The organism is Mycobacterium sp. 852002-51163_SCH5372311 (assembly GCF_001667115.1).
In the GTDB taxonomy this organism is placed as follows: domain Bacteria; phylum Actinomycetota; class Actinomycetes; order Mycobacteriales; family Mycobacteriaceae; genus Mycobacterium.
In genome coordinates, this window is record NZ_LZIJ01000034.1 from 1 (window position 1) to 57395 (window position 57395).

Below are 57395 nucleotides of genomic sequence, written 5' to 3' on the forward strand. Positions count from 1 at the left end.
CAACGCCGCCACAGCGCACTCGGCGACCTTCCACCCATCAGCCGCCTGTAACCAACGTTATGGCCGGGTACAGCTAGCGCATTGCAAAATCATTGGCCAAACGGCTCAGGGAATGATGGGGCTGGTGTTGTTTCGCAACCCAATGACCGTCACACCGCCAGCACTGCCTGCGCGACGGCATGGGTGCGCGCCGCGTGCCCGCCGCCGAACAACACCACATGGGCCAGCAGCGGAAACAACTGGTGTAGTCCAATCCGGTTGCGCCAGCCCGATTTCAGTGCTCGCACTCGCTGGTAGCCATCAAGGATGGCCGCGTAGTGCGGGCACCCGAACAGCGCAAGCATCGCGAGGTCCGCCTCGCGGTGGCCGCCGTGCGCGGCGGGGTCGATCAACACCACCCCGTCGGATGTCCACATCACGTTGCCGCTCCACAAATCCCCGTGCAACCGCGCAGGCTGATCGTCGTCGTCGAAATCACCCGCACGACAACGGGTCACGACGGAGTCGATCAGCCTACGGGTAGCGGCATCGAGTCGCCCGGCAGCCCGCTCGGCCATCGGGATCAGCCGCTCGTCGGCGTAGAAGTCGCCCCACCGCTGGTGCGGGCGCAACGAAAGCGGCAGTGGCTGCGACAGCGGTCCGAAGAATCCGGGCCCGTCCCAGCCGTCGGGGCCCGCGCCGAACCCCGCGGCACCGGCGTCGTGCGTGACGGCCAGTCGGCTGCCGAAAACGAAAGCCGCTTGTCGGCTCGGAGTCACCGAATCGAGGCGCCGCAACGTCAGGCTGTCCGAGCGGGCCGAAATGACCTGCGCGCAGGGCACTCCGCCGTCAACGCTGGAAAGCCACTGCAGCCCCGCGGCTTCCCATGCGAAGTAGCCGGTGGGCAAGCCCGGATGGCGCTTGACGAAGTCGGCGTTCATTGCCGTTCGACTGTAGTAGCGTCGTGCCCGCGGGGGCGGCGGAGGAGTGCGAATGGATCTGCGTCTGGCGGGCAAGACCGCCGTCGTCACCGGCGCCAGCAAGGGCATCGGGTTTGCGGTCACCAAGGCCCTCGTCGAGGCGGGCGCGCACGTGGTAGGTGGCGCACGAACGTGTGGCGAGGGGTTATCGGCGCTTCAGGAGGCCGGGCAGGTGTCGTTCGTTCAAGTGGATTTGTCTCAGCCCGGTTCCGCCGAGGAACTGATCGCCGCGGCGGCCCACCGCGGCGGCATCGACATTCTGGTCAACAACGTCGGCGGTGCGACGGTGCACCCGGGAGGATTCGCCAGCATCACCGACGAGCAGTGGCAAGCGTCCTGGGATCTGAATGTGATGGCCGCCGTGCGGCCCACCCGCGTCGCGCTGCCGCAGATGGCAAGGCGCGGCGGCGGTTCCATCGTCTTCGTCGGTTCGATCAGCGCGTACCTTCCTGGCCCCGAGACCTACAACTACTGCGCCGCCAAGGCCGCCGTCACCAATATCGCGAAGGCGCTGTCAAAAGAATTGGCACCGAACAATATTCGTGTCAACTCCGTCAGTCCGGGCGCGGTGTCGACCAGGCGCTGGATGGAGCACGGCGGGCCGGCCGATGCGTTCGCCGCGGCCAATGGACAGACGCCTGACGAGGTCAGGGCGGAGCTCGCAAGCACCGCGCCGACGGGCCGGTTCACCACTCCCGAAGAAGTCGCAGACCTGGTCGTCTTCCTGGCCAGCGACCGCGCCGGAAACATCACCGGATCCGACTACCGCATCGACGGCGGGTACGTCACCACTCTGTGACGCGGCCTGACGCACGGCCGGGCTCGGCTAGGAACCCGCCGCGCATCGTTTGAGTTCTGCTCGGGCTTCGTCGATTTGGTCGCCTGCGTACGTCGCGATGGCGGCGTGACTCATCGTCTCACCCTTGCGGGCGAGCGATGCATAGGTTTCGTCGCCAAGGACCTCGCGGAGGCCCGCGGTGGCGGTCCCCAGTTCAGGCCACGCGCCCACCACGAGCGAAATGGCCGCATGGCCGGCCAGCGTGGCCGCCGGTTCGTGGCGCCCGAGACGGTACAGGTGTGCTGCGAGGATCCCCAGGTGGTAGCTCATACCGGGAAAATTGCCCGAGCGGCGGTAATTGTCGATGGCCACCGCGATGTAGTCCAGCGCCGCCAACTGGTCGCCGTGCAGGGACTCAAGTCGGGCCAGGTTGCCCGCCAGATATGACTCGTTGCAGCGGATACCGCTGTCTTGCGCGATCGCCCAGCCGCGGCGCAGCGCGTCCAGTGCGCCAACAGGATCGGCGTCCGCGAAGGCGAGGCCGTGGGTCAGCAATGCGTACGAGATTTCCCACGGATTTCCGCTAGCCTCCGCCGCGTCGATCAGACCATCGGCGGCGGCCATCGCCTCATCATGGCGGCCCGCCAGGACGAGTGCGCAGATCTGGCAGTCCCGGGCGAGTGTGCGGTCATCGCGGCCAGCTTCGAAATAAGCGCGGTACCACTCGAAGCACCGCTCGTACTGACCCGTCAGGACGTACACGCCACCCGGCAAGCCGTCGAGGCCAAACGACACCGCGTCGCCGCGCCGGGCGAGCAGGCTCGCCTCGGCGTAGCCGATCGCCTCGTCGACCCGTCCCAGTGTCCAGCACAGCGCTGCAGTCCCATAAAGGGTCTCCAGCCGAGGATGGTGGACGGCACGGGCGGGCTCGATGAGTTCTTCAGCCCAGGCAACGGGCTCATAGTTCTCCACCAGATAGCCGAATAGCCCCGAATAGGTGGCGATGGCCACGGCGACGTCAAGATCATCGTTATCGGCGGCCCACCGAAACGCGGTGCGCAGGTTCGCCAGTTCCGTGCTGAACCATTCGTAGGCTTCACGCTGGCGTGGGCTGTCCCACAGCGCCAGGATGTCGGTCTCGCGGCCTGCGAAGTAGCGGGCATGGGCGTTTCGAACGTGGGTTGCCTCGCCACGGGCGACCAATTGCTCCTCGGCGAACTGGCGAATTGTTTCCAGCATCGAGAACCTGGTGTGCCCGGCCGAGCGGTCGGCGACCAGCAGCGACTTGCGCACCAGGGCGTCAAGTAGATCCAGCACTTCGAAGTCATCTGGGACATCGGTGGCAGTGGCGAGACCCGTGATCGCACAAGCGCTTTGCAGGTCAAATCCACCGGCGAACACCGAACACCGTTCCAGCAGCGCCTTTTCCGCGTCGCCAAGCTGGTCGTAAGACCATGCCACCGCATGGCGCAAGGTTTGGTGTCGTTCCAGCCCGCGCCGTGAGCCGACGAGGAGCCGGAAGCGTCGGTCCAGGCGATCGCGCACCTCGTTCAGCGTCATGGATGCCATCCGTGAGGCGGCCAGTTCGATCGCCAATGGGATTCCGTCGAGACGACGGCAGATCTCGACCACCGCGTCGGCGTCGCTCGCATCGGTCAGCGAGAAGTGCGGCGAAACGTTGCCCGCCCGTTCGACGTACAACTTGACGGCGGCCGAATCGACGCCGGCGCCCAGGTCCAGCGAGGGCACCGGCCATAGTTGTTCATCGGCAAGCCCGAGCCCCTCCCGGCTGGTCGTCAGAACGCGCACGGTCGGTGATCCCGCCAGCACGGTCTCGATCAGATCGGCGGCGGCGTCGCGCAGATGCTCGCAGTTGTCGAACACCATCAGCCGGATTCTGCCCTCCTGGGCGGCGGCCACACTTTCGGCCATTGTCATGCCCGGTTGCTGGGTGACACCCAGCTCCGTGGCCACCGCATCCGGCACCGCCGCGGGATCGGTGACCGCGGCCAGCTCGAAAAGCCATACGCCGTCCGGGAATTCATCGGACAGCTGGGCCGCGGCTTCGGTTGCCAGACGGGTCTTGCCGACCCCACCCACCCCGGTCAGCGTCACCAACCGATGTGCCCGCAACGCGGTCTGCACCTCGGCGATCTCGGCTTCGCGGCCGACGAAGCTGGTTACCGCTGGACGGAGGTTTCCCGCGTTGACATCCAGCGTCCGAAGCGGTGGAAAGTCGGTTCGCAGTCCAGGTGCTTGCAGCTGGAAAACCCCAACCGGACTTGGTAGATCCCGCAACCGTCGTCGTCCCAAGTCTCGTAGATCGACTCCGCTGAGCAGGGTGGCCGTCGACTCGGCCAGCAGCACCTGACCACCGTGCCCGGCAGCCATCACTCGAGCGGCACGGTTGAGCACCGGACCGAAGTAATCAGCTCCCCGTAACTCCGCCTCCCCGGTGGCCAACCCCATCCGTACTGGCAGCTCCAGCGCTCTTTGCGCAGCCGTCGCAGCATTAACCGCAGACCGGGCCGAGGCGAACGCGGCGCACACCCCGTCGCCGGTGTGCTTGAACAGCCATCCCCCGTGCGCCTCGATCGCGCTGCGCAACACCTCGTCATGCGCTGCGAGCGCCGCCCGCATACCGTCGGCGTCGGCCTCCCACCGGCTGGTCGAACCCTCGATGTCGGTGAACAAGAAAGTCACTACACCCGACGGCGCGTTCGCCGTAGGAGACGCGGACACCCGCACAGAATCTCACAACGACATGCTCCGTTTCGGACTTTGCCGCGTGGAACTGCCACCATGGAGGAGTGACCACCGCAATCATCGTGGTGACGCTGGTGCTGCTGGCTCTCGGAATCGTGATCAACCAGCTGTTCCGGCTGAGGGATTGGCTGAAGAACGCGCCGCCCGTTACGCCGCCTCCGCCGGTCGTCCCGCCCGACGACGACGGTGCGGCGCCGCCCGCCGGAAGTTAACCGGTTTGCGCGCGCAGGGCCGCGACCGTGTCGGCCAGCGTGGTGCGCGGATCTCGGTAGGTGATGCCGAGTTCCTGCTCGCTCGGCGAATCGTCGGACTCCGGCATCTGTGTGTAGTACTGCATGCCCGCCGCGGTGAACGGGTTGTCGAAGGGCAGGTACGGCCCAGCCAGATCGAGCAGCGTGCCCGCCACCCGCAGCGCGGTGTCGGGCACCGGAACGCTCACCATCGGGGTGCCCGCGACCTGTCCGAGCATGTTCGCCAGCTCGGCCACCGGAACCCGATGGCCGCCGACCATATAGCGACGCGGCCCGCGTCCGGGCTCCAGCAATGCCGCGTGCACCGCCGCCACATCGCGGGCGTCGATGACCAGCCACGCCGCACCCCGGCCCGGAATGGTGTGGATTTGCAGCGCAGCCTTGACACCCTCGCCGGCCTCGCCGAACTGGTCGCCGACGGGTGGACCCAGCACCATGCCGGGGTAGGTGATGTTCACCGGCGCCCCGGCGTCCTGCAAACCACGGGCATAGATTTCGACCTGGGCCTTGGAGATTCCATACCCATCCGTACCGCCGACGACGGGCAGGTCGGCGGTCAGGGTCTGCAAGCCAGGGTGGAAAAGCGCAGTGAAGCTCGATACGTGCACGATCGGATCGAGTCCGAGTTGGACGGCTTGCCCGAGGACGTTGCCGGCTCCCTGCATGTTCGTGCTGAGCATCTGCGGCGTCTGACGCGGGTCGGTCGCCACCAGGGCGGCACTGTGTACGACGGCATCGCAGCCGGTCAGCGCTTTGCGAACGGAGTCGCGGTCCTTGATGTCGCCGGCGACGTAGTCCGACACGTCCACCCCGAGCTTGGCGACCGAAGTTTGCAACTTGGCCGGGGTTCGGACCAGGAATCGGACGGAGTGGCCCGCGTCAGCAATCGCTTTGGCGGTCCAGCCGCCCACAAACCCAGTACCACCTGTCACCAGAACGCGCATGATGCGATGTTATGGGGAGCAGTCGCAAAAGCCCCAAACCCCTGGTCTTGCGCTGGTCGCTCCTAGAGGTGGCTGGCGGCGAAGTCTGCGGCCTGGTCGGTCATGCCGTTGGCCGCGTAGAGAGTGTGCTCGGCGTTAGGTTGGCCGCCAGTGCCGCAAATCCCGTCGCCCGGGGCACATAGCTCGAGCGTCTTGGGCCGGTAGAGCGGTCCGATGACGATCGGCGGCGCGCCGTACTGCGTCAGGAATTGATCCGACGGGGTTCCGAAGAGCGTGACCGCGGCGACGTGATTGGCGATCTCGGGCGACAGCGGCTTCGGCACCGCGGCCGCGGGCACGCCCGGTGGGACGGCGGCCGAGGTGACGTAGCCGGCAACGGCCGCGCCCTGGGAGTATCCGCCGAGGACCTCGCGGGTCTGGGGGCAGTTGGCTGCCATCGACTGGATGTGAGATCCGGCGTCGCGAATCCCGTCGATGACGGTCACGGGGAAATCGGGATTGCCGAAATCGGTGCTGGCGGGGTAGTTGACCGGATAAACGCCGAGCGACCTCGATCCGATCTTCGAGCGCAGCTGATCGACGAAGGGACCTCCGATGCCGCCGACGCCCGGAGGCTCGCCGGAGCCGCGGGCGAATACCACCTCGACGTCGGGACATGGATCCGCAGACGCGGCCGGCGTGGGCACCGTTACCAGGGCCAAGGTCGTCGCAGCAAACGCCGCCGTGGCTCCCGCCGAGAGCCGGCGCACCCAGGCCTTCTCTACCAATTTTTTGACGTGCATATCTCCAACCGTTTCGTATCGTGCGGTCTTGCTCACTTGGTATTCGGACCCGATGACGCTTTAGATTGCCCGCAGCCGCAGGTCTCAATCGGCGAGCCGGAGTTGCATTAGCGGTGGTTGCTCAACAAATGAACAGCAAGTTGCCGGACATGCCGGCAACTTGCTGACTTTGACGAGCGCTACTTCCTGAAAGCGTCCTTAACTTTCTCGCCGGCGTCCTTCAGGCTGGACTTCGCTTGATCGCCCCGGCCTTCGTTCCTGGTGTCGTCATCACCGGTCGCCTTGCCGACGGCCTCTTTGGCCTTGCCGCCCAAGTCCTCGATTTTGTTCTTGATCTTGTCTTCGCTGCTCATGGGATTCCCCTGCTCCTGCGATTGCGCGGTTGATATGGGCGTTGGTTACCCCGCAGCGGCCGATCTTGAACCCTGGCGCGCCGGCCGGGTAGCAACGAACGGAACGCGTCGCGGACCTTCTCTCCCGCATCTTTCAGATTGGCCTTCACCTGATCGCGCTGGCCTTCGTACTCGGTACGCCGGTTTCCGGTGACCCGGCCGACGGTCTGCCTGGCCCGTCCGCCCCAATATTGAGCTTTGTTTCTCAGTTTGTTTTCGATGCTCATCTGAGTCGACTACCCGAGAGCGTGCGACCGCAAAACTTAGCCGCGCGAGCAGACGCAAAATCGCGTAAAAGCGGCCGTTCTAGTGCGATTTTGCGTCTGCTCGGCTATGGCTGAGCCGGCACGAGGCCGCGGGGCAGCGTCAACGGCAAATCGTTGTACGTCGCGATGCCCGGCCCCGCGGCGACGACGGCCGGGATCGCGTTGACGGGGGGCATGGCGGTCATGATGTGCCCGATAACCATGAAGTCGGCAATCGTTTCGGCCTGGAAGTACGGCGGCGGCAGAAAGCCGATCTTGGTGGTTACCGTCGGCTGCCCGTCGACCTGGATGACCCAGCCGTCCTGCTCGATCTTCCAGTCGGGCTCGAGCGTCTGCCCCTTGCGCCACCGAACGTTCAGGTCGATCAAGGTTTTGTCGCCGACGATGCCCTGCCAGCTGATGTAGGTGCCTGCCACGCATCCGGCGGGTATGGTCCACGAACCGAGGTCGAGATCTGCTGTGGTCTGGGCGAATTCGGCAACGCAGCGTATGTCGTCGAGCTCGACACCGAGCGCGTCGGCCACCAGCCGGACGGCCTCGCCGAAGATGGCCGTGCCCTTGGCCGCCATCTGCTGCAGCTCCGGGTGGTCGATCGGCTGGCCGAAGCCCACCGGCTTCTCGGTGTCCGGCGAGTCGTAAAACGTGGTGTCCGCGGCCTCGCTGACGGTGACCTTGTCGACCCGGTTACAGACCATCGCCGAGACTATCGCCAACAGCTCGGCGAACCCCGGGCTGACGCCGGACCCGAAGATGGTGGAGCCACCCTTCTGGCATGCCTCCAAGATGCGGTCGCGGCCTTCGCCCAGGTTGTGGCCGGTGATGAACGCTGCCGTCGTCACCACGTTGACACCCGCGGAAAGGATGCGGACCAGTTCGTCGACGTTGATCCACATCGGGTTGTAGACGACGCAGTCGGGTTTCAGGCTCAACAGTGCCTCGACGTCGTTGGTGGCGGCGACCCCGAGCGGTGCGATGCCGCACAGTTCGCCGGCGTCGCGGCCGGCCTTCTCGGGTGACCAGGCATAGCACCCGACCAGTTCGAGCGAAGGGTTCGCGGCGATCGCCTCCAACGAGCTTTTTCCGACGTTTCCGGTGGTCCATTGCACGACGCGATAGCTGTTTGGCACTCGCTCAGCATAGGCGAACGATCCGGCGCTCAGTACGCCGATTCGGCGGCCAGGATCTCGGCGAGGAAGGCGTCCGCCGGCGGCCGGTCCAACCGGGATCGGGCCCAGCGGCGAACCCGCTCTCGTGTCTCCGGTGTCTCCGCTGAGTCGGCACCGACGTGTACCGAGGTCGCGGCCCAATCATGGTCCCACGCAGCCGCTTCGGATATTGGCCGCTGTTGCGCGTCGACCAGGGGGAGGGTGGCGTGGCCGTCGGCGTCCAGCGCGCCGGCGGCGGTGATGCTTGCGGATTCGACCCGCACCGGAACACCGGTAGCCCGGCGCGGGCTGATGACGATCGCCCGGACGACGGCGACCGCCGCCGTACCCGCCGCCTCGATGCTCCACTCGACCGTGTGTTCACCCGCGTCGAAGATTCCGGGCGGCACCGCACTCCAGTTGATCGATGCAACGCCGCGACTGATTGCGGCCGCAGCATGCCGACCCGATTCAGAGCCGGCGGCCAGCGCGTAGTCATCCTGACGGGCCGCGGGTATAGCCAACGCCAAACTTGAATCATCAAGAGCGGCGGACAGTTCCGGCCAACCCGAACCGTCCACGCCGACTTCGTCGGCAACGCCGGCGCCGGCGCGTACCAGATCGCGGACCCGCGGATCGCCGCGGCGAAGATCCGTGAGCAGCGCGCCCGCGTGGGGTGCCAGCAACTCCGTCACATCCGAGTCAAGTGTGTCGTCGGTGAAGAAGTCTTGTGCGCCGGCTGTCAACAATGCGACCTCGACGTCGAGCAGCGCGCGGTCCAAAGCGACGATGCCGTCGCGCCGGCTGGCCGGCCACCACCGGCGCAGCCAATGGCCGATGGCCAGCCTGCGCAGCTGCATCAACGATCCGGGCACGATGTCGACACCGGTGAGCTCGATGTTGTCGGGATCGCCAGGAGTGTGGCCGTTTATCGCCGATGCCAGCATGACGTGCCCGGAGTCGCCGACGACACGCCAAAGCCAGTCGGCACGAGCCAAATCGGTGAAGGCGATCTGGGTGGCCCTGTCGTCGGCCGGGTCGTCGACCGTCCAGGACAATACCGCGCCACTGACCTCCAGCACCGCGACCAATGGCGTTGCCGCAGAGGGGCGATGCTCCCCAGTGGTCCACAGGCCGGAGTCGGCGACCAATCTCATCCCGCCACCTGCAATTCCAGCATCGACTTGATCCGCTGGCGGTGATCCAGGCTCACCGATCTGGCCACCCCTTCGAGCAGGGAGCGCACCTCGTCGACGTCGTCACACGGCTCCTGCCAGACATCACGCCCGTGCAGGCGCGCCCATAGCCGGCTCAGGTAGGGCTGGGCGTAGTTGGCGAGGTCGTCGACCACTTGCTGTTGGCGCGGATGGATCGGGCCACCTCCGGCGAGATAGCGCCGGGCGTGCAGCACGTATGCCTCCTTGCGCAGACGGGCCTGGATCTGTGCGGCCAGCGCGTAGCGACTTCCGACGGACGCGTCCAACGGCGCGAGTTCGAGTGCGACTTCGATGCCGGTCACCAGCGTGGCCTGTTTGTCCTCACCCAACAATCCCCAGGGCGCGCAGGCCCGGTCGACCTCCTCGTCGCACAGCAACGGGATGTCCGGCAAGGCGTCGCGATCCAGCGCGCGGCGCAACGTCGCGCGCACCCGGTCCACCACACTGCGATCCAGCGGGCGGTCACCGGCTAGCTCAGCTGCGCTATGGATTTGCGGCCGTCGTTGTGGCACAACGGCACTCAACCCCAACCTGACGATGGACCAGGGCAGCTCCGCTGTGTCGACGCGGGTCAGCGCACCGAGGTGGTAGGGGGTGGTGTCAGCTATCACCGCCGCCCACACGCGCTGACGCGCGACGGCCGCCCCGTGACTAGGGGCAGGGCCGAGTACGGTGCCCAGCCGGGCCAGGAAGGGATCGACAACGACATCTTCGGCACGCACGTCGCCCCAGCTGCGGTCCAGCTGCTCGGTCAGCTTGGCGACCGCATCGGGATTCGCCACGTATTGGTTGAGCACCTCGATCGCGGTGCGGTCGCGGCCCTGGTGGATGTCGCGCAGTACCGCAGCCGGTGTCTCGCGATCTTCCGGGGTGGGCGCACCTTTGGTCACCGCGAGTTCGAAGCAGACGGGAAAGTACAGCTCCTGAGCGTTTCCGCTGCGAATGCGCGCCCTGCGGCGCTCGAGTTTGAGAACCTCGAACCATGCTGCGGCAGCACGCAGTTGGGGTGCATTGTCGACGATCAGCTCGTGCATTGCCGCGGCGCAGTCCGCGCTCACGACTGGTGCCGAATACTGCGGATTCGACCGTAAGCGCAACACGAGCGGGTCGATGATGCGTTTGACAGTCCTGGTCAGGGGTCCGCCGTCGTCGCTGCTGAGCACCTCGACGCCGGGACCGATTGCGCGCCAGGCTTGCTCGATCACCGCCCGTCGGGGATGCCCCGCCACCCGTGCCGTTGCGGCAGTCGTCACCTGCGGCTCGGCGCTCATCTGCTCAGGATAGGGGCATTCCAGGATTATCGGCATCGGAAAAGTTGGGTTCGGTAGCCGATCGGCAGCGCAAGGCTGTGCGCATGAAGATGTCGCAGATTCCAGAGCACAGCCGCATCGTCGGAGTCGGCACCGTGTGCGATGCGCCCGTTAGGCAACCGGTCAGGATTCAGGTGACCAGTGTGGACGGCGCGAAGTTCGTCGGTCGCTTGACTCATCACGATGGTGACCAGGTGGCCGCATGGTTGCGTCCGGGGGCGGTACTGCTGGTGGCGTTCGATCCTGCTGCCCCAGAGCAGCTTTCGTTGCCCGACGACGTGCTGGCCGTCCGGGCGGCGGAGCTGACCTCCATTTGATCGTCACCGCACTCCGTCGACCGTGAACGTCACCAGTGCAGCCCAATACAGCGGGCTGGCAGTGACGTCCCCGTCGCGCCAGCGCCGCATTTGTTCGCGTTGCCAGCGATTCACAGCGCACCCCGCGTCGACGTCCTCGTGTGCCTGATCGACGGCGATGACCACATCGGTTATCGGGTCGGTCGTGTCGGTCGCCCCAAACCGCCGATAGGCCGCGGTTGTCGGCAGCGACCACAGTGTGGCGGTCACCAACTGCGCGCCGCCGAGGATCATCGCCGCCACCAGACCGGTCGCCTCGTCGAATTGATAGTCGCCGCCCGACGCGCAGGCCAACAGGGCCACCCTGGGCGGCATCGGCAACCGCAACGACATGAGGTCCGACGCGGTCAGGGGCCGGTGCTCGCCGACGGGATCGGCGTGGCCGGGAATCGCTGCGGTGCAGGCCAAGTGCAGGGCGGCGCGATCGGCCCGGCTGGCTCGATCGGGATCGCCGTCGGCCGCACTCGCGTGGCCGACGTACATGAGCCGGCTCGGTGGCCGCGCGGTGTGCCTCAAAAGCTCGGCCAACCATCTGCGGTCGGCATCCGGGCGGCGGAACAGCTCCACGGCCGCACCGACCACGGGTAGTACGGGCCCGCGCTCCAGCAGCTCGGCGAAGTGCCGCGCCAACCGCGACCGTTCGGAGGGCCTGCCGAGCACCGAGCCCAGCGGCGAGTCCGGAAGCTGTCCCGGCACGCGCGGATCGAGGACCAGCAGCGGCGGGCGGTCCTGTCGGGTATTCCAGGGTGCCGGGGTTCGGGGCGCATGCACGATGTTCTGCGGTACCGCCATCAACACGTCCACCAGTTCCATCAACCGATAGCCGTCGGTGTGGTCACGAACATCGGTTAGCTGCCAAGGGATTTGGGCGGCCATGGTACCTCTGACAGTGAACGCCTCCGCCCGGAGGCGTACCAGTTCCTCTGGACTGGGCCACGATTTCGGCAATGCCAGCAATCCCCAGGGGACACGCGCCAGCCGGGCGGTGGGCGAAACGAACAGCGAAGCACGCGGCGAAGCCACGCACTCAGTCAGCAGCTGCCAGCCCGCTGCGCCGATCAACAGCGCGCCGAGGATGTAGGCGACTGTCAGTTCGGTATCGGGTGCCGCGAACGGTCCGCGGGTCAACGCGCGCTCGATGGCATCGCGCCGGTTTTCGGCGCCGTGCGGCTCAGGCAAGGCCTCCGCCAATTCCTGCAGCGCCGCAAGCAAAATGGGCTCGTCCACCACCCAGGTCACCGTCTTCGACGGGTGCCCGACTACCCGCAAACTGCCGTACGTGGCGATCCCGACGTCGGCGTAACGCAGGACGAGAGTCAGCCGGTCCGGTTCGCTCATGGCCAGGTCGACCAGGCGGGCTCGGCGGCGGTGACGTCGCGGCCGTAGCGCTGCAACGCCAGTGCGCGATAGTGGCTCATGATCGGCGCGGCATCCGGTTGCATCTGCAGCGGCGGCAATGGGCCCAGCCGGGTGAGGGTAACCTGGCCGCCCACTTGGGGTCCGGCTGCGGCCAGCACCGCAGCGTCATCGTCGGCCAGGACTGGCGCGGTGGCGGTCGATGCCCACTCCCGGGTTTCGCGTTGCACCGGTTCGCTGCTGAAAGTACCACGTGCGCTGTGGTATTCAATCAATTCGGCGACCAATTCGGTATTCTCCCACTCCCACGCGACGGCGAAGGCGCCGGCCAACATGGGTGCCGAAACATAGGTCGCCCAGCGGGATCTGGCGTCGGTGTCGGCGATGGAATAGCGCACCGAGTCGACCGCCAGCGCGGCCGGAACCTTCAGCTCCGCCGCTTGCTCGAGTTTTGTCATCGCGCGCCGATGCCGCTGAGGGTTGACTTGCCCCCGGATGACGCCGAGCGACTCGGCGTGCCGTGCTTCGACCTCCTGCCAGCTGTCCGAGGGGGCGCCCATGGCATCGAGGCCCAAGTCCGTCAACGCGTCCGCCCGCCACACCGTACCGAGGTGATAGTCGAGCCGGGCGTATTGCAGCCAGCCGCTGCGCGGTGAGGCGTCGAGGAATTCCCTGGCCTGGGCAATCAACTCAACCGCCGCCGAGAAGCGCCCGCGAAATATCTCTAACCAGCTGCGCTGCAACAGAATGCGATGAATATGCAGCGGCTTGCCCAACTCGCGCCAGTGCCGTTCGGCGTGCTCCCAACACTGGTCGGCGGCTTCCAGCGCGTTGGCTGCCATGCGGGTCAGGCCGAGATACAGCCAGCACCGCGATACGTCGTGAGCCCGGGCGTGGCGGGCGATGACCGGATAGGCTTCCGATGCCAGCTGCTCGGTGGTCACCTGGTCGCGCGCGGACCAGGTCGCCGCCGCTCTCTCCAATTGTGCTCTGGCCGAGGCCAATTCCCACCCGTTCGTCTGCGCACGGGCGCCCGCACGGCGAAGCCACGGTTGCGCCTCCGAAAGCCGCCCGGTCTCGACGCAGTACCGGCCGTACGCGGTGCCGGCCGTGACCCGCAGAAAGTCCGTCGCCTCGTCGCCGTCTGCGCCATGATCCAGCGCCGCAAGCACTTTGTCCCACAACGCAACTGACTGCACGTGCAGGTCGTCGTCGCACAGCGCGCTTGCGCACAGGACCTGGGCGTAAGTGACCAGGAAGGCGTGTTCCTTCGCGAGGGCGGGGAAGTCGGCGGCCGCCTCCAAGGCGGCCAGGGACGCAGCCGCATGATCGTGATCGCCTTGCGCCGCAGCCAGGCCCGTTTCCAAAAACTGGGCCCGTCGCGAATATCGGCAGATCATCTCCGTAACCTCGGTGTCGGAAAAGTGCACCTGGGCGGCCGATTCCGGCAGTGCGCCGGCGGCAATGTCGGCATAGATCCGCACACAGTCCCGGATACGCCGGATACACTCGCCTACACCGTCATTCGCGCCGCGAACCAGGTAGATCTCACCCAGCTGGGCGAGCACTTCCAGCATGAGATCGTCGCGATCGGCCTGCTCGATCTGTGGGATCAGGGACAGCAGCAGATCCCTGGCCGCGATCTCGTCCGCGGCAAACGTCAGCCGTCGCGCGCGCTGCAATTCGCCGGGGATCGACACGGCTGCATCATAAGTCCGTTGCGGTCCCGAGCGCCCCGTCTGCCGCCGCACAGGCCGGAGCGGCGGACATGCGTTGCACGTCCGCCGCCCGGATTGCTGCCCATCAGCCACATGTCGCCTTGATGCTGAAGTCCTTGGTGATCATTCCGGCCATCGGGTTCTTCATGTCCGCACCCTGAGCCTGACCGGTGATGGTGTAGGTCTTGCCGTCCACCGCCACCTTGGCCGAGCCGAGGTTCTGGCCCATGTTGTTGGCGACGGACAAGGCGTTGCCGTCGACGACCAGGATCAGCGACTCGACCTTCGGAGCGGCCTCGTCGGTCATCACCACGGCCACGGCCTGTTGCTTGCCGGCGGTGTTGCCGCTGCCGATGCTGATCTTGCCGGCCTGCTTGACGCAGGTGACCGTGGCAGGGTCCAGGCCCGCCAGGTCGCTACCGCCGACCTTGACCTGCGTGACCCCGCCGCCGCTGGCCACGCTCGCCGGCCCGGCAGCGGGGTGTCCACCGCTCGAACAAGCCACCAGAGCCGACGCGCAGCCCAGGCTTCCAATCGCTGCTGCGAGAAGACGTTTCACTGGAGTTCCCTTCATTCATGCGCCGCCCTGTTGACGACGTCATCGAGGTAAGTACAGAACCCTGGGGGCGCTACCGATCCCAATTTTTCGCGACGACCGCTAGGCTGCTTCGACAGATGAAGGGAGGCCTTCGATGCCGCGCGTGAGATGGCTGGAAAAGCCTGAGGCCCACGACTTTCCAGCGGCTGCGGACTACCTTGATCTGCTCGCGGACCCGCACATCGTGAAGGAGCTGACGGAGCGGCTGCGGGCCGGTGTCGGCGTGCACAGAAAGGCCAAGGACATTCTCCGGGCGGCTCGGCTGCCGCTTTTGTCGCAGGACAACCCGCACGTCGCGGCGGATCTGTTCAAGATCAAGAAGAAGCAGCCGCTCTCGCCGATCCTGCTGATCCGTGGCGATCTCGACACTGGTGTACCGCTGCAGATCGCCGACGGCTACCACCGCGTCTGCGCGAGCTATTACACCGACGAGAACACCGACATACCGGTGATTCTTGTTTCCGGCCGCAAGTAGGTGCCAGCGTGATCGAGGTCCAGACGCACGGCGAGGTTCGCCTGCTGACTTTCTCGTCGGGGCGCGTCAACGCCCTCGATGTCACGTTCGCCGACGAGCTGACTGACGCCGTGCGTGAGTTGCAGCGCGCCGGCGGCGCGCCTTTGGTCGTCACGGGTGCCGGGCGGGTGTTCAGCGCAGGCGTCGACCTGAATCGCGTCGTGGAGGGCGGCGCTGATTACACCGATCGGCTGATCCCGGCCCTGTCGAATCTGATCGTGGCGCTGTTCGGCTACCCGGGGCCGACGGTCGCGGCGGTCAACGGCGCCGCCATCGCAGGCGGCTGTGTGCTGGCCTGCGCCTGCGATCGTCGCGTGATGACCTCCTCCGGGCAGATCGGGGCGTCCGAGGTCCGCGTAGGGGTTCCGTTTCCGGTGGCCGCGCTGGAGGTGATGCGTTACGCCTGCGGACATCGCGCGGAGGAAGTCGTGCTGGGCGGGCGGATCTATCGAGATGCCGACGCTGTCGAGATGAGGCTGGTCGACCGCATCGTCGCCGACGACCTCATCGGCGCGGCTCTGGCGGCGGCGTCGGACCTTGCCGAGATTCCGGCCGACGCTTACCGCCAGACGAAAGCGCAATTGCGAAACCCTACTTTGGCGCGCATCAGCGACGGCGCCGATATCGACCGCGAGGTCCGCGGGCTATGGGGAGCGGAGGAGACGCGTCAGCGCATCGCGGCCTACCTCGAGCGCCTCCGTCGTCGCGACGGCTAGCGGGTTCGCGTCAGTCCTCGACTGCGACGCCGCCACCACGGGTGCGCCTGCGCCGATGTGATGTCTTACCGGTCGGCCGCCGGTTCTGCAGCTTTGGCTTCTCCGCGGCTTTGGTGACTTGGGCTGGGTCGGCTGCCGGCGCTTCCTGCGTCGGGGCGTCGGATTCTGGCGTTGGCTTGGGGATTTCGGTGGTGGCCTGCGAGCTTTCGGTTTGGGCGGCGTCGACGGATTCGTCGGCCGTTTCCGCCTCGATCTCCTGGCCCTTTGGTTCGCTGAGTTCGACCTCGGTGGTCTCGGCGTCGCCGGCCTCGACAGCTTCAGTTTCGGTGATCTCGTCGGCCCCGGACTCGGCGTCGCCGGCCTCGGTCTCGGTGATCTCACGGGACTCGTCGGCCGTTTTGGCGTCTGTGTCCTTCCCCCGCTTCTTGCGCTCCTTGCGCTTCGGCTTGGGCTCCTTCAACTTGATCGGTTTGGGTGGCGGCGCCGGCAACTCGGCGACGAAGGACAGGTAGAACCCGAAGATTCCGAGCACGGCGATCGCGGCGGCGGCGCCGTAAATACCGAACAACCACTGGCCCGCCGCATCCAGACTGAGCCAGATCTCGCTGATCGCGGCGCCGATGATCAGCACCCCGGCCAGCACGTGGGCGATGATCGACCAGAGCCGCATGGACAGGGCCAGCTGCGGAATGCCCAGCTCGGGCTTGCGGGTGCGCAGCAACGTGAAGACCACCGGCAGGGCGGCCAGTCCGATCAGCGCGCCCGAGGCGATCCGGCCCGCCATGCCCAATGTGTGCGGCGTTTCACCCATCAGCTCCGACCAGCGCGGCAACACGCACAAGAAGTAGAAGACGCCGGCAATGATCGAAAACAACGTATGCCACACGATGGCCCACGTGCGTCCCATACTTCTCCCTCAGTCCCGCAAGCTGCCGGAGCTCAGGCCAGCATAGAGGCCGACCAGCCCACAATCGTGCATGTCCGCGCCCCGAAAACCAAGGGCGACCCGTTGCGGAGGATGCGGGATTTGAACCCGCGAGGGCTGTTAACCCAACCCGCGTTCCAGGCGAGCGCCATAGGCCACTAGGCGAATCCTCCGCCGCCATGGTAGCCGCTGAGTCAACGGCCGAGCGTCCCGCGGCCTGTTACGACCGCAGCCGAGTGTTCCACGCCCAGGTATTACACTCGCCGATGGACCCCGCGCGGCGTTTATCCTGTGAACTCCCCCAGGGCCGGAAGGCAGCAAGGGTCAATGGGCTCTGTCGGGTGCGCGGGGTCCCCTCAGTCGGGGGCCGCAGAGTCCAATACCGGCCAAACTTTTGCTGCCTAGGACCCGAAAGGCCGTGTAGTGGCGTTCGATTCCCTCAGCCCTGAAGAGCTGGCTGCCTTGCATACCCGCCACCAGCAGGATTACGCGGAGCTGCAGGCCATGAAGCTGGCCCTGGATCTGACCCGCGGCAAGCCGTCTGCAGCACAGCTGGATCTCTCCAATCAGGTGCTCAGCCTGCCGGGTGACGATTACCGCGACGAAGAGGGCACCGACACCCGCAACTACGGCGGCCTGCACGGCTTGCCCGGACTGCGTGCCATCTTCGGCGAACTGCTGGGCATCCCGGTGCAGAACTTGATCGCGGGCAACAATTCCAGCCTGGAGTTGATGCACGACCTGGTGGCGTTCTCCATGTTGTACGGCGGCGTGGACTCGCCGCGGCCTTGGATTCAGGAGCAAGACGGCATTAAGTTCCTGTGTCCCGTACCGGGCTACGACCGGCACTTCGCCATCACCGAGACGATGGGCATCGAGATGATCCCGGTCCCGATGCTTCAGGACGGCCCGGACGTCGACCTGATCGAGGAGCTGGTCGCCGTCGATCCCGCGATCAAGGGCATGTGGGCGGTGCCGGTGTTCGGCAACCCGACCGGCGTCACCTATTCCTGGGAGACGGTGCGCCGGCTGGTGCAGATGCGGACGGCGGCGCCCGACTTCCGGCTGTTCTGGGACAACGCCTATGCGGTGCACACCCTGACGCTGGACTTCGTCCGTCAGGTCGATGTGCTCGGGCTGGCCGCCAAGGCCGGCCATCCACATCGGCCCTACGTCTTCGCATCCACCTCGAAGATCACCTTCGCCGGCGCCGGGGTCAGCTTCCTGGGCGGATCGCTGGGCAACATCGCCTGGTATCTGCAGTACGCCGCCAAGAAGTCGATCGGGCCGGACAAGGTCAACCAGCTGCGGCATCTGCGCTTTTTCGGCGACGCGGACGGGGTGCGCCTGCATATGTTGCGCCACCAGCAGCTGTTGGCGCCGAAGTTCGCGGCGACGCTGGAGATTCTGGATCGGCGGTTGAGTGAATCCAAGATCGCCTCCTGGACGGAGCCGAAGGGCGGTTATTTCGTAAGCCTCGACGTCTTGCCCGGAACGGCGCGGCGAACGGTCGCCCTGGCCAAGGACGCCGGTATCGCGGTCACCGAAGCGGGAGCGTCGTTCCCATATCGAAAAGATCCCGACGACAAGAACATTCGGATTGCGCCCACATTTCCCTCGCTGCCCGACCTGCGTAACGCGGTCGAGGGACTGGCGACCTGTGCGCTGCTGGCCGCTTCCGAGTCGCTGCTCGGGCTGGCGTCCTCTACTGCGCACTGAGTGTGAAGCGACGGCTTTGGGTGTGAGTTGACGGCGTAAACGCCGGCCGATCGCCCGCCCTGGGTGCACTCGCAAAGCCGTAGGTACACACGCAAAGCCGTGGCTTCACACTCGTCGCCCAGCCGTCCGCATCGTCACCCCGCGCCGGTAGCCTGCTGACGTGGCCCTGTACCGCAAATATCGACCGGCATCGTTCGCCGAGGTGGTGGGGCAGGAGCACGTCACCGAGCCGCTGTCCATCGCCCTGGACGCCGGCCGCATCAACCACGCATACCTTTTCTCCGGGCCGCGGGGGTGCGGAAAGACCTCATCGGCGCGCATCCTGGCCCGGTCGCTGAACTGCGCGCAGGGGCCGACCGCCCACCCGTGCGGGGTGTGCGAATCCTGCGTGGCGCTGGCGCCGAACGCGCCCGGGAGCATCGACGTCGTCGAACTCGACGCTGCCAGCCACGGCGGCGTCGACGACACCCGCGAACTGCGCGACCGCGCCTTCTATGCACCCGCACAGTCGCGCTACCGGGTGTTCATCGTCGACGAGGCGCACATGGTGACCACCGCCGGGTTCAATGCGCTGCTCAAGATCGTGGAGGAACCGCCCGAGCACCTGATCTTCATCTTCGCCACCACCGAGCCCGACAAGGTGTTGCCGACGATTCGATCGCGCACCCATCACTACCCGTTCCGCCTGCTGCCGCCGCGCACCATGCGGTCGTTGATCGGGCGGATCTGTGAACAAGAAGACGTCCTCGTCGACGACGCGGTGTATCCGCTGGTGATCCGCGCCGGCGGCGGTTCCCCGCGCGACACGCTGTCGGTGCTCGACCAGCTGGTGGCCGGAGCCGAGAGCAACCACCTGACATACCAGCGGGCGCTCGGGTTGCTGGGTGCCACCGACGTCGCACTGATCGACGATGCCGTCGACGCGCTGGCCGCTGGGGACGCCGCGGCGCTGTTCGGTGCGGTCGAATCGGTGATCGACGCCGGCCACGACCCGCGGCGCTTCGCCACCGACCTGCTGGAGCGATTCCGCGACCTCATCGTGTTGCAGGCGGTGCCGGATGCGGCGAGCCGCGGCGTGGTGGATGCGCCCGAGGACGTGCTGGACCGGATGCGAGAGCAGGCGGCCCGAATCGGGCCGGCGACGTTGACCCGCTACGCCGAGGTGGTGCAAGCCGGGCTGGGTGAGATGCGCGGTGCGACGGCGCCACGCCTGCTGCTCGAAGTCGTCTGCGCGCGATTGTTGCTGCCCTCGGCCAGTGAGGCCGAGTCGGCGCTGTTGCAACGTGTCGAGCGGATCGAGACCCGGCTGGACATGTCGATCCCCGAGTCCGCGCCGGCAACCGCACCCGCGCCGGCCAAGCCGGCACCGCAGCCGCGGCGGTCGGCGGCACCGGCGCCCAAGCACACCGCGGCCCCTGAACCGGCTGCGCCGACCGCTTCGCCGCCGGCTGAGGCTCCGTCCGGGGAATCAGCTCCGGTGCCAGGCGAACCCAGCGCGGCCGCGGTGCGAACCATGTGGCAGACCGTTCGCGACAAGGTGCGCCAGCGCAGCCGCACCACCGAAGTGATGCTGGCGGGCGCCACTGTGCGTGCCGTGGAGGACAACACCCTGGTGCTGACCCATACCTCGGCGCCGCTGGCCAAACGATTGTCCGAGCAACGCAACGCCGACGTGATCGCTGAGGCGCTCAAAGATGCGCTGGGCGTGAACTGGCGGGTGCGCTGCGAGGCGGGCGCACCTGAGCCGGCGCAGCCGACCGCCCTCGCGAAGGTCGAAGAGCCTGCCCCCGAAGTGGATTCCGCGCAGCGCTTCGCACGCGAGGAGCGTGAGGAAGAGGAAAGCATGCTGGCCGAAGCCGGTCGCAGCGATTCTTCACAGCCGCGCCGGGATCCCGAGGAAGTCGCGCTGGAACTCCTACAGAACGAACTGGGCGCCCGTCGTATCGAAGGCTGACTGTGGCGACCCGCCACGAGGTTAGGCCGGCTAAGGCGTCCACCAAGGTCGCAGCGGCAGGTTGTCATTGCCCCAAGTGTCGACGTTGGCGGCCAGCACGTGATGCAGCTGAAGGTTGTTCTGCTCGAAGGCCACTCGGGAAGCGGCCATGTACAAACCCCACACTTTGGCGATGGGCAGACCAACCTCCACGACCGCCTCTTCCCAGTGCTCGACGAGATTGCGGCACCAGTCGCGCAGCGTCATCGCGTAGTGGTGGCGGAAGTTCTCCTCGTGCAGTACTTCCAGACCGACGTCCTGCACTTCGGTGATGATGCGGCCCGAACCCGTCAGCTCCCCGTCGGGGAAGACGTAGCGGTCGGTGAATCCGCCCGCGAAGGAGGTCTGCTTGTTGTCCTGGCGGGTGATGCAGTGGTTGAGCAGCAGCCCGCCGGTGCGCAACTTCGACTTGAGGAAACCGAAGTATGCCGGGTAATTCTTCACGCCGATGTGCTCGGTCAGTCCGATCGACGAAACGGCGTCGAACCCCGTCTCGCGCACGTCGCGGTAGTCGGAGTGACGCACCTCGGCCAGGTCCTGCAGACCTTCGTTCTCGATCGCTTTCTGCGCCCACTTGGCCTGCTCGGCCGACAGTGTCGCGCCGATGGCGCGAACGCCGCGTCGCGCCGCGTAGCGAAGCATGCCGCCCCAGCCGCAGCCGACGTCGAGCAGCCGGTCGCCGGGCTTCAGCCCCAGCTTTTCGAAAATCAGCCGGTACTTGTTCTCCTGGGCCTCTTCCAGCGTCGCGTCGGCGGTCGGATAGACCGCGCACGTGTAGGTCATCGACGGCCCGAGCACCCATTCGTAGAACGTGTTCGAGACGTCGTAGTGGTGGTGGATCGCCTCGGCGTCGCGGGTCTTGCTGTGCATGAAGCCGTCCGCGACCCGACGCCAGCGTGGCGGATTCTCCTGCGGCGGCGGTGCGACCGGCAACAGGTGCTCGACGCCGATCGAGCGCACGACGTTGGCCAGCGTCCGCAACGACGGCCGCTTGAACTCGACCTTGTCGGTCAGCATCTTCAGCAGCTCGTACGGGTCGCCCGGGTGCACACCACGGGCCTGCAGGTCACCCGATATGTAGGCGCGGGCGATGCCGAGCTCGCCGGGCGCCGTGGCGAGGTAGGTGGCACCGCGGGGAGTGCAAAGATCCAGGCCCATTTCGGCGTCGTTGCGCCCCGCCGTGCTGCCGTCGTAGGCGGTGAACTTCAGCGGATGCTGTCCGCCCGCCGTCAGGATCTCCAGCACCTCGGCCATGCTGAGCTTGCCGGTGGTGGCGCGCTCCGGGTGCTTTGTCTGATTGATCGCTGTCATTGTCGTTGCACCGCCTTTGCGTAGAGATCGAGCAGACGCGAGTCGGGGTCGTACGTCTTCTTCACGGTGTTGTAGCACTCCCCGCCATAGAGCTGATCAAACTCGTCGCGGGTGTAAAAGGAATCCGAGTACAGCGATTTGTGGCCGTCGAGCTCGCTGACCTTGGCCTCGATCCTGCGGTTGGTCGCGCCCTGGTCGGCGCCGGCCGGCACCGAAGACCAGAACCCGACGTTGACGAAGGTGTGGTCCGGCCGGATCGGATACAGCGGCCAGCCGGCGTGATCCCGCAGCCGCAGCGGACACAACCAGAGGGGTGCGATCGGCACGTTGTCCAGGAACCACCCCAGGAACTCGGTGGTGTTTTCGATCGGCACCTCGACGTCCTGCACGACTCGCTCCCGCGGCGGGCGCCCGTTCCGCGCCTCGATCCGGTCTGCGATGCCGAAGCGCTGATCCAGGGCCACCAGCCGCCAGTAGACGCTGCTGCGACGGTACCGGCGCGGCCACCACCGTCGCAGCCGCGGGTTCTGCGCCCCGAACGCACGCGAGCACCAAAACCAATCGGTGTCCCAACGCCAGAAGTAGTCGTGGATGGTCAACCGGTCTTCTTTGACGCCGGCGTCGTGCTGAATGGACCGGTAGTAGATGTCTTTGCCGGTGTAGTCGCTGACGGGTCCAGGAGTGGTGGTCCGGCTGCCAACGCAGAGGTAGCTTTCGTCGGCGCTGAACACCACCCCGTCGAGGTAGTCCACTGGGACGCCGTCCAGGCCGCCGGTGTCGACGATGCGTTCCATCGTCTCCAGCAGTTCGCTCAACGAGTGGAATCGTATGTGCCGCAGTGTCACAAACGGCGCGACGGGCTCCAGCTCTATCCGCAATCTGGTCGAATACCCCAGTGTCCCATAGGAATTCGGAAAAGCACGATACAGGTCGGTGTACTTTTCCGGAGACACGGTGAGCAATTCGCCTGCGCCGGTGAGGATGTCCATCTCCAGCACCGATTCGTGCGGCAGACCGTTGCGGAACGATGCCGATTCGATGCCCAATCCGGTTACCGCACCGCCCAGGGTGATGGTCTTCAGCTGCGGGACGACAAGTGGCGAAAGTCCGTACGGCAGTGTCTCGCTCACCAGATCTTCGTAGGTGCACATGCCGGCCACGTCGGCGGTGCGGGCTTCTTGGTCAATGCTGATGACTCCGGTCAGCCCCGAGACGTCCAATCCGGGCGCATCCTGTTTGGTGCGGGCGCGGAACAGGTTTGACGTCGGCTTCGCGAGTCGAACCGTGGCTGTTGCGGGGATAGATCGATAGCTCGCCAGCAGCCGCTCTACGCCCGACGCGTGAGCCGACAGGGCGGATATCGGAACAGGCACCAGATATACCCTAGTCTCCGATGACACAGCGTGCACCCGCACGCGAGCGGCACCGCAATCACGACACGAGGAGTTGCGCCTGATGGGACAGGTGAGCGCAGCCAGCACGATCTTGGTCAGTGCTGAGCCCGCAGCGACACTGGCTGCAGTCGCGGATTACCAGAACGTTCGCCCGAAAATCCTTTCCCCGCACTACAGCGAGTACGAGGTGCTCGAGGGTGGCCAGGGGCAGGGCACTGTCGCCAAGTGGCGGCTGCAGGCCACCGAATCACGCGTTCGCGACGTGCAGGTCAACGTCGACGTGGCGGGCCACACCGTCATCGAAAAGGACGCGAACTCGTCGATGGTCACTAACTGGACCGTGGCGCCCGCCGGGCCCGGATCCAGCGTCACCGTCAAGACCACCTGGAATGGCGCGGGCGGTGTCAAGGGCTTCTTCGAGAAGACGTTTGCGCCGCTGGGGCTGAAGAAGATTCAGGCCGAGGTGCTGGCCAACCTGAAGAAGGAACTGGAAAGCTAGCGCACCTGTCCCTGGGTAGCCAGGAAGCCGGCGATGCCGCGGACCACCGCGTCGGCGTATTTCTGCCGTCCGTCGGGGGACTCCATCAACGCCGAATCGGCAGGGTTCTTCATGTTGCCCAGCTCGACCAGAACCGACGGATACTGCGCCAGGTTCAACCCGGCCAGATCCGAACGGCCGTAGAGGCCGCCTTGGCCGATGTAATTGGCGGGCGGGATGCCCGACGCCTGCAGCTGGTCACGCATGATTCGCGCGTATTGCACCGACGGTCCCGCCTGGGCCGCGTTGAGCGGCGGGGCCGAGTAGTTGACGTGGAACCCGCGGCCGGACGGCGGGCCGCCATCGCCGTGCAAGCTGACGATGGCGTTGGGATGCAGCGCGTTGGCCATTTCGGCGCGTTGGTCGACGCACGGGCCCAGCGCATTGTCGTTGGCGCGCGACATCGCGGTCCGGACACCCAGCGCGTTCAGCGCGGCCCGGACTCGCAGGGCGGTGTCCCAAGTGAAGGTGTGTTCCTGATAGCCGGTGTTCGTTGACGTTCCGCTGGCCTGGCAGTCCTTGGTGCCGCCGCGGCCGGTAGGCACCTGGCGGGTGATCGACGCGTCGTTGGCGCCGTTGTGGCCGGGGTCGATGAACACAACCATGCCGTTGATGTTGGACGGGGCCGCGGAGGCCGCGGGCATGATCGCCGTCGCCGCGGCTACAACTACACCGACTAAACCGAGGATCGTTCTGATGCCGGCACTTGCCCCGACACGGGAGCCGTCTGGTACGTCCACGGCGCAAAGGTAGCGGCGCTCGGTCTACGCTGGGTGTTTCGAATCGCCCGACAACCGCAGGCGAAACCAACTCGAGACCAAGATGCGAGAGGACTGTCATGCAACCCGGAGGCGATATGTCGGCACTGCTCGCTCAGGCGCAGCAGATGCAGCAAAAGCTGATGGAAGCTCAGCAGCAGTTGGCGAACGCAGAGTTGCTCGGTCAGGCCGGCGGCGGCTTGGTCAAGGTCCTCGTGAAAGGCAGCGGCGAGGTGGTTTCTGTGACCATCGATCCCAAGGTCGTCGACCCGTCGGACATCGAGACCTTGCAGGACTTGATTGTCGGCGCCATGGCCGACGCGTCTAAGCAGGTCACAAAAATGGCGCAGGAGCGGTTGGGAGCACTGGCCGGCGCCATGGCGCCGCCGACGCCGCCGACCCCGCCGGGTGTGCCCGGCGTCGGTGGGCCCTGACTTGGACTGACATGTTCGAAGGACCCGTCCAGGATCTGATCGACGAGCTCGGCAAGCTGCCGGGCATCGGCCCCAAGAGCGCCCAGCGCATCGCCTTCCATCTGCTGTCGGTCGAACCGCCGGAGATCGACCGGCTGACCGCCGTGCTGGCCAAAGTCCGTGACGGCGTGCAGTTCTGCGCGGTGTGCGGCAACGTTTCCGACAACGAGCGGTGCCGGATCTGCGCCGATCCGCGCCGGGACGGCTCGCTGGTGTGCGTGGTCGAGGAGCCGAAGGACATCCAGGCCGTCGAGCGCACTCGCGAGTTTCGGGGCCGCTACCACGTGCTGGGCGGCGCGCTGGATCCGCTGTCCGGGATCGGCCCCGAACAGCTGCGCATCCGTGAGCTGTTGAGCCGCATCGGTGAGCGGGTCGACGGAGTGGACATCACAGAGGTGATCATCGCGACCGACCCGAACACCGAGGGCGAGGCGACAGCCACCTACCTGGTTCGCATGCTGCGCGACATTCCGGGCCTGACCGTGACGCGGATTGCGTCCGGACTGCCGATGGGCGGCGACTTGGAGTTCGCCGACGAGCTGACGCTCGGCCGCGCGTTGACCGGCCGCCGCGCCATGGTTTAGCACGTCAACTGCCAGGCAGCGCATGGTGATCCCAGGGCTGTCGGTGTTCGGCACAAACGCTGGCGGCTCATTTGTGTGACGGCACGCGACTAGCCGACTAAGCTTCGGCTCGAGGGATCCGGTTGAACCGTTCGACCGAGGTCCTCGTCACGGGGTGGGACCAATGAGCGTAATTGCAGGCGTCTTTGGCGCGTTGCCGCCATATCGCTATTCCCAGGAAGAGCTCACGGATCTGTTTTCCAGCATCCCGGAGTTCAAGGGTTACGAGGACATCATCCGACAGGTGCACGCCAGCGCGAAAGTCAACGGTCGCCACCTCGTCATGCCGAAGGAAAGGTATCGGGCACTGTCCGACTTCGGCGAGGCAAATCGGATCTTCATCGAAAACGCCGTGGACCTCGGGTGTGAGGCGCTGGTGGGAGCGCTGGATGAGGCGGGCCTACAACCGCAAGACCTCGACATGCTCATCACGACGACGGTCACCGGGCTCGCGGCGCCGTCGTTGGATGCCCGGATCGCCGGGCGGCTGGGTCTGCGCGATGACGTGCGGCGGGTACCGCTGTTCGGCTTGGGCTGTGTGGCCGGAGCGGCAGGGGTAGGGCGGCTGCATGACTTCGTGCGCGGTATGCCGGACGGCGTCGCGGCACTGGTCTCGGTCGAGCTGTGCTCACTTACCTACCCGGGGTACAAGCCGACGCTGGCCGGTTCGGTGGGCAGTGCTCTATTTGCTGACGGAGCCGCGGCGGTGGTTGCCGTCGGCGAGCGTCGCGCCGAATGCGTCGGCGCCACCGGCCCGGATATCGTCGACTCGCGTAGTTGTCTCTACCCCGGGTCGCTGGACGCCATGGGCTACGACGTGGGCACCGGAGGGTTTGAACTCGTGTTGTCCAAGGAAGTCGCGAATGCGCTACAGGAAAACATCGGCGAGGATGTCACCACGTTTCTGGCCGCGCACGACCTGACCACCACTGACGTCGGCGCATGGGTTGTCCATCCCGGCGGTCCGAAGATCATCGACGCGATCACAACGGCCCTCGACCTGTCACCCGAGGCACTGGAACTGACTTGGCGTTCGCTCGGCGAGGTAGGCAACTTGTCGTCGGCGTCGGTGCTGCACGTGCTGCGCGACACCCTCGCCAAACCGCCGCCCAGCGGAAGCCCGGGCCTGATGATCGGCATGGGCCCTGGCTTGAGTTCCGAACTCGTATTGATGCGCTGGCACTGATTCGCGCGCCGCGGCTCTGGACTTTAACGTGCCGAGAGTCGCTCGCGGCGCAGCAGCTCCACCTCGGGCAGCTCCAGCGGCGGCAACTCACCCACCACCTGGGAAAGCAGCAGGTCGGCGAGTTCCGGGTTGCGCGCCAGGCAGGGCCCGTGCATATAGGTCGCGACGACGCTGCCTTGAACTGCGCCGTCGACGCCGTCTCCGGCCCGGTTTCCGGCGCCCTTGACGACCTCGCCCAGCGGGGACGCCGCGGCACCCAGAACGGTGCCGCCGCGATGGTTCTCGAACCCGGTGAGGTGCTGGGTCAGGCCGTCGCGCAGCGGCTTGCTCACCAGTTCCCCGATGGTGCGCGAGTTCTGCGGCGAAGTGGTCAGATCAAGCAGCCCTACACCCTCGACCCGCTCCCCGGCAGACGTCTCATACCAGTGCCCGAGCACCTGGATCGCGGCACAAATGGCCAGTACGGGGGCACCGCGGCCGGCCGCGCGCTGCAGACCGGGGTAGCGCATCAGGTGCCGAGTGGCCAGCCGCTGTGCGTAGTCCTCGGCGCCTCCCAGCGTGTACAGGTCCAGCGAGTCCGGTACCGCGTCGGCCAGCGTGATCTCGACGACCTCGGCCGCGATGCCGCGTAGGAGCAGCCGTTGGCGCAGCACCACCGCGTTACCGCCGTCGCCATAGGTGCCCATGACGTCGGGCAGTACCAGTCCGATGCGCACAGTCGAGTCAGCCACGCCGCATCAACCTGCGCTGCAGCTGAAGGAACGCGGTGTAGTTGGCGACGACCTCGACCCGCCCTGGTGGGCACGAGGCGATGGCGGCGAGCGTGTCGTGCACCAGGGTGTGCGGCACGCCCGCGTATCCCAGGCGTACCGCCAGGTCGGTGCCGCGTTCTCCGGCAGCTACCACCGGGGTGGTCTTGCAGGCGTCCGCGAAGTGCTCGAATCGCACGTCCCACAGCCAGGACAAGTCCTCGCCGTCGGGGATTTGCCCGTTGACCGCGATGACCACCCCGTCCGCGTGCTCGTCCACCATCGACAGGGCTTCCTGCCAGCCCGCCGGATTCTTGGCCAGCAGGAGGCGCGCTTCATGCGGGCCGGTACGCACGGTCCGGTAGCGTCCGGCAACTTCGTCGACGGCGGATACCGCCGCGACGGCCTTCGCCGGATCGGCGCCCAGCGCGACGGCAGCGGCGACGGCCTGAGCGGCGTTGCCGCGATTGACCGAACCGGGCAGCGCCAGGCGCATCGGCAGCGTCAGCCCGTCGGGCCCGTGGAGGTTGTCGTCGTCGAACCACCAGTCGGGACTGGGCCGCTTGAAGTCGGCGCCGGTGCTATGCCATTGCGCCCCTTCGCGGACGATGACCTCGCCGCTGCGGGGGCAACTCACCGAGTCGTTCGACCAGGCTCCGCCGGCGGCGACCCACACCACGTTGGGGCTGTCGTATGCCGCCGATGCCATCAGCACGTCGTCGCAATTGGCGACCACGACCGCCTTCGGGTGCCGGGCCAGGCCGGCCCGCAGGGTGCGTTCGATGACGTTGATCTCGCCGACGCGGTCCAGCTGGTCGCGGGAGAGGTTGAGCAGCACCACGGCGGACGGCTCGACCGCGTCGGATACGTGCGGCACATGCATCTCGTCGACTTCCAGGGCCGCCAGTGTGGCCCGACGGTCGGCGGCCAGCGCGGCCACCAGACCGGCGTCCATGTTGGCGCCCTCGGCGTTGGTGGCAACTGCACCCAGCGTCCCTAGGGCGGCAGCCACCATGCGGGTGGTCGTCGATTTGCCGTTGGTGCCGGTGACGACGACCGTGCGCCGGCCCTGTCCGAGCTGGCGTAGCACCGAGCGGTCCAGGGTCATCGCCACCAGGCCGCCGATCATCGCTCCGGCCCCGCGTCCGGTGGCTCGCGACGCCCAGCGCGCGCCGGCGCCCGCGGCGAGTGCGAGCCGAGCACGGGTGGTAACCACCCGCGCAGTTTAAGGGCGATCGCAAGCGCGGCGCTGTGCGCCGGGCGCGGCGGGTCGCCCTCGTCGGGCTTGCGGCGATCGCAAGCGCGGCGCTGTGCGCCGGGCGCGGCGGGTCGCCCCCGTCGGGCTTGCGGCCTTCTAGTTCAAGCGCCGACACGATGCGCAGCGACCGGGGGATGTCGGTTGGACGTGCCATTCTCAACCCATGAGCCACACCTGGGGACGGCCGGCCAGCCACCCGGACGAGGGTTGGGCCGTCATCGACGTCGAGACGTCGGGTTTTCGCCCTGGACAGGCGCGCGTCATCAGCATCGCTGCCCTTGGCCTCGACGCCGACGGCAAGGTGGAGCAATCCGTGGTCAGCCTGCTCAACCCCGGCGTGGATCCGGGCCCCACCCATGTACACGGCCTGACCACCTCGATGCTGGAAGACCAGCCGCAGTTCTCCGACATCGTCGGTGACGTGGTCAAAGTGCTGCGTGGCCGCACGCTGGTAGCACACAATGTCGCCTTCGACTACGCGTTCCTGGCTGCCGAGGCCGAGATCGCCGAAGCCGAACTTCCCGTCGACACCGTCATGTGCACTGTCGAGCTGGCTCGCCGGCTGAACCTCGGCATCGACAACTTGCGGCTGGAAACGCTGGCGGCGCACTGGGGTGTGAGCCAGCAGCGCCCGCACGACGCGTTCGACGACGCAACCGTGTTGACCGGGGTGCTGGCGGCGGCGTTACGGCGGGCCCGTGAACGCGATGTCTGGCTGCCGGTACGTCCGGTGACCCGACGCCGCTGGCCCAACGGCCGGGTGACGCACGACGAGCTGCGACCGCTCAAAGCGCTGGCTTCCCGACTGCCCTGTCCATACCTGAACCCAGGTCGCTACGTCCGTGGCAGGCCGCTGGTTCAGGGCATGCGCGTGGCGCTGGCCGCTGAGGTGGGACGCACCCATGAGGAGCTCGTCGAGCGGATCCTGCACGCCGGGCTGGCCTACAGCGACGCCGTGGACGTCGAGACCTCGCTGGTGGTTTGCAACGAAAAGGCTCCGGAACAGGGCAAGGGTTATCACGCCGTGCAGTTGGGGGTGCCGGTGGTTTCCGACGCCCAGTTCATGGACAGCGTCGACTCGGTCGTCGGTGGTCGCAGCATGGAGGAATTCACCGCCATCGTCGACGAGCAGTTCGCGCTGTTCTGACACCCCGGCCACAACGGGCCGGCTACTGCGGCCGGCCGACCTCGTAGCTGCCCGCATCGTCGGTGAACCGGACGGGAAACTGCCACCGCACGCTGTCGATGGTCGCCTCGCAGGTGAAGGTGGTCCCCTTCTTGATGGTGAGGTCGTGACCGCCGTTGCAGACGACGCCGTTGACGTTCTTGGCGCCGTAACCGATGGGGTCGACGAGAACGTGTTCGATACCCGCCTCCGCCTGGTGGACATCGAGCTGGCGGGTGAGAAAGAAGCCTGGCGCACCGAATCCCAATACCAACAGAACCGTGCCCAACAGGATGCACAACGCGGCAGCGGTTAGCAGCAGGGCCCGCTTCGAGAACGGGCCGGCCAAGCCGGTTGGGGCTGCGAAATAACCGGGCGTCGGCGGTTGCGCCGGGAAATATGGCTGGGCCAACGGCGGCCAGGGTGGCGCCATCGAATGTGCGACGTATTGCGGGTTCATGGTCCGACCTTGCTGACGACGTACAACGCGCTTGCTTTATAACCTTACCGTAGCACTGCAACGGTTTAACTATTGCAGTATATGGGAACTGTCAGCTCATCGTCAGCTGGGCGATGAGGGTTGTGATTGCGTCGGCAGCGTCCTGCGGAATCGGGCGGTCGGATTCGGCATCTTCGAGGACGTCTATCGGCAGCCCGGCGGCGGTCGCGGCCTCGTCGAGGCTAATTTCGGCGCGATGGCGAGCCCCGTGCAGGCGTTGACCCAGCGTGGCGCGAGGGGATGCCGCGGCGCGGGTCATCAGGTCGTTGTAAGCGCGGCGGACGCTGCTCAACGCCAAGACGACGGATGGTGTCCCCTTGGCGTTGCGGGCGGCGTTCGCCGCTACCTTCTCGAGTTTCCGCAGATCAGCGAGGATGCTGCTGGCACGCGGCGTGAAGTCGGGGTCCGACGGGTCAGGCAGGGCGGTGATGGCCGCCGTGATGCTGTGCATGGCCAACTCGACCGCCTCGGCCATCAACGGCGCACGTACGGTATCGCTGAACGCTTCGGTCGCCTGATCGGACGGAGCGGCGGCTGGTGCGCCGGGCGCGGCGGCTGCCCCGCTGCGGATGCGAGCGATGGTGCCCGGCGGCCAGTTCAGCACCTTTTCCAGCTTCGACAACGTCGCGCGGCGCGGCCAGCTGCGGCCCTTCTCGAACGCGATCAGGGTGCCTGCGTTGATGATCTTGTCCCTGGCAAGGCTGCGTTGCGTGAGCTCGAGTTCGTTCCGTCGCGCGGCTACCGCGCGGCCGGCACGCGCGACACCGGGATCCGTCTCGCCTTCCCACCATTCGTCCTCGTCGGGTTCGGCCACGTCGAGCACACCGGTTACTTCGAGTGAGTCGTCGATCGGTTCACCGGGCATCAGGCTCACCGGAATCCCGTCGGGGGCGCCGAGGTGAATCGTCGTGGGGCCGGTGATGAGCACCGAGCTGCGGCGCACGCCGTCCAAATACATGCCATTGGTGCTGGTGTCGATGGCTTCCCAGCCGTCGCGGCGCGGTTCCAGTCGAAGATGCCACCGGGAGATCCGGTCATCGGTGATCCGCATGACCGCCCCGGCGTCTCGGCCGATGACGGCGACGCCGGCCCGCGGGTCAAGAGTCTGCGAGTCTTGCCCGATTTGCACCGCCAGGCGCGGTGCGAGCGCCGGCGCGCCGTGGTCAATTGTCACTGCTGGCTCCCGTGGTCCGTGCAAGATGCGCCTACAGATGCTACATCTTTCCTGGGACGTGAACGGTCGCCGAACCGCGGGTCGTAAGGCACAGCGCAGCAGATGTTGGCATCGGCTCAGGAGCATGACCGGCAACCGCGGGGTGCGGGAACGGCTAGTCATAGCGGCTGAATCGCCTATCCGCCCAGTTCAGCGAAACAATCTGCGTCGTGGCGACGAAGACGGACAACGCCGGAGCATAGCGCTACAGTTAAAATGTTGCATTAATACGGTGCTTCGTTTAAAGTCGTGGCATCCGCGCGTCCGAGAGCGAGCTAGAAGCGATGAATGCAGGTATGACGCCCCAGCGGCGGGCGACCGGCTGGTCGAGGGGTTTGGCCCGGTCGCGCCGCCGAAACCGCCGAAACCGCCGTCGCCACCGAATCGGTCTCCTAGCGGGAAGGAATCAATGATGTCCCCAGCGTCGAAGAATTTGTCCGCGCCTGCTGGTCGCGCACGAGGGCGCGCGGGCCGCGCCGGTCGGGCGAATCGCGTGGCCGTCGGTTTGCGCGCCGTCACGTTCGCGGCCTTCGGCCTGTGCCTGATGTTGACCGGCTGCTCGGTCACCACAGCCGGCCGACCGACCGCTGCACCCGACCTCGGTCGTTGGCAGCCTGCGCCGATTCAACCGGCGCAACTCAACGGGCTGCTGCTCTCCCCGAGCGAAGTCAACGACATCGGTGGATTGACCGACCTGACGCTACGCAGCACGCTCTCGCAAATGGCCACCGACGACGAAAGTGTCGTCGGACGTAACTGCCTGGATATTTATACGCCGGTCCAGGAAAAGGTCTACCGCGACAGCAACTGGAACGTCGTGACCGGACAGCTGCTCAACGACGGGGGACCGCAGGGCGGCCCACGCCACGCCGTGATTCAAGCTCTGGTCGGTTTCCCGGACGCCGAGGCGGCTCAGCAATTCTTCCGGCAGGCCGAACAACGGTGGTCCGCCTGCTCCGGCAGGTCCGTCTTCGTGATCCGGTCGGGCCGCGCCCCGGTCGCCTGGTCATTTCGCGACGTCGAGACCAACGACAACACCCTGACTGCGACGCAGATCCCCAGCTTCAGAGACGGCTACACCTGCCAACGAGCAATGGGACTGCGCAACAACGTAATCATCGACACGCTCTGGTGTGGGTTCGGCACGATGAGCCAAGCGGCCCAGGTCGTCGGCAAAATCGCTGCCGCCGTCTCACATACGTGAGCGGTTTATCCGGCGAGGGCCCGGTTGACCGCGGACACCACAGCGCGCAGCGACGCCGTGGTGATCGACGGCGCAATCCCCACCCCCCAAACGGTCCGGCCTTCGACGGGGCCGGATGGGTGGCGACCCGCTTCGCCCGGCTCCGCCGCGCTTGCGATCGCCACGGTGTCTGATGGGTGGCGACCCGCTTCGCCCGGCTCCGCCGCGCTCGCGATCGCCACGGTGTCTGATGGGTGGCGACCCGCTTCGCCCGGCTCCGCCGCGCTCGCGATCGCCACCGAAGCCTCGACGTAGGCGGCTGCCTGGGCGTCACCGCCGGCACTCATCGCGTGCTCGGAGTAGTCCAACACCGCAACCTTGAATCCGACGCTGCCCAGCGCATCCACGAAAGCGTCCAACGGGCCATTGCCGGTCCCGCTGATCTCGGTCTCGACCCCGTTGATCTTGACCGTTGCGGTAATACTGGTCGTGCCGCTGTCCTCCTCGGGAGCGTCGACACGCTGCCTTATCCGCTCCAGCGGCAGTATCGGAGCCAGGTACTCCTCGGAGAACGCGTCCCACATCTCTTTCGGCGAGACCTCGCCGCCTTCGCCATCGGCGATCTTCTGGATCACTTGCGAGAACTCGATCTGTAGCCGTCGCGGCAGAACCAGGCCGTAATCGGCTTTCATGATGTAGGCCACCCCACCCTTGCCGGACTGAGAGTTGACCCGGATCACCGCCTCGTAGGTGCGCCCGACATCTTTGGGGTCGATCGGCAGATACGGCACCTGCCAAAGGATGTCCTCGACGTCGGAGTCGGCCGCGTCCGCATCCACTTTCATCGCGTCGAGTCCCTTGTTGATGGCGTCCTGATGGCTGCCGGAGAACGCGGTGTAGACCAGGTCACCGCCATAGGGATGGCGCTCATGAACCGGCAGTTGGTTGCAGTACTCCACGGTGCGCCGGATTTCGTCGATGTTGGAGAAGTCGATCTGCGGGTCGACGCCGCGGGAGAACAGGTTCAGCCCCAGGGTCACCAGGCAGACGTTGCCGGTGCGCTCGCCGTTGCCGAACAGGCAGCCCTCTATCCGGTCCGCGCCGGCGGCGAAGCCCAATTCGGCTGCGGCGACGGCGGTTCCACGGTCGTTGTGCGGATGCAGGCTGAGGATGACGGACTCGCGATTGGCCAGATTGCGGCTCATCCACTCGATCGAGTCGGCGTAGACGTTGGGGGTCGCCATCTCGACGGTGGCCGGCAGGTTGAAGATGATCGGGTTCTCCGGCGTCGGCTGGATGACCTCGGCCACGGCGTCGCAGACCTGCTTGGCGTACTCCAGTTCGGTTCCGGTGTAGGACTCCGGCGAATACTCGAACCGCCACCGCGTCCCGGGATACTTGGCGGCTTCCTCGACGCACTTTCGGGCGCCGTCGGTCGCGATTGCCTGCACCGCGGGCCGGTCGGCGTGAAAAACCACGCGGCGCTGCAGGATCGATGTCGAGTTGTAGAAGTGGACGATGGCCTGCGGTGCTCCCTCGCACGCCTCGAATGTGCGCTCGATCAGCTCGGGCCGGCATTGGGTCAGCACCTGGATGGTGACGTCGTCGGGAATGGCGCCGCCGGTGATGATCTCCCGAACGAAGTCGAAGTCGGTCTGGCTGGCCGACGGGAAGCCGACTTCGATCTCCTTGTAGCCCATGCGGACCAGCAGGTCGAACATGCGGCGCTTTCGAGCTGGGCTCATCGGGTCGATCAGCGCTTGATTGCCGTCCCGCAGGTCCACTGCGCACCACAGGGGAGCATGAGTGATCACCCGGTCCGGCCAGGTACGGTCCCGGAGGGTGATGGGCTCGACCTCTTCGGCGAACGGCCGGTACCGGTGGATCGGCATCGACGAGCCGCGTTGGGGATTCCACACCGGCTGACCGGGGCCGGGCGGCCCGACGGGTTTCACGACGGTGCGAGCTTTCGACGTCTCGCTGTAGGCGTCAGGTGAATCAAAACTGGTCACGGTAATTGCTCCGGGGGATGTGAGAAGGAACCTCAGACCGGCGGATCGCCAACGCCCGCGACGGGAAGCCGGTCTGGATCAGACCCCGTCGCGGCGTCCGAGGAGGAGCACCCGCTGCACGTCAAGAACTCTACCGCGATCCGCTCCGAGCCCAAAACCGCGCCAAAACGGTCACGGCAATTGAGTGTGACGTGACGGCTTTGCCGGTGAACCCAGGGCGGCCAAATCGCGAAATTGCCGCCCTGGGTTCACACGCAAAGCCCTGAGTTCACACCTAATGCCGCAAGCGCACAATCGTTGGGATCGCCCGACGAAATCGGGATGCGCCGCCAAGTATTCTGTTGTGGACTTAATTCACGAGACAGGACAGATCAGTGGCGCTCGTCGTGCAGAAGTACGGCGGATCCTCGGTGTCCGACGCCGACCGAATCCGCCGCGTCGCCGAGCGCATCGTGGAGACCAAGAAGCAGGGCAATGATGTGGTGGTCGTTGTTTCTGCGATGGGCGACACCACCGACGACCTGCTCGAACTCGCTCAGCAGGTATGCCCCGTCCCGCCGCCGCGGGAACTCGACATGCTGCTGACCGCCGGTGAACGCATCTCCAATGCGCTGGTCGCGATGGCGATCGAATCGCTGGGCGCCAAAGCCCGGTCGTTCACCGGTTCGCAGGCCGGCGTGATCACCACCGGCACCCACGGCAACGCGAAAATCATCGACGTGACACCGGGACGGCTGCAGGCGGCGCTGGATGAAGGGCGCATCGTTCTGGTGGCCGGATTCCAGGGCGTCAGCCAGGACACCCGCGACGTCACCACGCTGGGCCGAGGCGGTTCGGACACCACGGCGGTCGCCCTGGCCTCGGCGCTGCGAGCCGATGTCTGCGAGATCTATACGGACGTGGACGGCATCTTCAGCGCGGACCCGCGGATCGTGCCCAACGCCCGCAAGCTGGACACGGTCACCTTCGAGGAGATGCTCGAAATGGCGGCGTGCGGCGCCAAGGTGCTGATGCTGCGCTGCGTGGAATATGCCCGCCGCTACAACATGCCGGTACACGTCCGGTCCTCGTATTCGGACAAGCTGGGCACCGTCGTCGTCGGATCGATCAAGGACATAGCCATGGAAGACCCCATCCTCACCGGCGTCGCTCATGACCGCAGCGAGGCCAAGGTGACCGTCGTCGGGATACCCGACATCCCGGGATACGCAGCCAAGGTGTTCCGCGCCGTCGCCGAGGCCGACGTCAACATCGACATGGTGTTGCAGAACGTGTCCAAGGTGGAGGACGGCAAAACCGACATCACATTCACCTGTTCACGCGACATCGGGCCCACCGCGGTGGCCAAGCTGGACTCGCTCAAAGACGAGATCGGCTTCACCCAGCTGCTCTATGACGACCACATCGGCAAGGTGTCACTGATCGGCGCGGGAATGCGCAGCCACCCGGGCGTGACGGCGACCTTCTGTGAGGCGCTGGCGGCGGTGGGGGTCAACATCGACCTGATCTCCACCTCCGAGATCCGCATCTCGGTGTTGTGCCGCGACACCGAGCTGGACAAGGCCGTCGTGGCGTTGCACGAGGCGTTCGGGCTCGGCGGCGAGGAGAAGGCGACGGTGTACGCGGGGACGGGTAGGTAGCGTGGGCGCGAATCGGGTGTCAATTGGTGTAGTGGGAGCCACCGGTCAGGTGGGACAGGTGATGCGCACCCTGCTCGACCAGCGAGACTTCCCGGCGGACTCGGTGCGGTTCTTCGCGTCGGCCCGCTCACAGGGCCGCAAGTTGCCTTTCCGTGGCCAGGAGATCGAGGTCGAGGACGCCGCGACGGCAGACCCGACCGGCTTGGACATCGCGTTGTTCTCGGCCGGCAAGACGACGTCTCTGGCGCAGGCGCCGCGCTTCGCCGCCGCCGGGGTGACGGTGATCGACAACTCTTCGGCGTGGCGCAAGGACCCCGACGTGCCGTTGGTGGTGTCCGAGGTCAACTTCGCGCGCGACGCATACCGCCGACCCAAGGGCATCATCGCCAACCCGAACTGCACCACGATGGTCGCTATGCCGGTGCTCAAGGTGCTTCACGACGAAGCCCAGCTGGTCCGCATGGTCGCCTCGACGTACCAAGCGGTCTCCGGGACCGGCCTGGCCGGGGTGGCAGAGCTGGCCGCGCAGGCGCGCGCGGTGGTCGACGACGCCGAGCAGCTGGTGCACGACGGCGGCGCGGTCGACTTTCCGCCGCCGAATGCCTACGTCGCTCCCATCGCGTTCAACGTGTTGCCCCTGGCCGGTTCCCTGGTGGACGACGGCTCCGGCGAAACCGACGAGGACCAGAAGCTGCGCCACGAAAGCCGCAAGATCCTCGGCATCCCCGATCTGCATGTCAGCGGCACATGTGTGCGGGTACCTGTGTACACCGGACACTCGCTGTCCATCAACGCCGAGTTCGCCCGGCCACTGTCACCCGAACGAGCGCGTGAACTGCTCGACGGCGCTCCCGGCGTGAAGCTGGTGGATGTTCCGACCCCGCTGGCCGCCGCCGGCATCGACGATTCACTCGTCGGACGCATCCGTCAGGACCCGGGGGTGCCAGACGGGCGAGGGCTGGCGCTGTTCATCTCGGGTGACAACCTGAGAAAGGGCGCGGCGCTGAACACCATCCAGATCGCCGAGCTGCTGGCCGCCGAATTGTGATCTGCGGGTGAAGTCCGCCCGCACCCGCCGGTTTTCGCGATGCTCGCTGTTGGCCGCGTGTCTTCTTGTCCCGCAAGGCATTTGGGCCGCACATGCCGACCCGCCGGCACCGATTCCGCAGCCGATCCTGCAGCCCTTGGCCCCTGGTGAGGTGCTGCGCATCGGGCCGACGGCCGGCACCGGAACGCCCACCGGAGACTACGGTGTCGGCGCCACGGACCTGTGCGAGTTCGTCGAGTTCCCGACCCGGCTGTTGCAGGTCTGCGGCGACAGCTTCGCCGGCCAGGGCGTCGGGTTCGGAGGCTGGTACTCGCCGGTTGCGCTGCAGGTCGACACCGCATCCGTCGACGACCCCGCCGGGGTGCGCTACACGGGTGTCACCGGAATCAGCCAACCGCTGCTGGCCGATCCCACCCCGCCCGGGGACTCACAGCTACCCGCCGGAGTCGTGCAGATCAACCGGCGCAACTACCTGATGGTGACCACCACCCACAACCTCGAGCCGCAGAGCTCGCGGCTGGTCATGCCGGTACCGGCGCGCGCCGGTTGGCAGACCATTGCCGGGTCCCGCCGCGATGCGTCATACCAGGGCGGTCGTCAGACCCAGATCAGCGGATATTACGACCCGATCCCCACCCCCGATTCGGCGAGCGGATGGGTGTACATCGTCGCCAACAGCTTCACCCGCAGAGATCCGGTAGTGCTGTACCGCGCAACGCCTCAGACCTTCGTCGACCGGTCTCGCTGGCAGGGCTGGGCGGCTGGACCCGGGGGCGGCTGGAACAGGCCGCCGACGCCGTTGTGGCCCGACAAGGTCGGCGAGATGTGCATCCGCCAGATTGACGGCAAAACCGTGCTGTCCTATTTCAACGCCAGCACGGGCGACATGGAGGTGCGGGTCGCCAACGATCCGACGTCGCTGGGTGATGCGCCGGTGACCACGGTGGTGCAGCACGACGAGTGGCCTGAGCCAGCGGAAAGCCTGCCGGCCCCGTATGACAACCGGCTGGCGCAGCCCTACGGAGGGTACATCTCGCCCGGCTCCACACTCGACGAACTGCGAATCTTCGTCAGCCAGTGGGACACTCGCGCGCGGGTGAGTGCGCCGTACCGCGTGATCCAGTTTGCCGTCAACCCGTTCAAGCCGTGATCGGAGGCTATTTCGGGCCTCAGTAAGCAATGGGTACACAGCACATCCCACCAGCCGTGCGGAAGCACTCCGCGTGCTCGCGTCGGATCCTATGCTGCGCAGATGAGCGAGTTCCATGCGTCGCTGCCGCCGGATCTTCCCGGTCTCCCCTCGGCCGAGGGACCCTTACCCGGCCCGGAGCAATTGATCGGCCGCCCCCGCGCGTTGGCCGTGGACGTACTCGGTGAATTGCACGGTCCGCTGTTCTACTCGGACTTCAACGGCGGCATCAGGAAGCTCTACGCGTGCTCGCTGGAGCTCGTTGCCGAGCTTTGCGACGAAAGCCGGTTCGCCAAGAACCTCACGGCAACCCTCGCCCGAGTCAGGCCGTTGGCAGGCGACGGCCTGTTCACGGCCTACCACGGAGAACCGAACTGGCAGCGAGCCCATGATGTCCTCGTACCGGGCTTCAGTTACGCGGGCTTGCGCGCCTATCACCGCGCGATGCTAGACATCAACTGCAAACTGATCAACCGGTGGGACGCCAGTGCCGGAGTCGGGCCGGTGGATGTGTCTAACGACTTGCAGAAGCTGGCCATGGACACCGTGGGGCTCGCAGGATTCGGTTCGCGCTTTGACTCTTTCGACTGCCCGGGCCTGGCTGCGATTCCGCAGAGCTTCACAACGGCCCTGGGGGAGTTGGTATCTGAAGCGCCGACGCCGGTTTTCAACGAAGAATTGGGCACTTTGTACGCGTTCATCGACGGGCTGATAGCCGAGCACACATCCGGCGGTCGTGAATTCGAGGACCTGTTGGCGTTGATGCTGCAACAGGATTCGGACGGCAAACCTGTGCTGGAGACGGAGAACATCCGCAACCAGATCCTGACCTTCCTGATCGCCGGCCAGCTCACCACATCGGAATTGATGCCCAACGCGCTGTACAACATCGTCAACGATCCGACCGTCCTGCATCGGGCGCAGGCAGAGGTAGACGCGGTGTTCGGAGCCGAAGACGACTACCTGCCCGGATACGACGACATCGGCAAGCTGACCTATCTGCGGCAGGTCATCGAGGAAACCCTGCGACTGTCCCCGCCGGTGCTCAGTTTCGATCGAATGGCCTTGGAAGACACCGTGATCGGTGGCAAGTATCCGATCAAGCGCGGCGAGGCGGTCACGGTACTTACCGGCGCATTGCACCGCCAGCCGCAGTGGGGCGACAACGTCGAGCTATTCGATCCCGACCGCTTCGCTCCCGAACGTTCGGCGGCCCGGCCGGCCGCGTTGTTCAAACCTTTTGGAACCGGCGCACGATCATGCATCGGCCGGCAGTTCGCGCTCCATGAGGCGGCCATGGCACTGGCCCGGATCGTCCATCGCTACCGCCTCCTCGACACCTTCCACTACGTGCCGCAGTGGGAAACTCCGAACAGCCGTCGGCCGGTCGGATTCCAGCTCGATGTCCTCCGGCGCACCGCACAGGACCGCCGTACCGACGCACCCGGCGTCGAGGCGGCCGCCGGACAGAACGCAGTGCAGCACCCAACGGCGATCATGGCCGGCACCAGGCTGGTCATCTTTCACGGCTCCAACCTCGGCACGTGCCGTGCGCTGGCCCGCCAATTCGCCGATGATGCAACGGCTCTGGGCTGCGTCGCGACAGTGGCGCCCCTCGATGACGCCGTTGGCGGCTTCCCTGAAGCCGAGGCGATCGTGATCATCGCTTCCTCCTACAACGGACAGCCGACCGACGATGCGCGCGCCTTCCTCACCTGGCTACTCGACGCCGATACCACGCTGGATCCGACACCCAACGTCGCTGTTCTCGGCGTGGGTGACCACAACTGGGCGGACACCTACCAGGTGGTTCCGCAACGCATCGACGAGCGCCTCCACGAGCTGGAAGCCAACCGATTGGTCCCGCGGGCAGCGGCCGACACCTCGGGGGACATGGTCGGCACGATCGAGGAGTTCGCAGCCGCGCTGTGGTCATCGTTGGCCGAACGCTTCGGAGACCCCGACGCGGCGCCCCTCACGGATGCAGACGAACCGCTTTACGAGATGCGCCAGATCGTCGGGCCGGTGACGGCGGCGATGGACGCACGGTCGTCGGTGATACCGATGACCATCGTCGAGAACACCCAACTGGTCAGCGCCGGGCTGGGGCAAGCCAAAACCAATGTCCGCGTGGACCTTCCGGACGGCGTCGACTACCAAACGGGCGACCACCTCACGGTGATGGCCGACAACCCGCCCGAGGTGGTCGACGCGGTTCTGGCGCAACTGGGCATCGACCCTGGATTGAGGTTAGCGATCAATCCTCGGCGCAGCTCTCGGCGGCTCATCGCGCTGGACCGGGAGGTCAGCGCACGAGAACTGCTCACGCACTTCGTCGAATTGCGAAAACCGGTGACCAGCAGTCAATTACGCAGTCTTGCGGCGGCCAACGGCAATCCTGCGGAGCGCCGGCGGCTTACTGAACTGGCCGAGGCCTCAGACGGCTGCCCGCTCAGCGTGCTGGAATGCCTCGACGAATATCCGGCTTGCGTGCTCACCGGTGCCGAACTTCTCGAGCTGCTCGACCCTATGGTGCCGAGGCACTATTCGATCGCATCGTCGTCGATGCTGTCGCCACGCACGGTAGGACTGGTCGTCAGTGTGCTGGATGCGCCGGCTCGTTCAGGTCACGGTCTGTTCAAAGGTGTCGCGTCCAATTACCTGGCGACAGTCCAACCCGGCCAAGTGATCCGGGCGCGCGTCGACCCGGCCCGGCAGGCATTCAGGGCCGGTGCCGATCCGGCCAAGAACGTGATCCTGGTCAGTGCCGGTACCGGCGTCGCACCGTTCCTCGGTTTCCTCGGCGACCGACTGGCAGCACAGAGCGCCGGAGCGCCGGTGGAGCCTGCGTTGTGCTTTTTCGGGGTGCGTGACCCGGAGGTCGATTACATCTTCCGAGACCGCTTCGAGCAGGCCGAATCCATCGGCATCGTGCAGATGCGCCCGGCCTTCTCCAGGGCGCCGCAGGGCGGGGTTCGCTATGTGCAGGACCGGATCGCCGCGGACGCCGACGACGTGTGGGACCTGTTGGGTGACCCGGGCAAGGACGCCCACGTCTACGTGTGCGGCGACGGCGCGCGGATGGCGCCGGCGGTGCGCGGATCGTTCCTCGACATTTATCGGGCACGGACGGGCGCTGATGATGGTCAGGCCCGCGACTGGCTGAACGGCCTCATCGAGTCCGACCGCTACGTCGAGGACGTGTGGGCCGGGTGAAAGTGATTTCGCGGAGTGCTCGGCACTGCGCTGGGCAACGAAGGATTGCCAGGATGATTCGGTAGGAGGAAGGTATCCGGTACCGGTGGCGCCGCCCAGGGTGCCGCCCCGACCTCAGACGGGCTGACCGTGTACGCGCGCTCTACCACCATCCAGGCGCAACCCGCTCTGATCGACGCTGGGATTGCGCATTTTCGCGATGTCACCTGGCCCATCCTCCAGGGCATCGACGGCTGTCTCGGCATGTCCGTATTGGTCAACCGTGGGTCAGGCAGATGCATATTGACCAACTCGTGGCAGACCAAAGAGGCCATGCACGCGAGCGCCGAGCAGGTGCGGTTGGAGAACAAGCGGGCCGCCGACATGCTCGGCGGTTCGCCGATCGACAACCTGTGGCAGATCGCGGTTGTGCGCCGCGATGACAGCAAAGGTCCTGGTGCCTGCGTGCGTGCCGCATGGCTCAAAGCGCGACCGGAGCTGTTCGAGAGCGCCATCGACTTCTACCGGCAGAAGATGCTTCCGGCTATCGAGGGCTTTGACGGCTTCTGCAGTGCCAGCCTGATGGTCGACCCCACCGCCGCGCGGGCGGTCGCATCGGTGACGTTCGACAGCGTGGGATCGATGGAACGAAGCGCTGACGCGACCGGCGCGTTGCAGACGGCAATGCTTCGCGACCTCGACCTGGACCAGGATGATGTCGGCGAGTTCGAGCTGGCCCTCGCTCATCTCAGGGTGCCCCGACAGGACTGAGGCGGTCCTCGGCGCCACGGCGGTAATACCAGGTAACAGCCACTTTCAGCTCACAGCTCCTACATAAGCAGCGCATAGCCGCCACTACTGTTAACCCAGGCATCATGCGTCTCATGAGTGAAACACCTGAAACCCCCACCGTGCGGGCGCACACCGCTACCGCACCTAGTCCAGTCGCAGAAGAACCCGTCCGCAGAACCCCCAGAGTCTTTCTGGGTGCGGCGTGGGTAGCCATCGTCGCCGGGATCGTGTTCATCGTCGCGGTCATCTTCTTCACCGGCTACAGCCTCGGACGGCACGCCGGCCACGGCGGCTATCACCACCACGGTCACCACAAGCATCACGGGATGATGTACCACCGGCACGGCCCCGGCGGTGCGGGTGGGCCCGGCGCGACCACGCCTGGCGGCGCCCCGTCCGTGTCCCCCTCGCCGGGTCCCGGCCAGATTCCGTCGTCGGTCTCCCCGTCGCGGACGCCTTAGTCAACTTGCTCACGGGGCACGAGGGGACCCCGGCGGGTCTAACCCACAACCAGCAGCCCGGCGCTCGCGCGAGCGCCGGGCCGCGGTATTTCGTACCCGGCAGCTGAATTCACAGAAAACTCCTCTAACCAACTCGTTTCGGCGCTCGCGCGCCGAGGGCAGTATTGGGAGGCATGAGCGAATCACCTGAAACGTCGAGTCCGTCGACCGCGGTCGCCGCCGCTCCTCCGCCGCCACGGGAAAAGCCGCCCCGGCTCTATGTCGTCGCGGCGTGGGTGGTCATAGTTGCCGGCATCGTCTTCATCCTGTCAACCGTATTCTTCACCGGCGCAGTCATTTTCGGGTCTTATCACCACTGCCATCACCACCATCACCACGGCATGTACCGGCACTGGGGGCCGCCCGGGCCGGGCGGCGGGCCCTGGCAGTGGGGTCCCGGTATGCCCGGCATGAGCCCCGGTGCACCAGCCGGACCTCCCGGTGGGCCAGGTGGGCCCGCCCAGTCACCGTCGGCGCCCGCTCCGCCGTCTGCGTCCAGCACACCGCCGCGTCCGTAGCCGGCCGGCACCAGCCCGAAGCCGTTGGCGGACAACATCATTGGTCATCACGGCAAGGCGCGAAGGAGCCGGTGCTGACGCGCGACCGCCGTGCCTGGCATGATCGAGACCTATGACAATTGAAGTCGTTTACACCACCGCATCCACCGCGACCGGCGGCGGCCGCGACGGCCACGTGAAGTCCGACGACGGCCGCATCGACCTGGAGACCCGACCGCCGAAGGCGATGGGCGGCAACGGTGAGGGCACCAACCCCGAGCAACTGTTCTCGGCCGGTTACGCCGCCTGCTTCCTGGGTGCGCTACGGCTGGTGGCCGGCAGGGCGAAGGTCAAGCTGGACGACGCCACCAACGTCACCGTCGAGGTCGGGTTCGGCAAGGACTCCGATGGCGGTTTCGGCCTCACCGGAAAGATCGTCGGCTATCTGCCGGGCCTGGAGCAGGGCGCCGCCGACGACCTCGTCGAGCAGGCCCACCAGGTGTGCCCGTACTCCAAGGCCACCCGGGGAAACATCGACGTCGAAATTTCGGCCAAGGTCTAGCCCGTGCGAGCCGCCGTCGCGATGGGGACCCTTGGTCTGGCCATCTGCGGAGCGGTCCCCGTCGCGCACGCCCATCCGTCGGATCCGGGCGTGGTCTCCTACGCGGTGCTCGGCAGGGGATCGGTCGGCAACATCGTCGGCGCGCCGATGGGATGGGAATCGGTGTTCACCGAGCCCTACCAGGGCTTCTCGGTCGACCTCCCGGTCTGCAACAACTGGGCCGACATCGGCTTACCCGAGGTGTACGGTGACCCCGACCTGGCGTCGTTCAACGGGGCCACCACCCAGACGTCGGCCAACGACCAAACCCACTACGTCAAGCAGGCCGTCGGGGTATTCGCCGGCAACGACGCGGCGGCCCGCGCCTTCCACCGGGTCACGGATCGCACGGTGGGCTGCTCGGGCCAGACCACCGCGATGCATCTGGATAACGGCACCACACAGGTGTGGTCGTTCGACGGCGGACCGCCGACCGCGACCGACGCGAACTGGACCAAGCAGGAAGCGGGCACCGACCGGCGGTGCTTCGTTCAAACCCGGCTGCGGGAAAACGTGTTGCTGCAGGCCAAGGTGTGCCAATCCGGCAACGCCGGTCCGGCGGTCAACGTTTTGGCAGGGGCGATGCAGAACGCGTTGGGCCAGTAGTTCTGGTTGAGTATTTGGCTCATCGGGAATATGTCGGTGCGATCTGGAAGATGAAGTGGTGGCGGTTATCGTTCCGGTAGCCGCGCAACTAACGGTCCACAGGGCATGCTTGGACATGCTCGGGCCCGGAGGGATCGTGATATGACCGTCACCGCCGCGACCTCGCAGCGGCCGGATTCGGGCGAAGCGGAGATGGCCAGTTCCGCGGCCGCTGCTCAATACATCGCAGAGACCTGTTTGGTCGATGCCCCCCTGGGCCGAGTCGGTTTGGAGATGGAGGCACACTGCTTCGACCCCGCCGACCCGTACCGGAGGCCGAGCTGGCAGGAAATCACCGCGGTCCTCGAGCCGCTGCCCACACTTCCCGGCGGCAGCGCGGTCACCGTGGAGCCCGGCGGCGCCGTCGAACTGTCCGGCCCACCCATCGAGGGTGTGGTGCCGGCCATTGCCGACATGCGTCGCGATCAGGCCGTGCTGCGGTCAGGTTTTGCCGACGCGGGGCTGGGGCTGGTTTTTCTGGGCGCCGATCCGCTGCGGCCGCCGCACCGCATCAACCCGGGCGCGCGTTACCGCGCCATGGAGCAGTTCTTCGCCGCCAGCGACTCGGCTGAGGCGGGCGCGGCGATGATGACCTCGACCGCGTCGATCCAAGTGAACCTGGACGCCGGGCCGCAGGCAGGTTGGGCCGCCCGGGTGCGCCTGGCGCATGCCTTGGGGCCCACGATGATTGCGGTGGCCGCCAACTCTCCGATGCTCGGCGGCGAGTTCTCCGGCTGGCTGTCCACCCGGCAGCGAGTGTGGGGCCAGATGGACTCCGCCCGATGCGGGCCCATCCTGGGCGCCAGCGGTGTCGACCCCGGCACCGACTGGGCGCGCTACGCACTCAAGGCGCCGGTGATGCTGGTGAATAACCCGGAGGCCACCGCGGTCACCCACTACGTGCCCTTCACCGACTGGGTGGACGGCCGGGTGTTGCTCGGCGACCGCCGCCCCACCGTGGCGGACCTGGAGTATCACCTGACCACACTGTTTCCGCCGGTACGCCCGCGCCAGTGGCTAGAGATCCGCTACCTCGACAGCGTGCCGGACGAGTTCTGGCCCGCACTGCTGTTCACGCTGGTCATGTTGCTCGACGATCCGAATGCCGCCGACATCGCTGCCGAAGCCGTCGAACCGGTAGCCACCGCCTGGGACAACGCCGCCCGCCTCGGCCTGCGTGATCGCCGCCTGTACGAGGCGGCCAACCGGTGCGTGGCAGTGGCAGCTGAGCAGGCGCCACCAGAACTCACCGACGCGATGGAGCGATTGGTCCGCAACGTCGAACAGGGCCGCTGCCCCGGGGACGACTTTTCCGACCAGGTAATCGCACACGGCATCGCCCCGACCGTCGCGCGGCTAACCGAAGGGGACGTGTGACCTCCCGACAACGACTTGCCGACGATCTGGAGCGGGCGCGCACGCGCACACTACGGCTGGTCGATTTCGACGATGCCGAACTTTGTCGTCAATACGATCCGCTGATGAGCCCACTGGTGTGGGATCTGGCGCATATCGGTCAGCAGGAAGAGCTGTGGCTGCTGCGTGCCGGCGACCCGAACCGGCCGGGAATGCTGCCGCCGGCAGTCGAGACCCTCTACGACGCCTTCGAACACTCCCGCGCCAGTCGGGTCGACCTGCCGCTGCTGTCACCGGATCGCGCGCGCTCGTATTGCCGCACCGTGCGATCCGCCGCGCTGGACGCCCTCGACGCACTTCCGGACGACCCAGCTTTCGACCGAACGCGGTTCACCTTCGGGATGGTGATCAGCCACGAAAACCAACACGACGAGACGATGCTGCAGGCACTGAACCTGCGCCCGGGGCCGCCGCTCCTCACCGACGCCGCCGCCTTGCCCGCGGGCCGCCCTCGTCTCGGCGGAACGTCGGTGTTGGTGCCCGGCGGCCCGTTCCAGCTGGGTGTGGACGCCGCCGTCGAACCCTACTCATTGGACAACGAACGCCCTGCCCACATCGTCGACGTGCCGGCGTTCCGGATCGGCCGGGTGCCCGTCACCAACGGCGAATGGCAACACTTCATCGACGACGGCGGCTACACCCAGCCGCGGTGGTGGTCGGACCGCGGCTGGCAGCATCGCCTCAAGGCGGGTCTTACCGCGCCGCAATTCTGGGCTGCCGACGGGCGAGGGCGAACCCGGTTCGGCTACGTCGAGGACATTCCGCCTGACGAACCGGTACAGCACATCAGCTACTTCGAGGCCGAGGCCTACGCGGCCTGGGCCGGAGCCCGCTTACCAACTGAGGCGGAATGGGAGAAGGCCTGCGCGTGGGATCCGGCGACGAACACCCGACGCCGCTATCCATGGGGTGACGAGGCGCCGTCGGACGTTCGCGCCAACCTCGGGGGCACCTCGCTGCGTCCGGCCCCGGTGGGCACCTACCCTGGCGGGGCTTCGGCTTACGGGGCGGAGCAGATGCTGGGCGACGTCTGGGAGTGGACGAGCTCACCGCTGCGGCCCTGGCCCGGATTCGTGCCCATGGTGTATCAGCGTTACTCGCAGCCGTTCTTCGACGGCGACTACCGGGTGTTGCGGGGTGGATCGTGGGCCGTGGAGTCGGCCATCCTGCGGCCCAGTTTCCGCAATTGGGATCACCCGTACCGTCGTCAGATCTTTTCCGGCGTCCGGTTGGCGTGGGACGTCTGATGTGCCGTCACCTCGGCTGGCTCGGAGCTGACGTCACCGTCTCATCGCTAATGCTGGACCCGCCCTATGGCCTTCGGGTCCAGTCGTATGCGCCGCGCCGGCAAAAGCACTGCTTGCTGAACGCCGACGGATGGGGGGTCGGGTTTTTCGACGGCGAGGTACCCAGGCGCTGGCGCAGTGCGGCGCCGTTGTGGGGCGACGTGTCGTTCGAGTCGGTCGCGCCTGCCCTGCGCAGCCACTGCGTGGTGGCCGCGGTGCGCTCGGCCACCGCCGGCATGCCGATCGAGGTCAGCGCGACAGCACCGTTCACCGATGGCCGATGGCTGTTGTCGCACAACGGGATTGTCGACCGCGGTCTACTTCCGCTCAGCCGGTCGGCCGAATCGGTATGCGACAGTGCGATGCTCGCGGCCACCATATTCGAGCGAGGAATGGATGCCCTGGGTGACACGGTCGTGGAATTGGGGACCGCCGATCCCATTGCCAGACTCAACGTGCTGGCCGCCAACGGATCTCGACTACTGGCCACCGCCTGGGGCGACACCTTGTCCATCCTGCACCGCGCCGGCGGTGTGGTGCTGGCCAGCGAGCCTTACGACGACGACCCCGAATGGGAGGACGTGCCGGACCGCCATCTCGTCGAAGTGACGGCGAACGGTGTCACCCTGACCCCGCTGGTTCCCGCAAAATCCGCGAAAGGACCTTGATGACGCCGTCGCTGTCCAACCACCTCGCCGCCGACGCGGCGTATCAGGCGTTGCGCCGCGATGTGTCCGAGGGGTTGCAGAAGACGCCGAAATCTCTGCCGCCCAAGTGGTTCTACGACTCGGTGGGCAGCGACCTGTTCGACCAGATCACCCGGCTGCCCGAGTATTACCCGACCCGTGCCGAGGCCGAGATCCTGCGTGCCCGGTCGGCGGAGGTCGCATCCGCGAGCCGGGCCGACACCCTGGTCGAACTGGGGGCGGGGACGTCGGAGAAGACCCGACTGTTACTGGATGCGCTGCGCGATCGTGGATCGCTGCGCAGGTTTGTGCCCTTCGACGTCGACGCCACCATGCTGTCGACCACCGCCGCGGCTATTCAACGTGAATATCCAGGCGTCGAAATCGCCGCTGTCTGCGGCGATTTCGAGGAACACCTGAGTGAAATCCCCAGCGGCGGACGACGGCTGTTCGTGTTCTTGGGATCGACGATCGGCAACCTCACCGCTGAGCCGCGTGCGGAGTTCCTCGCCACCCTGGCCGCGGTGATGCGGCCTGGCGACGGACTGCTGCTGGGCAGCGACTTGGTCAAGGATATCGACCGGTTGGTGCGGGCCTACGACGATACGGCCGGCGTGACGGCACGGTTCAACCGCAACGTGCTCGCGGTGATCAACCGGGAACTGGACGCCGACTTCGACGTCGACGCCTATCAGCACGTCGCGCGGTGGAACACCGAAGAGGAACGCATCGAGATGTGGTTGCGGTCCGATCGTCGTCAACGGGTGCGCGTCGGTGGGCTCGATTTGAGCGTCGATTTTGCGGCGGGCGAGGAGATGCTGACCGAAGTGTCGTGCAAGTTCCGCCCGGACGGAGTGAATGCCGAATTGGCCGCGGCCGGCTTGCGCCGCATCCGCTGGTGGACCGACGGCGCCGGCGACTTCGGACTGTCCCTCGCCGTCAAGCCCGACAAGTGAGCGAGCCGCTGGCCGACCGATGGCGCGCGGCCCGTCCGCCCGTCGCCGGGCTGCACCTGGACAGCGCGGCCTGCTCACGCCAGAGCGTCGCGGCGATCGACGCGGCGGCCCGGCATGCGCGTTACGAGGCCGAAGTCGGTGGTTACGTCGCAGCCGAGGCCGCCGTACCCGCGCTCGACGCCGGACGCGCGGCATTTGCCGCGCTGATCGGCCTGCCCGACGCCGACGTGGTGTTCACCACCGGCTCGTTCAACGCACTGGATTTGCTGTTGGGCAGCTGGCCGGGCGACCGAAAGAGGCTGGCTTGTCTGCCCGGCGAATACGGTCCCAACCTGGCCCTGATGGATGTCCACGGATTCGAGCGTCAGCTGCTGCCGACTCTCGACGACGGCCGGTTAGCCCTCGACGACGCGGCTTTGGCGCTGGGCGAGGACCCGCCCGAGCTGGTCCACCTCACCGCCGTGGGCAGCCACAGCGGCGTCGTACAACCGCTGCCCATGGTGGCGGAGCTCTGCCGCGAGTTGGGTCTGCCGTTGGTCGTCGACGCGGCCCAGGCGCTGGGTCAGGTGGATTGCGTGGTGGGTGCAGACGTCACCTATTCGTCGTCGCGCAAGTGGATCGCGGGGCCGCGCGGCGTCGGTGTGCTGGCCGTTCGTCCTCACCTGATGGAGCGGTTACGGCCACGCTTGACGGCACCGGAATGGGCGGCGCACTTCAGCGTGGCCCGGCAACTGGAGTTCGGTGAGGCGAATGTTGCTGCGCGCGTGGGATTTTCGGTGGCGATAGGAGAGTATTTGGCCTGCGGTCCGGAGTCCGTACGCGGTCGCCTGGCCGAGCTCGGCGCGAGCAGCCGCGGCGCACTGGCCGATGTGCCCGATTGGACGGTGGTCGAAGAGGTCGAGGAGCCGAGCGCGATCACCACTCTGGCACCGGCCGACGGCGTCGATCCTGCGGCCGTGCGGTCGTGGTTGCTCGAGGAGCGTCGGATCCTGACCACCCTTGTCGGGGTGGCGCGGGCGCCGCTGGAGCTAGCCGGACCTGTGCTACGGATCTCGCCGCACATCGACACCACGGCTGAGGACCTGGAAACCTTCGCCGAAGCACTGATTGCGGCAACCGCTGCGACCGCTTAGCCGGCTTTGTGCGCGAGGCGACGCCGAGATCGACGTTGGCGTGAAAAATCGCGAGAATGGACCGCGCTACCGTCGATTTCGACGAAGCGCGGGAACTGTCACCCGGCTTTGTGCGCGCTCAGCAGATAGGCGGGCAGCTTCATCCGGCCTTTCTCGTCGCGGTCGTGCTGCGGAAATTGGAACGGCGCGTCCGGGGGCAAGTTCGGGATATTGGCGTGGACAAAGGCCGGTCGGATGTCGTCGATCTCCCAGTACTGGCTCACCTTGGCGCGTAGTTCGTTCTCGTCGACCTCATTAGGCTTCGGGTTCATCTCCGCGGGGAAGGCACCCTTGGCGAACACCAGCACGTAGAAGTTGGCGCCAGGGGCTGCCGCGCGGTGCACCGAGCTCAGGTAGCCGTCCAAGCTTTCGACCGGTAGCGAGTGATACAGCGTGCTGTCGATGACGGTGGAGAAGCGACCGTCGTAGCCGGTGAAGTCGGTGATGTCGGCCTGCTCGAAGCTGGCGGTGGTCAACCCGCGTTCCTGTGCGGCTTTGGTGGCCGCCGCGATAGCGGTGGGCGTGATGTCGATGCCCACCACCGTGTAGCCGTCGGCGGCCAGCGCTAACGACAGCTCGGCGAACCCGCACCCGGCGTCCAGCACGTCGCTGCGGACCTTTCCGGCGGCGATCAGCGCGGCCAATTCTGGTTGCGGCTCACCGATATTCCATGGCGGCGGCCCCTCGAACTGGCCCTCCTCGCGGTAAGTGCTGTCCCAGTCCATCACCTCGTCGGCCATGGCTCCCAAACTACGCGAGGCTAGGTGTCCCAGGTGTGCACGGGCTCGTTGGCATGCATGTGCTCGCAGTACCGGCGCAGCATCTCGGCCAGGGCCTGCGGCCGGGTCATGCCGCCGTCTTGCAGTGCCCGGACGGTGGACACCTGCCAGTGCGCGCCGTTGCGCCCGGTCTTGGCGCGGCCCTCGATGACGCCGAGAAAACGGTCGCGCACCTGCGCGTCGACCCCCAACGCCCGCAGTCCGTCATCGGCCATCGGCAGCAACGTGTCCAACACCAGCCGATCGGGCGTCACCTCGCCCAGTCCCGGCCACTGCAGTCGCGAATCCATGCCATGCTGAGCCGTGTGCAGGAAATTGGCTTGCGCCGCAGCGAAATTCATTTCCGACCACAGCGGTGGATCCGCTGCGGCCAGGCTGTGCAGGGCGCCGTAGTACAACGACGAATTCGCCAGCATGTCAATGACGGTGGGCCCTGCCGGCAGCACCCGATTTTCCAGGCGCAGGTGTGGGCGCCCGCCGACCACGGCGTAGACCGGCCGGTTCCACCGGTAGACCGTGCCGTTGTGCAGCCGCAATTCAGCCAGCTGCGGGATGCGCCCGGATGCCAACTCGGCCGCCGGGTCTTCCTCGGACACCTCGGGCAGCAGGGACGGGAAGTAGCGGATGTTCTCCTTGAAAAGGTCTACGACCGAGTCGATCCAGCGTTCCCCGAACCACACTCGCGGGCGCACGCCCTGAATCTTGAGCTCCTCGGGCCGGGTGTCGGTGGACTGCGCGAACAGCTCGATCCGGGTTTCCGCCCACAGTTGGTGGCCGAAGAAGTAGGGGGAGTTCGCACCCAGTGCCAGCTGCGGAGCGGCCAGCACCTGGGCCGCGTTCCAGTGGGCAGCGAAATCCGCCGGAGCCAGCTGCAAATGCAATTGCATACTGGTGCAAGCGGATTCAGGCGCAATCGAGGCGGCCTGCCAGCTCAGCGGCTCCGGACCGGCGATATTGATCGGGATGTCCTCGCCGCGGGCGGAAAAGATGGAATCGTTGAGCGCCGTATACCGCGTCGACTCGCTCATCCAGCCCTCATTCAAATGCTCCGGCATCAGGGTGGGCAGGATGCCGATCATCACAATGTGGGCTCCCGCTCCGGGGCCGGAACAGGCCCGAGTCTCCGCATCGTTCAGGCTGGCCCGCACTTCTGCCTCGAGGTCCAATCCGGCGTGTCCGCGCAACGGACGCGGCGGCACGTTGAATTCGATGTTGTAGGCGCCCAATTCGTTCTGGTAGGCCGGGTCGGCGATGGCCTTCAGCACGTCCCGGTTCGACATTGCGGGCTGGTAATTGGAGTCGACGAGGTTGCACTCGATCTCCATGCCGGTGAGCGGGCGGTCCGCTTCGAACCTGGCCCGGGTCAGCATCGTCTCGAAGACGTCCAGGCACAGCTGCACCTTGCGCCGGTATTCCCGCCGCTGTGCGCGGTCATACGTGGTGCGCTTTACCTCTTCGCCCACAAAGTCTCCCGAAGCCGATGCAACAGGTTACCGACCCCTACGCCACCGTGGTGAGCCGCGATCGCCACGGCCTGATGGTGGCGACCCGTCCCCCAGCTTCGCGGGGGTGCCCCCACGCCCCGCTGCGCCGCGCTCGCGATCGCCACGGGTGGCCACGACGATCTGCGGGCGTGGGTGGATGGGGGAATTGAGCAGGCCGCCGCCGCGCAGCTCGACGTGGATTGTTGGGTCGGCATGCCGGGCCAGTGCCCGCAGCGCAGAGGGGCTGTAGGCCCGCAGCGAACTGATCACGCCGTCGTGCAGGAGCGGGAACAGCGCCAACGGCAGCATCTGCGACAGCTGCAGGATGTGCAGCAGCGAAGGTGGCCGCGGCAGGTCGATGATCACCAGCTTGTCCGCGACCCGGGTGCCCTCGGCGAACACGCGCGATGCCAACGCCGGTGGCAAGTGGTGGAAAGACTGCGCGAACACTGCCAGGTCGTAGCTGCCGTCGGGCGCGTCGATGGCCGTGGCGTCCATCTCGCGGACCGTGACGCGTGGGTGATCGCCCAGATCGCCGGCTGCAATCGCGGCCACCGATGCCGGCTCGACGTCGGTAACGGTGATATGCGCGGTGGGAAGCATCTCCAGCAACTTCCGCGACAGCCCGCCATGGCCTGAGCCCAGTTCCAGGATCTTGGGATCGGGCACGTCGCGGACCTCCTCGAACGCGGCGCGGGCAAATATTTCGTGCTGCCCGAAAAGCCGTCCCATCCGGTCCAACGAGCGGACCACCGCACGCTTCTTGTTGTCGGCGTCGTCACGGTCGAGGTATTCCAGACGGTCGGTCTGCAACTTGCGGTCCAGCCACGAAGCGTCGGGTCCGCCGCGCGGCATGTCGTCGATGGCTGCTTGGGTCGTCATATGGACCATCATGGACGATTGGATGCAGTGTCCGAGCTCACAGCGGAGGAGAGCTAGGTGGCCGGGTTCCCCGATTTCATAGCCGCCATCGACCAGGGCACCACCAGCACGCGCTGCATGCTCTTCGATCGCGGCGGTGGCGAGGTGGCCCGTCACCAACTCGAGCACGAGCAGATCCTGCCGCGCGCCGGCTGGGTGGAACACAATCCGGTGGAGATCTGGGAACGTACCGCGTCGGTCTTGATGTCGGTATTGAACACGGCCAACCTTTCTCCGAAAGACATTGCCGCGCTCGGGATTACCAATCAGCGTGAGACGACCCTGGTGTGGAACCGGCGCACCGGTAGGCCGTATTACAACGCCATCGTCTGGCAGGACACCCGCACCGACCGCATCGCGTCGGCGCTGGACCGCGACGGCCGTGGCGACGTGATCCGGCGTAAGGCGGGCCTGCCACCGGCGACCTATTTTTCCGGCGGGAAGTTGCAGTGGATCCTCGACAACGTCGACGGCGTGCGGGCCGACGCCGAACGCGGCGACGCCCTCTTCGGCACCCCGGATACCTGGTTGTTATGGAACCTGACCGGTGGATCGCGCGGCGGCGTACACGTCACCGATGTGACCAACGCCAGCCGCACCATGCTGATGGACCTGGAGACGTTGGACTGGGACGACGAGCTGTTGTCCTTCTTCTCCATCCCCAGGGCGATGCTGCCGGCGATCGAGCCATCGTCACCGCGGCAGCCGTATGGCGTGACGCTGGATAGCGGACCGGTCGGTGCCGAGGTGCCGATCACCGGTGTCCTCGGCGATCAGCATGCGGCGATGGTCGGTCAGGTGTGTTTGGCAGAAGGAGAGGCTAAAAACACCTATGGGACAGGCAATTTCCTGCTGCTGAACACCGGCGAGACGATCGTTCGGTCTAACAACGGCCTGCTGACCACGGTGTGCTACCAGTTCGGGGACGCCAAACCCGTTTACGCGCTTGAGGGCTCGATCGCCGTGACCGGCTCGGCGGTGCAATGGCTGCGCGACCAGTTGGGGATCATCAGCGGCGCAGCCCAAAGCGAATCCTTGGCAAGTCAAGTTGCTGACAACGGCGGCGTGTACTTCGTGCCGGCCTTCTCCGGGTTGTTCGCACCCTACTGGCGATCAGATGCCCGCGGCGCGATCGTGGGGCTGTCGCGATTCAACACCAACGCTCATCTGGCCCGCGCGACGCTGGAGGCGATCTGCTACCAGAGCCGTGATGTGGTGGACGCGATGGCAGCGGATTCCGGTGTCCGCCTCGAGGTGCTGAAGGTCGACGGCGGCATCACCACCAACAATCTGTGCATGCAGATTCAGGCCGACGTGCTGGGCGTGGACGTGGTGCGTCCGGTAGTCGCCGAGACGACGGCCCTCGGCGCTGCGTACGCGGCTGGCTTGGCCGTCGGGTTCTGGGCCGACCCGTCGGACCTGCGGGCCAATTGGCAGGAGGACAAGCGCTGGACGCCGGCGTGGGACGACGACCAGCGCGCCGCGGGGTACGCCGGCTGGCGCAAAGCGGTGCAACGAACCCTCGACTGGGTCGACGTGTCCTAGTTTTCCTTGCCGCGAGCGTGCGCGTTTGTACACCGACACGTCGGGTGCGGCCGTACATTTGCGCACGCTCGCGGGGCTGGGGGCTCAGTCCTCGCCGAGGATGCCGTAGATTTCCCGCCGCGCATTGTTGATGATCTCGACAATGCGCTGCTGCTGCTCGGCAGTGGCGGTGTGTGCGGATTGCGCGACGGCACCGAACAGCTGACCCATGGACGCCCGTAAATTGACATGACCCGGGTCGGCGCCTTCGGCGATCTCCTCCCACGGAGGGGTTTCGACCTTCTCAGCCGCCGCCCGGCCGTCGTCAGTCAGCTCGAAAAGCTTCTTGCTGCCGTCGGTTTCGCTGGTGGCGATCAGCCCTTCGTCGTCCAGCAGTTGCAGTGTCGGATAAACGGAGCCCGGGCTGGGCTTCCAAATTCCGTTGCTGCGCTCGGCGATCTGCTGGATCATCTCGTAGCCGTGCATCGGACGCTCGGCCAGCAGCACCAGAATGGCCGCCCGCACGTCGCCGCGACGTCCGCGCCCACGGCCGCCGCGACGCCAACCGCCCCGCGGGCCGCCGAAACCGAAGCCCGGCCCGAAACCGGGCCCGAAACCAGGGCCGAAGCCGGGGCCGAAACCCAGGGGTCCGTCGTGGCCACCGGCGTTTTCGCGGAGATGCTCGAAGAATTCTCGCCGGGCCTGCCGCCTGGCGCCGTGCAGCGCCCGTCGTTGGACGGGGCCGGCAGGTCCGAAGCCGAATCCGAAGCCGGGGCGGGCAGCGAATGGCCCGCCCGGAGGAGTGAATGGAGTGTTCATGTGTCCAAATCCTTTTGTCTGAGAAGAGGCGGCGTCTGCCTGCCTCGGTATATCACGATATATCGTGATCGAACGCGATGCAACGGTACTGGTGAGCGCGGTTTCTGGGTCGTTTGTATCCCGTCGTAACGGGTAGCTCCTGAACGATGAACGTTGAAAATGCCCATCAGACGTTCGACAATCCAGCGCGAAACATGAGTCAACCGGTGCAGGGTCAAAGCCGCCGAAACGGGCGGGTTTGGTCGTGGGTGAACTGGGGGCTGGCTATATGCACGGTCCCCGGCGCAGCGATTGTGATGCTGTTCGCGCTCGGCGCCGTCATGAGTACCGATGCCTGCAGCGAACGCTCTTGCCCCAACCTGGGCCGTGGCGGGATCGACTTCGGTGTCGCCTTCTACGGTGCGCCGGTGGTGGCCTTCGTGGTGATCGTCGTCTCTTTCTTCACCGCGAAGCACAAGGGCGGCATCGTCGTTCCGCTACTGGGGTGGGCGCTGCTGATCGCCGACGTCATCGTCATGGCAGTCACCGTCGCCCCATAGGGCGGCCAATCAGTGCGGCGGTGAGAATCCGCCGCTACGCGGAGCCTGCTGCGGCTCAGCCTGCGGCCACGGGGCCGGCTGCTGCCAGCCGGAGGGTGGCTGGGGCGCCATGGGCGGCCCGACCGGCGGCCCTGCCGGCGGCCAGCGGCCAGGACCCGGGGGCAGGCCCGTCGGCTGCATCCGAGCTAGCTCGCGCCGGTGTCGTTCAGCGAGGACGGCCGCAAGCACCAGCTGGGGCGGTGCACCGGGTGGAGGTGGCGGCGCGATGTGGGAAATCACGTCACTGGCGATCCGATAGGCCATCTGGTCACGCAGCCTCGGGTCGAGTTGCGCTGCCCGGGAAAGGAATTGACGTGCAACCTCGGCTTGCCCCGCGGTCAGGCCGGACAGCTGCAGCGACGACGCCCACCATGCCAGCGATGGCGGCATCGCCGGCGGCGGTCCCAACCGGGGCCCGCGTTCACTGACTACGACGGTGCCCGCGAAGATGTCGCCGATGCGTTTGGCCTTCGGCGACAACAAGCTGCAGATCACGGCGGGGCTGCCGAACAGGGTCCAGATCTCCACCACCGACGCCAACGCTCGAAACAGCGCCTGCCGGAAGCGTTCCGGGCCGCCGTCGTCGGACACCACCCGCAG

Annotated in this window: 55 protein-coding genes, 1 tRNA gene and 1 other RNA gene (1 of these 57 running past the window's edge); 30 read left to right on the top strand and 27 right to left on the bottom strand. The window is 66.5% G+C overall.

The genetic code is table 11. The features are described 5' to 3' along the window. Positions 1 to 149: 149 nt before the first annotated feature. Entirely contained in the window at positions 150 to 920 is a 771-nt protein-coding gene (locus A5791_RS04750; protein ID WP_067231948.1) for a fructosamine kinase family protein, read from the bottom strand. A 52-nt stretch (positions 921 to 972) separates the two neighbouring features. Here A5791_RS04750 and A5791_RS04755 point away from each other — a divergent pair, with 52 nt between their 5' ends. After that, complete coding sequence (locus A5791_RS04755; RefSeq protein WP_067231951.1) at positions 973 to 1758, top strand: SDR family NAD(P)-dependent oxidoreductase; 786 nt, start codon at positions 973 to 975, stop codon at positions 1756 to 1758. Between the two features lie 27 nt (positions 1759 to 1785). Here the strand turns inward: A5791_RS04755 and A5791_RS04760 are convergent, their stop codons facing one another. Continuing rightward, a complete protein-coding gene (locus A5791_RS04760) occupies positions 1786 to 4485 on the bottom strand; it encodes an AAA family ATPase (RefSeq protein ID WP_369828018.1) in 2700 nt (899 codons plus the stop codon). A gap of 62 nt (positions 4486 to 4547) precedes the next feature. On the opposite strand from A5791_RS04760, the gene A5791_RS26345 reads away from it, so the two are divergent. Continuing rightward, a complete protein-coding gene (locus tag A5791_RS26345) occupies positions 4548 to 4715 on the top strand; it encodes a hypothetical protein (protein WP_156661003.1) in 168 nt (55 codons plus the stop codon). Here the strand turns inward: A5791_RS26345 and A5791_RS04765 are convergent. The 7 genes from A5791_RS04765 to A5791_RS04795 form a co-directional block, all read right to left on the bottom strand. Next, on the bottom strand, positions 4712 to 5698 hold the full coding sequence (locus tag A5791_RS04765; RefSeq protein WP_067231959.1) for an SDR family NAD(P)-dependent oxidoreductase: 987 nt from the start codon (positions 5696 to 5698) through the stop codon (positions 4712 to 4714). The two genes, A5791_RS26345 and A5791_RS04765, sit on opposite strands and share 4 nt — an antisense overlap. Positions 5699 to 5760: 62 nt before the next feature. Beyond that, entirely contained in the window at positions 5761 to 6480 is a 720-nt protein-coding gene (locus tag A5791_RS04770) for a cutinase family protein (protein ID WP_067231963.1), read from the bottom strand. Positions 6481 to 6659: 179 nt separating this feature from the next. Then, complete coding sequence (locus tag A5791_RS04775; RefSeq protein ID WP_067231967.1) at positions 6660 to 6833, bottom strand: CsbD family protein; 174 nt, start codon at positions 6831 to 6833, stop codon at positions 6660 to 6662. Beyond that, positions 6830 to 7099 carry a CsbD family protein gene (locus A5791_RS27630; protein WP_067231975.1) on the bottom strand — a complete coding sequence of 90 codons (270 nt, stop codon included), beginning with the start codon at positions 7097 to 7099 and terminating at the stop codon, positions 6830 to 6832. Before A5791_RS27630 ends, A5791_RS04775 begins: the two co-directional genes overlap by 4 nt. A 104-nt stretch (positions 7100 to 7203) precedes the next feature. Continuing rightward, entirely contained in the window at positions 7204 to 8265 is a 1062-nt protein-coding gene (locus A5791_RS04785; RefSeq protein WP_067231977.1) for a dihydrodipicolinate reductase, read from the bottom strand. Between the two features lie 29 nt (positions 8266 to 8294). Further along, complete coding sequence (locus A5791_RS04790; RefSeq protein WP_067231979.1) at positions 8295 to 9440, bottom strand: hypothetical protein; 1146 nt, start codon at positions 9438 to 9440, stop codon at positions 8295 to 8297. Continuing rightward, positions 9437 to 10771 carry a hypothetical protein gene (locus tag A5791_RS04795; protein WP_067232114.1) on the bottom strand — a complete coding sequence of 445 codons (1335 nt, stop codon included), beginning with the start codon at positions 10769 to 10771 and terminating at the stop codon, positions 9437 to 9439. The genes A5791_RS04790 and A5791_RS04795 overlap by 4 nt, the downstream gene beginning before the upstream one ends. Positions 10772 to 10854: 83 nt before the next feature. On the opposite strand from A5791_RS04795, the gene A5791_RS04800 reads away from it, so the two are divergent. Further along, positions 10855 to 11127: a hypothetical protein gene (locus tag A5791_RS04800; protein WP_156661004.1), complete on the top strand. Its 273-nt coding sequence runs from the start codon at positions 10855 to 10857 to the stop codon at positions 11125 to 11127. 3 nt (positions 11128 to 11130) lie between these two features. Here A5791_RS04800 and A5791_RS04805 read toward each other — a convergent pair whose 3' ends face one another. From A5791_RS04805 to A5791_RS04815, 3 genes are all read right to left on the bottom strand, one after another. Continuing rightward, positions 11131 to 12504 (bottom strand): CHAT domain-containing protein, encoded by a 1374-nt coding sequence (locus tag A5791_RS04805; RefSeq protein ID WP_067231987.1) that lies wholly within the window; start codon positions 12502 to 12504, stop codon positions 11131 to 11133. Further along, a complete protein-coding gene (locus A5791_RS04810; protein WP_067231990.1) occupies positions 12501 to 14222 on the bottom strand; it encodes a hypothetical protein in 1722 nt (573 codons plus the stop codon). The genes A5791_RS04805 and A5791_RS04810 overlap by 4 nt, the downstream gene beginning before the upstream one ends. A gap of 103 nt (positions 14223 to 14325) precedes the next feature. Further along, positions 14326 to 14766, bottom strand: coding sequence for a lipoprotein LpqH (locus A5791_RS04815; protein WP_197504601.1), 441 nt, complete (start codon positions 14764 to 14766; stop codon positions 14326 to 14328). A gap of 166 nt (positions 14767 to 14932) precedes the next feature. Here A5791_RS04815 and A5791_RS04820 point away from each other — a divergent pair, with 166 nt between their 5' ends. After that, complete coding sequence (locus A5791_RS04820) at positions 14933 to 15313, top strand: hypothetical protein (protein ID WP_067231998.1); 381 nt, start codon at positions 14933 to 14935, stop codon at positions 15311 to 15313. A gap of 8 nt (positions 15314 to 15321) precedes the next feature. Then, positions 15322 to 16068 (top strand): enoyl-CoA hydratase/isomerase family protein, encoded by a 747-nt coding sequence (locus A5791_RS04825; protein ID WP_067232001.1) that lies wholly within the window; start codon positions 15322 to 15324, stop codon positions 16066 to 16068. Positions 16069 to 16078: 10 nt separating this feature from the next. Here A5791_RS04825 and A5791_RS04830 read toward each other — a convergent pair whose 3' ends face one another. Together A5791_RS04830 and A5791_RS04835 are read right to left on the bottom strand one after the other, a co-directional pair. Continuing rightward, positions 16079 to 16975, bottom strand: a complete 897-nt coding sequence (locus tag A5791_RS04830; RefSeq protein ID WP_067232004.1) for a hypothetical protein — start codon at positions 16973 to 16975, stop codon at positions 16079 to 16081. Between the two features lie 105 nt (positions 16976 to 17080). Continuing rightward, positions 17081 to 17166, bottom strand: a tRNA-Ser gene (locus A5791_RS04835). A gap of 91 nt (positions 17167 to 17257) precedes the next feature. Between A5791_RS04835 and ffs the strand changes: the two genes are divergently transcribed. The 3 genes from ffs (at position 17258) to A5791_RS04850 (ending at position 20666) form a co-directional block, all read left to right on the top strand. Next, positions 17258 to 17354, top strand: an RNA gene (gene ffs / locus A5791_RS04840) — signal recognition particle sRNA small type. A gap of 62 nt (positions 17355 to 17416) precedes the next feature. Next, positions 17417 to 18712 carry an aminotransferase class I/II-fold pyridoxal phosphate-dependent enzyme gene (locus A5791_RS04845; protein ID WP_067232007.1) on the top strand — a complete coding sequence of 432 codons (1296 nt, stop codon included), beginning with the start codon at positions 17417 to 17419 and terminating at the stop codon, positions 18710 to 18712. A gap of 160 nt (positions 18713 to 18872) precedes the next feature. Beyond that, positions 18873 to 20666, top strand: coding sequence for a DNA polymerase III subunits gamma/tau (locus A5791_RS04850; RefSeq protein WP_067232014.1), 1794 nt, complete (start codon positions 18873 to 18875; stop codon positions 20664 to 20666). 30 nt (positions 20667 to 20696) lie between these two features. Here A5791_RS04850 and A5791_RS04855 read toward each other — a convergent pair whose 3' ends face one another. Then, entirely contained in the window at positions 20697 to 22016 is a 1320-nt protein-coding gene (locus A5791_RS04855; RefSeq protein ID WP_197504598.1) for a class I SAM-dependent methyltransferase, read from the bottom strand. Then, on the bottom strand, positions 22013 to 23392 hold the full coding sequence (locus tag A5791_RS04860; RefSeq protein ID WP_067232117.1) for an FAD-binding oxidoreductase: 1380 nt from the start codon (positions 23390 to 23392) through the stop codon (positions 22013 to 22015). Before A5791_RS04860 ends, A5791_RS04855 begins: the two co-directional genes overlap by 4 nt. A gap of 79 nt (positions 23393 to 23471) precedes the next feature. Here A5791_RS04860 and A5791_RS04865 point away from each other — a divergent pair, with 79 nt between their 5' ends. Then, complete coding sequence (locus A5791_RS04865) at positions 23472 to 23909, top strand: SRPBCC family protein (protein WP_067232016.1); 438 nt, start codon at positions 23472 to 23474, stop codon at positions 23907 to 23909. Here the strand turns inward: A5791_RS04865 and A5791_RS04870 are convergent. Further along, a complete protein-coding gene (locus A5791_RS04870) occupies positions 23906 to 24646 on the bottom strand; it encodes an Rv3717 family N-acetylmuramoyl-L-alanine amidase (protein ID WP_369828019.1) in 741 nt (246 codons plus the stop codon). The two genes, A5791_RS04865 and A5791_RS04870, sit on opposite strands and share 4 nt — an antisense overlap. 140 nt (positions 24647 to 24786) lie before the next feature. Between A5791_RS04870 and A5791_RS04875 the strand changes: the two genes are divergently transcribed. The 3 genes from A5791_RS04875 (at position 24787) to A5791_RS04885 (ending at position 26988) form a co-directional block, all read left to right on the top strand. Next, positions 24787 to 25140: a YbaB/EbfC family nucleoid-associated protein gene (locus A5791_RS04875; RefSeq protein ID WP_067232024.1), complete on the top strand. Its 354-nt coding sequence runs from the start codon at positions 24787 to 24789 to the stop codon at positions 25138 to 25140. A gap of 11 nt (positions 25141 to 25151) precedes the next feature. After that, a complete protein-coding gene (gene recR / locus A5791_RS04880; RefSeq protein ID WP_067232027.1) occupies positions 25152 to 25763 on the top strand; it encodes a recombination mediator RecR in 612 nt (203 codons plus the stop codon). 163 nt (positions 25764 to 25926) lie between these two features. Beyond that, on the top strand, positions 25927 to 26988 hold the full coding sequence (locus A5791_RS04885; protein ID WP_067232030.1) for a type III polyketide synthase: 1062 nt from the start codon (positions 25927 to 25929) through the stop codon (positions 26986 to 26988). Between the two features lie 23 nt (positions 26989 to 27011). Here A5791_RS04885 and A5791_RS04890 read toward each other — a convergent pair whose 3' ends face one another. Both A5791_RS04890 and A5791_RS04895 read right to left on the bottom strand, forming a co-directional pair. Beyond that, the gene (locus A5791_RS04890) at positions 27012 to 27719 is read right to left on the bottom strand and encodes a type 1 glutamine amidotransferase (protein ID WP_067232033.1); all 708 of its coding nucleotides are present in this window, start codon (positions 27717 to 27719) and stop codon (positions 27012 to 27014) included. Further along, positions 27712 to 28953, bottom strand: coding sequence for a Mur ligase family protein (locus tag A5791_RS04895; protein ID WP_067232036.1), 1242 nt, complete (start codon positions 28951 to 28953; stop codon positions 27712 to 27714). Before A5791_RS04895 ends, A5791_RS04890 begins: the two co-directional genes overlap by 8 nt. 205 nt (positions 28954 to 29158) lie before the next feature. Between A5791_RS04895 and A5791_RS04900 the strand changes: the two genes are divergently transcribed. Further along, positions 29159 to 30142, top strand: coding sequence for a DEDDh family exonuclease (locus A5791_RS04900; protein WP_067232039.1), 984 nt, complete (start codon positions 29159 to 29161; stop codon positions 30140 to 30142). Between the two features lie 22 nt (positions 30143 to 30164). Here the strand turns inward: A5791_RS04900 and A5791_RS04905 are convergent, their stop codons facing one another. Both A5791_RS04905 and A5791_RS25800 read right to left on the bottom strand, forming a co-directional pair. Continuing rightward, positions 30165 to 30620 (bottom strand): DUF4333 domain-containing protein, encoded by a 456-nt coding sequence (locus tag A5791_RS04905; protein WP_067232042.1) that lies wholly within the window; start codon positions 30618 to 30620, stop codon positions 30165 to 30167. A 91-nt stretch (positions 30621 to 30711) separates the two neighbouring features. Then, on the bottom strand, positions 30712 to 31833 hold the full coding sequence (locus A5791_RS25800; protein WP_197504600.1) for an FHA domain-containing protein: 1122 nt from the start codon (positions 31831 to 31833) through the stop codon (positions 30712 to 30714). 532 nt (positions 31834 to 32365) lie between these two features. Between A5791_RS25800 and A5791_RS26650 the strand changes: the two genes are divergently transcribed. Next, complete coding sequence (locus A5791_RS26650) at positions 32366 to 33076, top strand: sensor domain-containing protein (RefSeq protein WP_067232048.1); 711 nt, start codon at positions 32366 to 32368, stop codon at positions 33074 to 33076. A gap of 5 nt (positions 33077 to 33081) precedes the next feature. Here the strand turns inward: A5791_RS26650 and leuA are convergent, their stop codons facing one another. Further along, complete coding sequence (gene leuA, locus A5791_RS04920; RefSeq protein ID WP_067232050.1) at positions 33082 to 35067, bottom strand: 2-isopropylmalate synthase; 1986 nt, start codon at positions 35065 to 35067, stop codon at positions 33082 to 33084. 374 nt (positions 35068 to 35441) lie between these two features. On the opposite strand from leuA, the gene A5791_RS04925 reads away from it, so the two are divergent. From A5791_RS04925 to egtE, 14 genes are all read left to right on the top strand, one after another. Beyond that, positions 35442 to 36707 (top strand): aspartate kinase, encoded by a 1266-nt coding sequence (locus A5791_RS04925; RefSeq protein ID WP_067232054.1) that lies wholly within the window; start codon positions 35442 to 35444, stop codon positions 36705 to 36707. Between the two features lies 1 nt (position 36708). Next, positions 36709 to 37755, top strand: coding sequence for an aspartate-semialdehyde dehydrogenase (locus A5791_RS04930; protein ID WP_082966743.1), 1047 nt, complete (start codon positions 36709 to 36711; stop codon positions 37753 to 37755). Between the two features lie 7 nt (positions 37756 to 37762). Beyond that, positions 37763 to 38905: a DUF4185 domain-containing protein gene (locus tag A5791_RS04935; protein ID WP_067232057.1), complete on the top strand. Its 1143-nt coding sequence runs from the start codon at positions 37763 to 37765 to the stop codon at positions 38903 to 38905. A 102-nt stretch (positions 38906 to 39007) separates the two neighbouring features. After that, positions 39008 to 42160, top strand: a complete 3153-nt coding sequence (locus A5791_RS04940; protein ID WP_067232059.1) for a cytochrome P450 — start codon at positions 39008 to 39010, stop codon at positions 42158 to 42160. A 129-nt stretch (positions 42161 to 42289) separates the two neighbouring features. Beyond that, on the top strand, positions 42290 to 42910 hold the full coding sequence (locus A5791_RS04945; protein ID WP_067232060.1) for a hypothetical protein: 621 nt from the start codon (positions 42290 to 42292) through the stop codon (positions 42908 to 42910). 104 nt (positions 42911 to 43014) lie between these two features. Beyond that, positions 43015 to 43392 carry a hypothetical protein gene (locus A5791_RS04950; RefSeq protein WP_082966744.1) on the top strand — a complete coding sequence of 126 codons (378 nt, stop codon included), beginning with the start codon at positions 43015 to 43017 and terminating at the stop codon, positions 43390 to 43392. Between the two features lie 173 nt (positions 43393 to 43565). Beyond that, positions 43566 to 43949: a hypothetical protein gene (locus tag A5791_RS25810; RefSeq protein WP_082966745.1), complete on the top strand. Its 384-nt coding sequence runs from the start codon at positions 43566 to 43568 to the stop codon at positions 43947 to 43949. Between the two features lie 112 nt (positions 43950 to 44061). Beyond that, the gene (locus A5791_RS04955; RefSeq protein WP_067232065.1) at positions 44062 to 44490 is read left to right on the top strand and encodes an organic hydroperoxide resistance protein; all 429 of its coding nucleotides are present in this window, start codon (positions 44062 to 44064) and stop codon (positions 44488 to 44490) included. A gap of 21 nt (positions 44491 to 44511) precedes the next feature. Then, complete coding sequence (locus tag A5791_RS04960; RefSeq protein WP_067232128.1) at positions 44512 to 45135, top strand: sensor domain-containing protein; 624 nt, start codon at positions 44512 to 44514, stop codon at positions 45133 to 45135. Positions 45136 to 45276: 141 nt separating this feature from the next. Continuing rightward, positions 45277 to 46551 carry an ergothioneine biosynthesis glutamate--cysteine ligase EgtA gene (gene egtA, locus A5791_RS04965; RefSeq protein ID WP_067232070.1) on the top strand — a complete coding sequence of 425 codons (1275 nt, stop codon included), beginning with the start codon at positions 45277 to 45279 and terminating at the stop codon, positions 46549 to 46551. Then, positions 46548 to 47837 carry an ergothioneine biosynthesis protein EgtB gene (gene egtB / locus A5791_RS04970; protein WP_067232072.1) on the top strand — a complete coding sequence of 430 codons (1290 nt, stop codon included), beginning with the start codon at positions 46548 to 46550 and terminating at the stop codon, positions 47835 to 47837. The genes egtA and egtB overlap by 4 nt, the downstream gene beginning before the upstream one ends. Continuing rightward, positions 47837 to 48544 (top strand): ergothioneine biosynthesis protein EgtC, encoded by a 708-nt coding sequence (gene egtC / locus A5791_RS04975; protein WP_067232074.1) that lies wholly within the window; start codon positions 47837 to 47839, stop codon positions 48542 to 48544. The genes egtB and egtC overlap by 1 nt, the downstream gene beginning before the upstream one ends. Beyond that, a complete protein-coding gene (egtD, locus tag A5791_RS04980) occupies positions 48544 to 49518 on the top strand; it encodes an L-histidine N(alpha)-methyltransferase (RefSeq protein WP_067232076.1) in 975 nt (324 codons plus the stop codon). Before egtC ends, egtD begins: the two co-directional genes overlap by 1 nt. Further along, on the top strand, positions 49515 to 50651 hold the full coding sequence (gene egtE / locus A5791_RS04985; RefSeq protein ID WP_067232080.1) for an ergothioneine biosynthesis PLP-dependent enzyme EgtE: 1137 nt from the start codon (positions 49515 to 49517) through the stop codon (positions 50649 to 50651). The genes egtD and egtE overlap by 4 nt, the downstream gene beginning before the upstream one ends. A 98-nt stretch (positions 50652 to 50749) precedes the next feature. Here egtE and A5791_RS04990 read toward each other — a convergent pair whose 3' ends face one another. The 3 genes from A5791_RS04990 to A5791_RS05000 are packed head-to-tail and all read right to left on the bottom strand — an operon-like array spanning position 50750 to position 53844. Further along, positions 50750 to 51430, bottom strand: coding sequence for a class I SAM-dependent methyltransferase (locus A5791_RS04990; RefSeq protein ID WP_067232083.1), 681 nt, complete (start codon positions 51428 to 51430; stop codon positions 50750 to 50752). Positions 51431 to 51450: 20 nt separating this feature from the next. Continuing rightward, the gene (locus A5791_RS04995) at positions 51451 to 52932 is read right to left on the bottom strand and encodes a glutamate--cysteine ligase (protein WP_067232087.1); all 1482 of its coding nucleotides are present in this window, start codon (positions 52930 to 52932) and stop codon (positions 51451 to 51453) included. Between the two features lie 27 nt (positions 52933 to 52959). Then, a complete protein-coding gene (locus A5791_RS05000; protein WP_082966748.1) occupies positions 52960 to 53844 on the bottom strand; it encodes a class I SAM-dependent methyltransferase in 885 nt (294 codons plus the stop codon). A gap of 48 nt (positions 53845 to 53892) precedes the next feature. On the opposite strand from A5791_RS05000, the gene glpK reads away from it, so the two are divergent. Beyond that, positions 53893 to 55419 carry a glycerol kinase GlpK gene (gene glpK / locus A5791_RS05005; RefSeq protein WP_067232090.1) on the top strand — a complete coding sequence of 509 codons (1527 nt, stop codon included), beginning with the start codon at positions 53893 to 53895 and terminating at the stop codon, positions 55417 to 55419. A gap of 84 nt (positions 55420 to 55503) precedes the next feature. On the opposite strand, the gene A5791_RS05010 is transcribed toward glpK, so the two are convergent. After that, complete coding sequence (locus A5791_RS05010; protein ID WP_067232092.1) at positions 55504 to 56217, bottom strand: PadR family transcriptional regulator; 714 nt, start codon at positions 56215 to 56217, stop codon at positions 55504 to 55506. Positions 56218 to 56411: 194 nt separating this feature from the next. Between A5791_RS05010 and A5791_RS05015 the strand changes: the two genes are divergently transcribed. Further along, a complete protein-coding gene (locus tag A5791_RS05015) occupies positions 56412 to 56756 on the top strand; it encodes a hypothetical protein (RefSeq protein WP_067232132.1) in 345 nt (114 codons plus the stop codon). Between the two features lie 9 nt (positions 56757 to 56765). On the opposite strand, the gene A5791_RS05020 is transcribed toward A5791_RS05015, so the two are convergent. Further along, on the bottom strand, positions 56766 to 57395 hold the 3' portion of the coding sequence (locus tag A5791_RS05020) for an RDD family protein (protein WP_067232095.1). It continues 270 nt past the right edge of the window; 630 of the gene's 900 nt are visible here — the last part of the coding sequence; its start codon lies beyond the right edge, outside the window; the stop codon is at positions 56766 to 56768.

Bases quoted from the DNA above. Each gene is read 5' to 3' on its own strand.
- A5791_RS04750 (WP_067231948.1), bottom strand. From the start codon at position 920: ATGAACGCCGACTTCGTCAAGCGCCATCCGGGCTTGCCCACCGGCTAC.
- A5791_RS04755 (WP_067231951.1), top strand. From the start codon at position 973: ATGGATCTGCGTCTGGCGGGCAAGACCGCCGTCGTCACCGGCGCCAGC.
- A5791_RS04765 (WP_067231959.1), bottom strand. From the start codon at position 5,698: ATGCGCGTTCTGGTGACAGGTGGTACTGGGTTTGTGGGCGGCTGGACC.
- A5791_RS04770 (WP_067231963.1), bottom strand. From the start codon at position 6,480: ATGCACGTCAAAAAATTGGTAGAGAAGGCCTGGGTGCGCCGGCTCTCG.
- A5791_RS04775 (WP_067231967.1), bottom strand. From the start codon at position 6,833: ATGAGCAGCGAAGACAAGATCAAGAACAAAATCGAGGACTTGGGCGGC.
- A5791_RS27630 (WP_067231975.1), bottom strand. From the start codon at position 7,099: ATGAGCATCGAAAACAAACTGAGAAACAAAGCTCAATATTGGGGCGGA.
- A5791_RS04790 (WP_067231979.1), bottom strand. From the start codon at position 9,440: ATGAGATTGGTCGCCGACTCCGGCCTGTGGACCACTGGGGAGCATCGC.
- A5791_RS04795 (WP_067232114.1), bottom strand. From the start codon at position 10,771: ATGAGCGCCGAGCCGCAGGTGACGACTGCCGCAACGGCACGGGTGGCG.
- A5791_RS04800 (WP_156661004.1), top strand. From the start codon at position 10,855: ATGAAGATGTCGCAGATTCCAGAGCACAGCCGCATCGTCGGAGTCGGC.
- A5791_RS04805 (WP_067231987.1), bottom strand. From the start codon at position 12,504: ATGAGCGAACCGGACCGGCTGACTCTCGTCCTGCGTTACGCCGACGTC.
- A5791_RS04820 (WP_067231998.1), top strand. From the start codon at position 14,933: ATGCCGCGCGTGAGATGGCTGGAAAAGCCTGAGGCCCACGACTTTCCA.
- A5791_RS04830 (WP_067232004.1), bottom strand. From the start codon at position 16,975: ATGGGACGCACGTGGGCCATCGTGTGGCATACGTTGTTTTCGATCATT.
- A5791_RS04855 (WP_197504598.1), bottom strand. From the start codon at position 22,016: ATGACAGCGATCAATCAGACAAAGCACCCGGAGCGCGCCACCACCGGC.
- A5791_RS04865 (WP_067232016.1), top strand. From the start codon at position 23,472: ATGGGACAGGTGAGCGCAGCCAGCACGATCTTGGTCAGTGCTGAGCCC.
- A5791_RS04875 (WP_067232024.1), top strand. From the start codon at position 24,787: ATGCAACCCGGAGGCGATATGTCGGCACTGCTCGCTCAGGCGCAGCAG.
- recR (WP_067232027.1), top strand. From the start codon at position 25,152: ATGTTCGAAGGACCCGTCCAGGATCTGATCGACGAGCTCGGCAAGCTG.
- A5791_RS04885 (WP_067232030.1), top strand. From the start codon at position 25,927: ATGAGCGTAATTGCAGGCGTCTTTGGCGCGTTGCCGCCATATCGCTAT.
- A5791_RS04900 (WP_067232039.1), top strand. From the start codon at position 29,159: ATGAGCCACACCTGGGGACGGCCGGCCAGCCACCCGGACGAGGGTTGG.
- A5791_RS04905 (WP_067232042.1), bottom strand. From the start codon at position 30,620: ATGAACCCGCAATACGTCGCACATTCGATGGCGCCACCCTGGCCGCCG.
- A5791_RS04940 (WP_067232059.1), top strand. From the start codon at position 39,008: ATGAGCGAGTTCCATGCGTCGCTGCCGCCGGATCTTCCCGGTCTCCCC.
- A5791_RS04950 (WP_082966744.1), top strand. From the start codon at position 43,015: ATGCGTCTCATGAGTGAAACACCTGAAACCCCCACCGTGCGGGCGCAC.
- A5791_RS25810 (WP_082966745.1), top strand. From the start codon at position 43,566: ATGAGCGAATCACCTGAAACGTCGAGTCCGTCGACCGCGGTCGCCGCC.
- A5791_RS04955 (WP_067232065.1), top strand. From the start codon at position 44,062: ATGACAATTGAAGTCGTTTACACCACCGCATCCACCGCGACCGGCGGC.
- A5791_RS04960 (WP_067232128.1), top strand. From the start codon at position 44,512: ATGGGGACCCTTGGTCTGGCCATCTGCGGAGCGGTCCCCGTCGCGCAC.
- egtA (WP_067232070.1), top strand. From the start codon at position 45,277: ATGACCGTCACCGCCGCGACCTCGCAGCGGCCGGATTCGGGCGAAGCG.
- egtC (WP_067232074.1), top strand. From the start codon at position 47,837: ATGTGCCGTCACCTCGGCTGGCTCGGAGCTGACGTCACCGTCTCATCG.
- egtD (WP_067232076.1), top strand. From the start codon at position 48,544: ATGACGCCGTCGCTGTCCAACCACCTCGCCGCCGACGCGGCGTATCAG.
- A5791_RS04990 (WP_067232083.1), bottom strand. From the start codon at position 51,430: ATGGCCGACGAGGTGATGGACTGGGACAGCACTTACCGCGAGGAGGGC.
- A5791_RS05000 (WP_082966748.1), bottom strand. From the start codon at position 53,844: ATGGTCCATATGACGACCCAAGCAGCCATCGACGACATGCCGCGCGGC.
- A5791_RS05010 (WP_067232092.1), bottom strand. From the start codon at position 56,217: ATGAACACTCCATTCACTCCTCCGGGCGGGCCATTCGCTGCCCGCCCC.
- A5791_RS05015 (WP_067232132.1), top strand. From the start codon at position 56,412: ATGAGTCAACCGGTGCAGGGTCAAAGCCGCCGAAACGGGCGGGTTTGG.